This window comes from Streptomyces sp. R35, from assembly GCF_041053035.1.
GTDB classification, from domain to species: domain Bacteria; phylum Actinomycetota; class Actinomycetes; order Streptomycetales; family Streptomycetaceae; genus Streptomyces; species Streptomyces lutosisoli.
Genome location: NZ_CP163440.1, coordinates 8,045,453 through 8,103,123, shown reverse-complemented (window position 1 = coordinate 8,103,123; position 57,671 = coordinate 8,045,453). Strand labels below are relative to the sequence as shown.

The following is a 57,671-nucleotide window of genomic DNA, read 5'->3' as shown; positions in this document are numbered from 1 at the left end:
TAGTCGGGATCGGCGCCGAGCGCCATGGCGAGGGCCTCTCGGGCCTCCAGTTCGTCCCCCGTGGACCAGGCGACCCACCCGGCGAGCGTGAGGGGTGCGGCGGCGTGCTCGCGGTAGGGGCCGACGCAGCGGCGGGACAGGGCCCGCCACAGGCGCAGGGCCGGGACGGCCTCGTCGCCTTCCATCCACTGCGCGGCGCGGTCACGGGTCGTGCGGTCCTGGAGGCCGAGGATCAGCGTGGCGGCCTCCTCGTGTTCCAGGAGTCCGTCGTCGCGCAGGTCGGCCGGACGTGTGCCGGACACCGGTGGAGCGTCTGCGAGGCGTCCGATGATCCGCCGGGCCAGTTCGAGGGCCTCCTCCGCCACCTTCGCGCGACTCTCGCCGTCCAGGATCCTCGGGACCAGAGCCATGCTCGCCATGTCGAGCGCGATCTCCTGCTCCTGCGCGGCCGCCGACTCCCAGGGAAGGAGCCTGGCCGTCAGTTCCCGCAGAGATCCGCGTACTTGAAGGCCCGCGTAGGTCGCGGCGGCGGCCAGGACGGACGTCCCGGGCAGCCCCATCGACTCGCCCTCCGGCGGACAGCACCCCTGGCCCGGGCAGGTGTACGACCAGAAGCGACCGTCGGAGATGCAGAGCGCCTCGATCACCGGGACGTCGAGGCGGCCGCATGCCGTGCGCAGCAACTGCGCGAGCGGGCGCAGACGCTCCATGACTTCCCGCCCCGATTCACCGCTGCCCGGTTCCTGGCAGAGGTACGCGACCATGCTCTCGGGCCGGGAGCCTCTGCGCTCGCTTCCCTTCACCAGCCCCTGCGCCAGCTGCTCGGCCACGGACGGCCAGTCCTCCGCGTGGGCGGGGATACCGAGCCGCGCACGGCCGCCGAACCGCCCTCGCCGCTCCCGGTCATGGAGGGCGACCAGCACGATGCTGTCCTCGGGCCGGTACCCGAGCAAGTAGGGCAGCGCGTCGGCCAGTTCGGCCGGTGTGCGCAGGGTGACCTGATGCTCGCCGCCGGGAACTCCCGGACCTCCGGGAGTGCCGGGGGTGCTGGTGACGCCGTGCCCGCACGCGGTGTACTCGCCCTGGCCGGAATGCCCGCCGGGCAGCTCGCGCCCCTCGTCCCCGGACCGACCGCCCGGCCCCCTCTGCCCGTGGCGCTCCCCACCTCCGCCATACATGCCGTGCCCGTCATGCCCGCCGAGCCCGCAGATGTCCTCGTCGCCGGACCTGCCGGCCGCTTCGTCGTGATTCGTCATGCCGTGACCATCCCGCGGATCGCGAAATTCTGCTTCGACCTGTGGATAACTCTGACCATGGCCACGACAGAAGTTGTCCACAGTTCGACGGGCACGTTCGCGCGATGTCCGACCCATCGGGTTGCATGGGGCCATGACCAACGAAGACCCGCGACCCACGGCCACCGAAAACCTGCGCAACGCGGTCGACGAAGACCTGCGTACCGCGGCCGATGCCGTACTGGCCCGCCTCGTCGGCGCCCGGTCGGGCGAGGCCCGGCTGCGCGAGGACCAGTGGCGCGCCATCGAGGCGCTGGTGGCCGACAAGCGCAGAGCCCTGGTTGTTCAGCGCACAGGCTGGGGCAAGTCCGCGGTGTACTTCGTCGCGACCGCGCTGCTGCGCGAGCGGGGCGCCGGACCCACGGTGATCGTCTCACCGCTGCTCGCGCTCATGCGCAACCAGGTGGAAGCGGCCGCCCGCGCCGGAATCCACGCGCGGACGATCAACTCCTCCAACACGGAGGAGTGGGAGACGGTCCAGGACGAGGTCGCCGCCGGCGAGGTCGACGTTCTCCTGGTGAGCCCGGAGCGGCTCAACAATCCCGACTTCCGCGACCAGGTGCTGCCCAAGCTGGCCGCGGCGACCGGCCTGCTCGTGGTCGACGAGGCGCACTGCATCTCCGACTGGGGTCACGACTTCCGGCCGGATTACCGGCGGCTGCGCACGATGCTCGCCGACCTCCCGCCCGGCGTCCCGGTCCTCGCCACCACCGCGACGGCCAACGCGCGCGTGACGGCCGACGTGGCCGAGCAGCTGGGCACCGGAGCCAGCACGGACGCGCTCGTCCTGCGCGGTCCGCTGGACCGGGAGAGCCTGAGCCTGGGCGTGCTGCGGCTGCCGGACGCCGCCCACCGGATGGCCTGGCTGGGCGAGCATCTGAACGACCTGCCGGGCTCGGGCATCATCTATACGCTCACGGTGGCCGCCGCCGAGGAGGTCACCGCCTTCCTTCGCCAGAGCGGGTACACGGTGGCGTCGTACACCGGGAAGACGGAGAACGCGGACCGTCAGCAGGCCGAGGAGGACCTGCTCGCCAACCGCGTCAAGGCCCTGGTCGCCACGTCCGCGCTGGGCATGGGATTCGACAAGCCCGACCTCGGATTCGTGGTGCACCTGGGCTCGCCCTCCTCCCCCATCGCGTACTACCAGCAGGTGGGGCGCGCGGGCCGCGGTGTGGAACACGCCGAGGTGCTGCTCCTGCCGGGCAAGGAGGACCAGGCGATCTGGGCGTACTTCGCGTCGATCGCCTTCCCTCCGGAGGAGCAGGTGCGCCGCACGCTGGACGCCCTGGCCAGGGCCGGCCGGCCGCTCTCGCTGCCCGCCCTCGAGCCGCTCGTGGAGCTGCGCAGGTCCCGTCTGGAGACCATGCTCAAGGTGCTCGACGTGGACGGGGCGGTGCACCGTGTCCAGGGCGGCTGGATCTCCACGGGCACTCCGTGGACGTACGACACCGAGCGCTATGCCTGGGTCGCCAAGCAGCGTGCGGCCGAGCAGCAGGCGATGCGGGACTACGTCACGACGACCGGCTGCCGGATGGAGTTCCTGCGGCGGCAGCTGGACGACGAGGGGGCGGCGCCGTGCGGGCGCTGCGACAACTGCGCGGGAGCGCGGTTCGAGGCGTCCGTGTCCCCCGCGGCACTGGACGCGGCCAACGGCGAGCTCGGCCGCGCGGGCGTCGACGTCGAGCCCCGGAAGATGTGGCCGACGGGGTTGCCCGCGGTCGGCATCGAGCTGAAGGGACGTATCCCGGCCGGCGAACAGGCCGCTCCGGGGCGCGCTTTGGGTCGACTCTCGGACATCGGCTGGGGCAATCGACTGCGACCGATGCTCGCGCCCCAGGCCCCGGACGGACCGGTACCGGACGATGTCGCCAAGGCCGTGGTCGGTGTGCTGACCGACTGGGCGAAGGGACCCGGCGGCTGGGCCTCGGGACAGCCCGACGCACAGCCGCGACCGGTCGGCGTGGTGACCGTGGCTTCCCGTACGCGGCCACAGCTGATCCAGTCGCTCGGTGCCCGGATCGCGGAGATCGGCCGGCTGCCGCTGCTGGGGTCCGTGGAGTACGTGGGTGAGGCGTCACCGATTTCCCGGAGCAACAGCGCCCAGCGGCTGAAGGCGCTCGACGGGGCGCTGAGCGTCCCGCCGGAACTGGCCGCCGCTTTGAAGGAAGCGGGCGGTCCCGTGCTGCTCGTGGATGACGCGACGGAGACCGGCTGGACACTCGCCGTGGCCGCGCGCATGCTTCGCCGAGCCGGTGCGCAGGGGGTGTTGCCGCTGGTCCTCGCCGTGCAAGCGTGACTCACGCATCGCTGGGCGAAACACTGGGCAGGGATATAGACGACGCATCGCCAGAAAACGGTCTGTGGCCCCAATTGCTCGTTGCCGCATCCAAGTTCGACAGGAAGAATTGAAGTCCGCTCCCCGCACGGCTCGCCCGTGGTCCGGTAGGGCTCTGCTGCGGCGTGCGCTCCCCCAAGTCCGACCCCGCCCGCAGTGTGGGCGCGTAGCCGAAGGGAGGACCGTGACCTTCGGATTCGCTCCGTCCTCGGCGGCATCCATGTCGACGTCTGCCGACCTGTCCGCCGCTTCCGCCAACCCACTGGCCCGGATGCTCGAACCCGCCGAGTGGGCCTCCGCCGGGATTCCGCTGCTGCGCAATCCCCGGGAGGTCGTCAGCGGACTGCACGCCCGGCACCGGCCCAGGCCCTCGACCGCGGTCGTGGCTGTCCTCGATCCGGACGAGCGGCTGGCGGCGAGCGCCTCATTCATCCGGCGTCCGGCTCCGGCCGACGGCTGGATGTTCCGCAACGCGCTGCTCGCACAGCTGCGCCGGGTCATCCCGCACGACCTGCGGCGCCGCACCCCGGTGCGTACGGCAGTGCTGCTCTACTGCCGTGACGGCGACGCGCGTTGGACGGAGGAGGACGGGGCGTGGATGTGGGGGTTGCGGGACGCCTGCACACTCCACGGGCTGCGCTGCGGGGCATACATCACCCTGACGCGTGACGGCTGGCAGGTCCTCGGCGAGGGCCGCGGCGGACGCCGCCCCAACGCGGACTCACCGCCGGAGTTCTTCGCGGGCGAGGCGCTGCCGCCGCTGCCACGCACCGGAGGCGTCGCGTCGGAGGTACTGCGCCGGGCAGCCGCCCGCTGAGACGCCGCCCCTGAGTCGCTGAACCAACCCGCGGCGAGCGCGGCCCGCGCATCCCACCCGCACGGCCGTGCCCACCGCACGCCGCGCACCGGGCAGCCGGGCAGCCGGGCAGCCGGGCAGCCGGGCAGCCGGGCAGGCAAGCGTGAGATGACCCAGCGGTGGTTCAGCGATCGGCGGGGCACCGCTGCGCAACAGACCCGATCCGGGGACGTACGACTGACGTACGGCACAGGCGGCGACGGACATACGACACACGCGAGGGGCGTGCGGCAAAGCACCACCCCACCGGGTACGGGGATGCGGGACGCGCCACGGGCAGGCCGAAACGCCCGCCGTGCAGGTGCCGCCGCAGCGGCACCCTCAGCGTCCCCCCGAACGGATCCCGGACGGCGTCCGGAACCCGCTCAGACCCCCGCGCCCAGCACCGAGTTGATCTGCTGCGGGTCGCCGCAGACGATCAGCAGGGCGCCGGCCCGGCCGAGGGCCAGTGGCAGCGCGGTGGCGGCGGCAGTGTCGGGACCACCGTTGACGGCGACCACGACCACGGGGCGGGACGCGGCCCGGCCCGCCACGGAGGCGTCGGCGTAGAAGACGTCGTCGCCCGAGTCGTGCTGCGCCCAGTACGCGGCCTCGCCGAAGGAGAGTTCGTGCGCGGCCCACGGGTGCGGTTCACCGGTGGTGATCACCAGCACCTCACCAGGGGCGCGGCCCGACTCCAGCAGCAGGTCGACGGCTTCTTCGGCGGCGTCCAGCGCGCCCTCGGCCGAGGCCGGGATCAGCTGGATCTGCGGGGTGGCGGCAGCGGGTGCGGCCGCCGGGGCGGAGGGTCCCGGCGAGGCCGTGACCGGCTCACGCGGGGTGCGTTGGGCCGGCATCGGCCGGACAGGACCCGGACGGCCGGGACGCGGCGGAGCCGCGGGACGGGGGCCGGGTACGGGACGGGGGGTCGGCGCGGTGCGGCCACTGGCCGGGGTAGCGCGGGGACCCTGGGCACTCTCGTGAATCTGAGGCTCCTCGGGAATGAGAGGCATGAGCTGATATTTATCAAACGCCGGTGCGACTCGCGTCGGCGGGTGGCACATGAGTGCGAGCGGAACCGTCAGAAATCGAAGCCGAGCTGGCCCTCGATCTCCGGAACGTTTCCGTTCGCCCAACTGCGGACCTTCTTGAGGTGCCGCCACTGGGGCAGCGCATCAAGATACGCCCACGACAACCGGTGGTACGGGGTGGGGCCCCGCTTCTCCAGCGCGGCCTTGTGGACCGGCGACGGGTACCCGGCGTTGGCCGCAAAACCGAAGTCTGCATGGTCGATGCCCAGTTCGGCCATCATTTTGTCGCGCTGAACCTTGGCGATCACCGAAGCCGCCGCGACGGCGACGCAGGACTGATCGCCCTTGATCACCGTACGGACCTGCCAGGGAGCACCGAGATAGTCGTGCTTCCCGTCGAGGATGACCGCGTCGGGACGGACCGGCAGCGCTTCCAGGGCACGCACGGCCGCCAGTCGCAGCGCGGCCGTCATCCCCAGGTCGTCGATCTCCTCCGGAGAGGCATGCCCCAGGGCGTACGACGTCACCCACTTCTCCAACTCCGCGGCGAGCGCGGTACGCCGCTTGACGGTCAGCAGCTTGGAGTCGGTGAGCCCTTCCGGCGGACGGCGCAGTCCCGTGACGGCGGCGCAGACGGTGACAGGGCCGGCCCACGCACCGCGGCCCACCTCGTCGACACCGGCAATGATCTTCGCTCCGGTCGTGGCGCGGAGGGAGCGCTCGACGGTGTGGGTCGGTGGTTCGTACGGCATGGCGCCCTCAGCCTACGCCGCCCGAAGGCCCTCGCGACACCCCGGTTTCCCCGAGCGACCGGGGTGCTCGCGTCGGGGTCGACCAGGGTGTCCGCACGAGGGCCGGTCAGGCGGCCGCTGCCGCAGCAGCGGGACCATCAGCTGGTCGATCATCTCCTCCAGATCCTGCTCGCTCCATTCGCTCGCGCACACCTTGGAGCGGTACATCATCATCGCCGGGATGGCGTCGAAGACGTAGGCATTCGCGGCGTCGGGACGCACCTCTCCCCTTTCGATTCCCCGGTCGATGACCTCTCGCAGCAGATGCATGGTCGGCTCGACGACCCCGCCGAGGATCACACGGTGAAAGCGCTCGGCCTGAGCCACATCGCATTCGTGAAGCACGGAACGCAGCGCGAACCCAGGCTGCGAGTACATCGCCTCACGCACCCGCCGGCACAGTTCCAGCAGGTCCTCCCGGACGCTCCCGAGGTCGGGCGCCTCCTCCGGGCTCGGCAGTCCGGCCTGGAGCGCGTCCGCGACGAGGTCCTCCTTGGACGGCCAGCGGCGGTAGACCGCGGCCTTGCCGGTCTGGGCACGCGCGGCGACGCCCTCCATCGTGAGGCCGTTCCAGCCGACCGTGCCGAGCTGTTCCAGCGCGGCCTCGAGGATCGCGCGCTCGAGTACGGCACCGCGTCGGCGCGAGGAGGCCGTCTGAGCGGGGGCGGCCGTCCAGCGCGAAGTAACCATCTGACTGTCTCCGTTGTGCAGGGGAGCGGGGTTTTCGGGGAGCGATGAGCGATCGAGTTGACGCCATGCGGCAGCGACTTCAGTGAACGCTTGCGTTCACTGTCGGGGACTCACTACCGTTGACGCGGCAGTGAACGCGAGCGTTCACTAACGCACTTGTGGGGGACCCATAGTGACAACCTCTCAGTTGATTCAGGACCCAGAGCGCCCGAAGTCGGGAGTGGCCCGCCGGGAGGGGCACCCCGGTATCGCACTCACCGTCATCGCGGCCTGCCAACTCATGGTGGTACTCGACGCGACGATTGTGAACATCGCGCTCCCGCACATTCAAGACGCGCTCAAGTTCAGTACGACCGACCTGACGTGGGTGGTCAGCGCGTACACCCTCACCTTCGGTGGCCTGCTGCTTCTCGGCGCCCGAGCCGGCGACATCCTCGGTCGGCGCCGGGTCTTCATGACCGGCATCCTGCTGTTCACCTTCGCCTCGCTGCTCGGCGGACTCGCCCAGGAACCGTGGCAGTTGCTGGCCGCGCGTGCCCTGCAGGGCGTTGGTGGCGCGATCGCGTCGCCCACTTCGCTGGCGCTCATCACCACCACATTCCCCGAGGGCCCGGAGCGGAACCGGGCGTTCGCCGTCTTCGCCACGGTCTCGGCCGGCGGTGGAGCGATCGGTCTGCTCGCCGGCGGCATGCTCACGGAGTGGCTCGACTGGCGTTGGGTCCTCTTCGTCAACGTACCCATCGGTGTGCTGATCGCCGTACTCACGCCGATGTACATCAATGAGTCCGAACGCCACCCCGGGCGCTTCGACATCGCGGGTGCGCTCACCTCGACGGCCGGAATGGCATCCCTGGTGTACGGCTTCATCCGCGCCTCGGAGGACGGTTGGCGGGACAGCGTCACGATCGGGTCGTTCGGCGCGGCCGTGGTGCTGCTGGTGGCCTTCGGGGTCATCGAGACGCGGGCCAAGGAGCCCATCACACCGCTGAAGATGTTCGCCGACCGCAACCGCTCGGGCACGTATGTGATCATGCTGAGCCTGGCAGCGGCGATGTTCGGCATGTTCTTCTACATCGTGCTCTTCGTGCAGAACGTGCTGGGGTACAGCCCGATCTCGGCCGGTGTGGCCTTCCTCCCGGTGACGGTCGCGATCGCGGTCGGCGCGGGTCTGTCGCAGCGGTTCCTGCCGGTGCTCGGCCCCAAGCCGTTCATGCTCGTCGGCTCGACGCTCGTCGCACTCGGGCTCGGCTGGCAGACGTTCATCAGCCCTGACAGCTCGTACGTCGGCGGAGTGCTCGGCCCGATGCTGCTGTTCGGCTTCGGCATGGGCCTGAACTTCGTGACGCTGACGGTCACCGCGGTCTCGGGTGTCGCCCAGCACGAGGCGGGCGCGGCCTCGGGTCTGCTCAATGTCACGCAGCAGGTGGGCGGTTCGCTCGGTCTCTCCATCCTCACCACGGTCTTCGGTTCGGCCAGCCGTGACGAGGCGGAGAAGCAGATGCCCAAGTTCCTGACGGACGGCTCGCCCGAACAGAAGGCGGAATTCGCCAAGACCCACCAGCTGCCCGCTCCTTGGGGTCACCAGGTGCTCGCCGAGGGCATCTCGACGGCCTTCATTCCGGCGGCCGCGATGGCCCTGCTGGCCCTGATCACGGCCGTGCTGGTGATCCGGGTCCGCAAGAGCGACATGGACGCCCTCGCCGGCACGGCAGGCCCTGCCGGGGGCTGACGACGACACCGCGGAGGCCGGACCGGGTCCGGGGGAACCTGACGGCGAGGACGCCGGTCCGGCCATCCGCAGGACGACCGAAGAGCGGCGGGCTTCCTCGGCACCGGCGGCATCTCGGGCTCCTTCGGTACCGCCTGTACGTGATGAGCACGACGACCGGGCCGAGCCAGAGCCCCACGGTGTCCCGTCGGCGCACGCCCGTCATGATCCACAGGCAGGGTGGCGGACAGGGTGCGCTGGGCAAGGCGCCCAGGGAGTGCCGGCCGGGCTGTGGCAGGCCGACAGCAGAGGCCCCCAGCCGCACGCGTCACCGCCACTGAGGCGCCCGCGGGGACTCCAGGCGGGGTTCTCCGGATCCCGGGCCCTGGGGCCGCCTGAAGCGCGTACGACCGCCCTGGGCGCCCCTCGGGCCGTACGACGCCCTAGGCACCGCTCGTCGTACGGCCGTACGCGGGACCCGGCACCCAGTCCGGCAGCCTCTCCGTACGCTCCAGCCACGCGCTCGGGGGCGCTCCTGCCTTCCCGGCGGCGACGACGCCGCCCACGATGGCGCAGGTCGTGTCCACATCGCCGCCGACCTGGGCGGTGGCCCAGAAGGCCTCTTCGTAGTCACCAAGGGCCCGGGCGGCCGACCAGAGCGCGAACGGCACGGTGTCGTGCGCCGACGTACGCCGTCCACAGCCCAGCACTGCGGCCACGGTCGCGGTGTCCCCGTAGTCGAGCATGTCCCGGGCGCGCCGCAGCCCGGCGCCGACGGCGCTGCGCGGTACGAGCGCGATGACGCCGTCCAGGAGCGCCTCGGCGCTCGGCGGCCCCGCCGGGTCGGCCGCCAGCGCGGCGGCCGCGGCGACGGCCATGGCGCCGACCACGGCCTCGCGGTGCTGGTGCGTGGGGTACGCCGAGATCTCCGCCTGGTGCGTCGCCTGCTCCGGGTCGTCCGCGTACCAGGCCCCCAAGGGGGCGATCCGCATCGCGGCGCCGTTGCCCCACGAGCCCTGGCCCTTGAAGAGGGCGGATGCCAGCTCGCGCCAGTCGCCGCCTTCCCGGATCTGCCGCAGCAGCCGGTTGACCGCGGGCCCGTAGCCCCGGTCGAAGTCGTGGTGCTCGGCGAACGAGCGGGCCAGTTCGTCCTGGTCGATGCGGTGATGCGCGGCCAAAACGGCCACTACGGAGCAGGCCATTTCGGTGTCGTCGGTCCATTGCCAGGGATGGGGCGGCAGCTCACGGCGCTTCAGCAGCGGGTAGTTCGCGGGCACGAAGTACTGCGAGCCCAGCGCGTCTCCCACCGCGAGTCCGCGCAGGCCGGCCAGGGCGCGGTCCAAGCGCCTGTCGGGAGAGGAGTCAGCGGTCATCGCCCTGCCACTCTATCCGGTGACTCCGTACGATTCCGGATCACGCCATTGCTCGAAAGGACGGTCAAGCGTGTACCTGCCGTCCTCCCCCAGAACGAGCATCCGTGTCTCTCCGTTCCCAGGGTTCGACAGCGATTCGAATTCCGCGACCGTCCAGTGGAACCAGCGCATGCAGAACAGCCGCATGGCCAGGCCGTGCGTCACCAGGAGCACGTTCGGCGGGTGGTCGGGGGCCTCGAAGCTCCGGTACAGGCTCTCCAGGAAGCCGCCCACCCGGTCGTACACGTCGGCACCGGACTCGCCCTGCGCGAACCGGTAGAAGAAGTGCCCGTACGCGTCGCGGTACGCCTTCTGGAGGCGTACGTCGTCGCGGTCCTGCCAGTTGCCCCAGTCCTGCTCGCGCAGTCGCGGCTCCTCGCGCACCCGTACGAGTTCGGGGTCGAGGTGGAAGGCGCGGAACGTCTCGTGGGTGCGGCGGTACGGGGACACGTAAACGCTTACGCGCTCCCGTCCGAAGAGCTCCCGCAGCTGTTTGCCCGTGTCCTCCGCCTGCTGCCACCCCTTCTCGGTGAGCGCCAGAGCGTGGTCGGGCTCGCGTTCGTACACGGTGTCATCGGCATTGCCCGCCGACTCGCCGTGCCGGACAAGGACGATGCGCCGTGGTCGAGCCATGCCAAGACCCTAGATCGTGTGAGGGCCGATCGAGCACTCGTACGGGCTCCATACGGCGTAGGTCACACGGTTCTTGCCCACAGGAACCGCCGCGGACGGCCCCCTCAGACCGTCCAGCTGGGCTCCAGTTCCACGATGTCGCCCGCAAGGGCCGCGACGTCGGCCTCGATCTGGGCGCGCAGCGCGAGGCGTTCCACTCGCTCGGCGCGGTACTTGCCGTGCTCCGCGGCCGACTGCCACATGGACAGGATCAGGAACTCATGGCCGGGCGCCTCACCGAAAAGGCCCCGCACCATGCCGGGCGAGCCCGCCATCGCGGGGTTCCAGACCTTCTCCTGCATCAGCGCAAAGTGCTCCGCCCGCTCCTCGTGGATCCGGCAGTGGGCCACGCGTACCAGGTCGGCGTCCGTGAAGCGCGGCTCGAAGCCGGTTTTCACGTCGAAACGGTGATCGAACAGCTTGACCTGCGAGTCCTTGAAAGTGCCCGACTGCGCGGCGGCGAGCCGATCGTGGGAGCGGGCCATGAAGGAGTCGTAGAAGGCACGGCTTTCCCAGAAGGCGAAGATGTGCGCGACGCCGGACCGCCCCCGGCTCCATCCCCCGCCCTGTCCCCGGAAACCCGGCTCCCCCAGAAGCCCCGCCCACTTTCGCTGCCCCCGCTCGAAACCGCGGCGGTCCACCACGGTGCAGCGAATCCACTTGACCAGCACCGCGCCATCGTAAGGCCACGGAGCGTGGCGCCGGTCACGCTCCGGCGGAGTACATCCGCGCGAGCGCCCCGGCGCGCGTGGCACGATGGACAACCGGCCCTGATCGCAGGGTAGTTGGGCCAGGCAGCACATGGGGAACGGGGAGGGGAGATCTGGTGAACGGTCTCAACAAGGGCATCCGCAAGGTCGAGTTGGCGGTGAAGTGGGATCCGAGTCCTGTCGGTGAGCCCGCGACCGATCTCGACATCATCGCGGCGACCTATCTGTCGGCCGACCCGAACGAAAAGCCGGTCTACGTAGTGCACTTCGACAGCCGCTCTCCGGACGGCACCATCTATCTGAACCGGGACAGCAAGGACGGCAAGGGCTTCGGCTGGGACGAGGTCATGACGCTGGAGCTGGACCGCCTGAACAGCCGCTACGCGCGCGTGGTGGTCGGCGTCCTCATCCAACAGCGCGCCGGCCACAAGACGTTCGCGGGCGTGCTCAATCCCGGCTTCCGCATGCGCGAGGGCTACACCGTCCTGGCGCAGGACAACTTCGGGGACGTCCTGGGGGCAACGGCCGCAACGGTCGGGGAGTTCGTACGCGACGATTCCGGAGAGTGGACTTTCCACCCCGGCATCCACGGCTACGACACGGACCCGGTGACCTTCGCCAGGGTCATGGGCAACCCTTCGGAAGCCTGAATCGCATTCCCTAGGGACCCCGATTTCCGAAACAGGCCTCTCCTTAGGACGCGATAACGCTGAAGGGCGGCACGGCCGGTGGCCGTGCCGCCCTTCAGGGCTTCAGGTGAGCGCTCGACGTGAGGGGCTCGTCAGCCGGCGGTCCAGCCCGGGATCGTCGGCAGCACCTTCTCGGCGACGCGGAACAACGCCGCGTCATCGGGCGGTACGTCGTCCTGGCGCCAGATGACCATCTCGAACGAGCCGCCGCCGTCCTTCGCGTTCTTGGCAACCAGCAGGCGGCGGGCGATGCCGCCGGGGCCGCTGTCGGCCTTGCCGCCGCCGAGGCTGAAGGTGAGGGCGATGGTCCGGTCCGAGTAGAGGAGCGCCGGGTGACCGAGGACCGTCTTCTTCTCAGCGCTCTCGCCCAGGTAGCCGGCCGTGTCGGCGACCGGGAGATGGTCGTACGACGCCGAAAGCTTCACGGAGTAGGTCATCAGATCTACGTTCGCCTCGGGGGCGGCGATCTTGGTGCCGCCGGCGAGGGTGATCGAGCTCTTGCTGCCGCCGGCGGTCTCCGCGTGTTCTTCCGGCGTTCCAAGGAGTGCCGGAAGGTCCGGGCGGTTCAGCGCCGCGCACAGCTGTGCTCCGGACACGTGCTTCGACGACCGGGCGTCGCGCCCGCCAGAGCAGACCGCCGGCTTGTCGTCAGCAGCGTTCTGCCTGGACGCTTCCTGCAGCCTCCACAGGACACCCGCGAGGCCTCCGACCAGCACCACCGCCGCAACGGCCTGCGCCCCTACGCTCATGCCCTTCTTGGATTCCCCGAGATCGCCGACCATGCCCCCACCCCGCTGTGCGCGCCCTGTGCGCGCTGGGGGAGCCTAACCGGTGATCGTTTCGCGGGGATATGGGATTCCCCCCGGCTTGCTGTACATGCGCGTGCCCGGGGCCGGAAAACGCAGAGGGCGGTGGAGCCCGGATATCAGCTCCACCGCCCTGACCAGCTAGTTCATCTGCCTAGCAGGCGTCCGACATCAGCTGCAACCGCTGGTCGACCCGCACCCTTCGCAGATGTAGCAGGAACCGGCCCGCTGCATCTTCGTGCCGCAGGAGAAGCACAGGGGGGCGTCCGCCTGGATGCCCAGCTGCATCTCCACCAGTTCGGCACTGGTGTGGGCCTGCTTCGGGGCGGGCTCGGCCGCCTCGACCTCGGCCTTGGGGGCGGCGACGGCCTTCAGCTCCTGCGCACGGGGCGCGGACTGGGCCAGGCCCTCGACGTCGACGTCGACATCGTCGAGAGACGGCTCGTACGAACCGGTCTCCAGGTGACGCTGACGCTCCTCGGCGGAGTGGATGCCGAGCGCGGAGCGGGTCTCGAAGGGCAGGAAGTCCAGCGCCAGGCGACGGAAGATGTAGTCGACGATCGACTGCGCCATCCGCACGTCCGGGTCGTCCGTCATGCCGGCCGGCTCGAAGCGCATGTTCGTGAACTTCGAGACGTACGTCTCCAGAGGCACGCCGTACTGCAGACCCACCGAGACGGCGATCGAGAAGGCGTCCATCATGCCCGCGAGGGTGGAGCCCTGCTTCGACATCTTCAGGAAGACCTCGCCGAGACCGTCGTCCGGGTAGGAGTTGGCGGTCATGTAGCCCTCGGCGCCGCCCACCGTGAAGGAGGTGGTGATGCCGGGACGGCCCTTGGGGAGGCGCTTGCGGACCGGGCGGTACTCGACGACCTTCTCGACCGCGGTACGGATGGTCTCCTCGGCCTTGGCCGTGACCTCGGCCTTCTCCTTCTCCTTGGTCTTCGCGGAGAGGGGCTGGCCGACCTTGCAGTTGTCGCGGTAGATCGCGAGCGCCTTGACGCCCATCTTCCACGCCTCGAAGTAGACCTCTTCGACGTCCTCGACGGTCGCCGTCTCCGGCAGGTTGACCGTCTTGGAGAGCGCACCGGAGATCCAGGGCTGGATCGCGGCCATCATGCGGACGTGGCCCATCGCGGAGATGGAGCGCTCGCCCATGGCGCAATCGAAGACTTCGTAGTGCTCGTGCTTGAGGCTCGGCGCGTCGATCACATTGCCGTTCTCGGCGATGTGGGCGACGATCGCCTCGATCTGCTCCTCCTGGTAACCCAGGCGACGCAGGGCCTGCGGCACGGTGCCGTTGACGATCTGCATCGAGCCGCCGCCGACCAGCTTCTTGAACTTGACCAGCGCGAGGTCGGGCTCAAGACCGGTGGTGTCGCAGGACATCGCGAGACCGATGGTGCCGGTCGGGGCGATGACCGAGGCCTGCGCGTTGCGGAAGCCGTTCTTCTCACCGAGGTGCAGCACGTCCTGCCAGGCCTCCGTGGCGGCGGCCCAGATCGGCGTGTCCAGGTCGTCCACGCGGACGGCCACGGCGTTGGCGTCGGAGTGCTGCTTCATGACGCGCTGGTGCGGCTGCGCGTTGCGGGCGTAGCCGTCGTAGGCGCCGACGACCGCGGCGAGCTCGGCGGAACGCTTGTACGACGTACCGGTCATCAGCGAGGTGATGGCACCGGCGAGGGCGCGGCCTCCGTCGGAGTCGTAGGCGTGGCCCGTCGCCATCAGGAGGGCGCCGAGGTTGGCGTAACCGATGCCCAGCTGACGGAAGGCGCGGGTGTTCTCGCCGATCTTCTGCGTCGGGAAGTCCGCGAAGCAGATGGAGATGTCCATCGCGGTGATGACCAGCTCGACGACCTTGGCGAAGCGCTCGACCTCGAAGGACTGGCGGCCCTTGCCGTCGTCCTTCAGGAACTTCATCAGGTTCAGCGAGGCGAGGTTGCAGGACGTGTTGTCCAGGTGCATGTACTCGCTGCACGGGTTCGAGCCGTTGATACGGCCGGACTCCGGGCACGTGTGCCAGTGGTTGATCGTGTCGTCGTACTGGATGCCCGGGTCGGCGCAGGCCCAGGCGGCCTCGGCCATCTTGCGGAAGAGCGACTTGGCGTCGACCTCCTCGATGACCTCGCCGGTCATACGGGAGGTGAGGCCGAACTTGCCGCCCTCCTCGACCGCCTTCATGAACGTGTCGTTCACGCGGACCGAGTTGTTGGCGTTCTGGTACTGGACGGACGTGATGTCGTCGCCGCCCAGGTCCATGTCGAAGCCCGCGTCACGGAGGGCGCGGATCTTCTCCTCCTCCTTGACCTTGGTCTCGATGAAGTCCTCGATGTCGGGGTGGTCGACGTCGAGGATGACCATCTTGGCCGCGCGACGCGTGGCGCCACCCGACTTGATCGTTCCTGCGGAGGCGTCGGCACCGCGCATGAAGGAGACGGGACCCGAGGCGTTGCCGCCCGAGGAGAGGAGCTCCTTGGAGGAGCGGATGCGGGAGAGGTTCAGGCCGGCGCCGGAGCCGCCCTTGAAGATCATGCCCTCTTCCTTGTACCAGTCGAGGATCGACTCCATGGAGTCGTCGACGGACAGGATGAAGCAGGCGGAGACCTGCTGGGGCTGGGGCGTGCCGACGTTGAACCAGACCGGGCTGTTGAAGCTGAAGATCTGGTGCAGGAGGGCGTACGCCAGCTCGTGCTCGAAGATCTCGGCGTCGGCGGGCGAGGCGAAGTACTTGTAGTCCTCACCGGCCTTCCGGTACGTCTTCACGATGCGGTCGATGAGCTGCTTGAGGCTCACCTCGCGCTGCGGGGTGCCGACGGCACCTCGGAAGTACTTGCTGGTGACGATGTTGACCGCGTTCACCGACCAGAAGCCGGGGAACTCGACGCCACGCTGCTCGAAGTTGATCGAGCCGTCGCGCCAGTTGGTCATGACGACGTCACGGCGCTCCCACTCCACCTCGTCGTACGGGTGCACGCCGGGGGTGGTGTGGATGCGCTCGATGCGCAGTCCCTTGCTGGCCTTGGTTCCGCCCTTGGCGCGGGAACCTCGTGCCGGACCGCTCGCCGTCTCTGTCATGCCGCCTCCCTGTATCGGGCTAAAACGCCCTGAAGTGCCTCGTTCTTCCCGTGGCACGGTGTGTGTCTGATGCTGCGCGCGCCGCTCACGCGGCTCCGCGGAGCAGGTCTGTGGTCGCCGCCGATCAGCCGACCCGAGTCGGCCTTCGCGTCAGTCGGCGGCGCTGGCGGGCACGGGGACTTGGACAGCCCCTCCGGACCCGCGGTCGCTTTCCGGGCGCTCCGCGTCCGCGACTTCCTCGTCCGCGGCGGGGCGCTGCCTCGTCTCTTGCCTGAGTTCCGTGATGGCGGCCTCGAAGTCCTCAAGCGAGTCGAACGCCCGGTACACGGACGCGAACCGCAGATAGGCGACGAGGTCGAGTTCCTGCAACGGGCCGAGTATGGCCAGCCCCACGTCGTGAGTGGTCAGCTCGGCGCTTCCGGTGGCCCGCACCGCCTCCTCGACCCGCTGGCCGAGCTGGGCGAGCGCGTCCTCGGTGACGGGCCGCCCCTGGCATGCCTTGCGCACCCCGTTGATGACCTTGGTGCGGCTGAAGGGTTCGGTCACGCCGGAGCGCTTGACCACCATCAGCGAGCACGTCTCCACGGTCGTGAAACGACGGGAGCAGTCGGGGCACTGGCGGCGCCTGCGGATCGACGTGCCGTCATCGGTCGTACGACTGTCGACGACGCGGCTGTCAGGGTGCCTGCAGAAGGGGCAGTGCATGGCTCCAACCCTCCTTCACAGCACGACTCATAGACCTCGCGAGACCCCTTGGGTCCCTCGAAGCAGCCCCAAGCATAGGCGATGACCGCGGGCTCGAAGACCCGGGGGACCACAACTTCTGGGCTGCTACTGCAATCCAACCACTAGATGTGGGGATCAGCGCGCAAATTGGCCCACGAGGCGCGTGTCGCACGCGTATTGGCATGTGCCGCACGGCCATACCGATCCCGGACACACGGAGATAGCGTGGTGGCCGTGCAGATAGGGGGGTCGGTACCCGGTTGACGGGGTACCGGATGGCAGACTGGGCCGCAGCCCACATCTGCTGGCACGCTCATCGCCCCGGCGGTGAAGAGTACAGCAATGGGTCCTTTTGTCCGCCAGGTGCGGCGCGAGCCATACACCCAGACACATGATCACGTCAGGCAATCCGCGCTTTTTCACTCGAACGTGTGTTTGGCGCAACCTTTCGAAAGCAACTACCGTTGTCCAGCAGGGAGACCATCGAGAGGGGCCGACGTGACCACCACCGCAGACAGTGCCACCATCACTGCCCAGGACCGCTCCCAGGGCCGACTCGAGCCGGTGCATGCGATGAACGAAGCCGTGAATCATGAGGGACCCAAGCGCTCCCTGCCAGGCCGACCTCCAGGCATCCGCGCGGACAGCTCGGGGCTCACAGACCGGCAGCGCCGGGTGATCGAGGTCATCAGGGACTCCGTGCAGCGGCGCGGCTACCCGCCGTCGATGCGGGAGATCGGACAGGCGGTCGGCCTGTCCAGCACCTCCTCGGTCGCGCATCAGCTGATGGCATTGGAGCGCAAGGGCTTTCTGCGCCGCGACCCGCACCGCCCGCGTGCGTACGAGGTCCGGGGCTCCGACCAGTCCTCGGTCCAGCCCACTGACACGGCGGGCAAGCCGGCCGCGTCGTACGTGCCGCTCGTCGGCCGTATCGCCGCCGGTGGCCCGATCCTCGCCGAGGAGTCGGTCGAGGACGTCTTCCCCCTCCCCCGCCAGCTGGTCGGTGACGGCGAACTGTTCGTCCTGAAGGTCGTCGGTGACTCGATGATCGAGGCCGCCATCTGCGACGGGGACTGGGTGACGGTCCGCCGCCAGCCGGTCGCGGAGAACGGCGACATCGTGGCCGCGATGCTGGACGGCGAGGCCACGGTGAAGCGCTTCAAGCGCGAGGACGGGCACGTGTGGCTGCTGCCGCACAACTCCGCCTACCAGCCGATTCCCGGCGACGAGGCGACCATCCTCGGCAAGGTCGTGGCAGTACTGCGGCGGGTGTAACAACCCGCGAAGGGCGGGACGCTCCGCCCCGCCCCTGACCGGGCCCCGGGACCAACTGCGCCGGTTCCGGGGCCCTGCCGCGTCTTCTGCGTCTTCCTGACGGGGGGCTTTCGGTACGGGGAGTGCGCTTCCCTGGCCGGGGCTATGGGTGCTGCGGGCTCCCTGGCCGGGGGCTCGGCGCGCTATGCGCCGTGCGATACCGGCAGGGCCTTGATCCGGGTGATGCGCTTTCTGGCGGAGGCCTGGGACGTACGGCCCGCTGTCCTGCGCGCGGCCTGGACGCACGGGGATTCCGAGCCAGTGTTGCCAGGGGCGCCTGGCAGACGGTGATGACTTGGCGGGGTCGGCGTTGCCCTCCGGGCGGGCACCGGAGCGGCCCGCGCAGTGCGAGGGGCGGTGCGGCAACACGTACGGGAACCCTTGAGCGCGGTGCCCGACAGGGGCTGGTGGAGCTGGTGTGCCCAGGCGAAGGCGTTGCCGGAAGCATGACCTCGCTCCCAGCACCGGGCCCGACACCCTCACCGTCGGCCCGAATACCCTCGCCGTCGGCACGGACACCGCGAGCCGCGCCGCCCGTGCGGCCCCGTGACCAATGCGCCGCCCGCGCGCCCGCCGCCAGGCGCTACGCGTCCTCCGCCTTCCGTGCCGCCTCGTCGATCGCGGCGAGTGACCTGCGGACCTGATTGCGGTCCGTCGTGTACCAGAAGTCGGGCAAGGACGCCTTCAGATAGCTGCCGTAGCGGGCCGTGGCCAGGCGCTGGTCGAGTACGGCGACCACGCCCCGGTCCCCCGTCGCCCGTACGAGGCGGCCGGCGCCCTGGGCCATCAGGAGCGCGGCGTGGGTGGCGGCCACCGCCATGAAGCCATTGCCACCGTTGTCCTCGACCGCCTTCTGGCGGGCGCTCATCAGTGGGTCGTCGGGGCGCGGGAAGGGGATCTTGTCCATGACGACGAGCTGACAGCTGGGGCCCGGGACGTCCACGCCCTGCCAGAGCGAAAGCGTGCCGAAGAGGCAGGTCTTGGGATCGGCCGCGAAGTTCTTGATCAGCTCGCCGAGCGTCTCCTCGCCTTGCAGCAGGATCGGGTACTCGGGCATACGCGTCCGCAGCTCCTCGGCCGCGAGCTGGGCCGCCCGCATCGAGGAGAACAGGCCGAGCGTGCGGCCACCGGCGGCCTGGATCAGCTCGGTGAGCTCGTCCAGCATGTCCCCGCGATCACCGTCCCGTGCGGGGCGCGACAGGTGCTTGGCGACATAGAGGATGCCCTGCTTGGGGTAGTCGAAGGGCGAGCCGACGTCGACGCCCTTCCATTGCGGAAGATCCTCTCCCTCCGTGCCCTCCGGGGCGAGCCCCATCGACGCCCCCACGCCGTTGAAGTCGCCGCCGAGCTTCAGCGTCGCGGAGGTCAGCACGACGGACCGGTCAGCGAAAAGCTTCTCCCTGAGGAGCCCGGACACATTCATGGGAGCCACGCGGAGCGAAGCGCCGAAGCGGTCGTGGCGCTCGTACCAGACGACGTCCCACTCGGAGCCGTTGGTGATGCGCTCCGCCACGTCGTGCACGGTCTCCACCGAGGCCAGGGCCTGCTTGCGTACCGCATCCTCGTCCTGGACGGACTTGTCGCGTGTGGAACCGAGTGCCGAAATCACCGTACGGGCGGCGTCGCGCAGCGCCATCAAGGCATACCCGAGGTCCTCCGGGACCTCCTCCAGTCGTCCCGGCAGCGCCAGCTCCATGAGCCGCTCGAAGCCCTCGGCGGCGGTCTGGAGCTGGTCGGCGGCCTTCTCGTTGACGAGCTTCGCGGCGCGCCGGACGGCTCGGTTGACCTGGCCGGGGGTGAGCTCGCCGGTCGCTACGCCGGTGACCCGGGAGACCAGCTCATGGGCCTCGTCGACGATCAGCACCTCATGCTGCGGGAGGACCGGCGCGCCCTCGATGGCGTCGATCGCGAGCAGCGCGTGGTTGGTGACGACGACCTCGGCGAGCTTGGCGCGCTCGCGGGCCATCTCGGCGAAGCACTCCGCTCCGTAGGCGCATTTCGTGGCGCCCAAGCACTCCCGGGACGAGACGGACACCTGTGCCCAGGCACGGTCGGAGACACCCGGCGTGAGGTCGTCGCGGTCGCCGGTCTCGGTCTCGTCCGACCACTCCCGCAGCCGCAGCAGGTCCTGGCCCAGCTTGCTGGTGGGCGCGGCGGCCTCGAACTGGTCGAAGAGGCCCTCCTCCTCTTCCTGCGGCACACCCTCGTGCAGGCGGTGCAGGCACAGATAGTTGGAGCGGCCCTTCAGCATCGCGAACTCGGGGCGGCGGCGCAGCAGCGGATGCAGCGCGTCCACGGTGCGCGGCAGGTCACGCTCCACGAGCTGCCGCTGCAGCGCCAGGGTGGCGGTCGCCACGACCACGCGCTCCCCGTGCGCGAGCGCCGGCACCAGGTAGCCGAGCGACTTTCCGGTGCCGGTGCCCGCCTGGACCAGAAGGTGGGAGCTGTCGTCGATGGCGCCCGCGACGGCTTCGGCCATGGTCACCTGGCCAGGGCGCTCCGTACCGCCGACGGCAGTTACGGCAGCATGCAGGAGTTCGGGGAGTGAGGGCTTTGTCATAGCGCTGCCAGCCTACGGGGCGCCACTGACAATCGAGCGATCAAGGTGGGGCCGACGGACGTGATCAAGACGAGTACGGACCCGGTGATCAAGGCTGGTGGAGGGGGTTCGGGACGGTGCCCTGCACGGCGGCGTGCGGGCGCTCGGGGCGGTCGCGGTAGCCATCGAGGTGCAGCCGATTTCGGTTCAGACACAGGCGCTCGATCCGGGGAGTGAGCAGGTCGAACATCTCGTAACGCTCCTTGAGCTCGGGAAAGCGCGCCTGATGGCGAATGATCTCCGCTCGGACGAGGGACCAGAAAAGGTCCTCCGGAACGCCCAGTTGCTCCTCGCAGAGCGGTGCGAGATAGCGGAACACCCCGACAAAGAGCCCAGAATGGATGAACTGGGTCAGGAACGCGGGCGGCTCGGTGAGCAGCACGTTCCGTACGTCGTCCGGCATGGAGGCATGCTCGGGCAGGGGTTCCGCGCTCACATTGACGTCGTCCACGAAGTCCTTCACCGCGAGCCGGACCGGTACGTCATGGTCGTCGAAGACAACGATCGCGTTTTCTCCATGTGGGCTGAACACAGTGCCGTATCGATAGAGGCAGTGCAGCAGCGGCGGCAGGAGTGCGGCGAAGAGGCGACGCAACCAGACCTTCGGAGCCAGGCCCGAGCGGGCGACCAGCTGCGCCGTGAAGGCACGGCCCTCCGGGTCGGTGTACAGAAGCGCGGCCAGCGTGCGGGCACGTTCACCGGGGGCCAGATGGCGGGAGACCGGCTCGCGCCAGATCGCTCCGAGTAGCTCCTTGTACTGATAGGGCACTTCTGGGAGGGCGTCGTACACCGGATGCCCGACGGTCACCGAGGCTACCTCGCCGAGCAGAATCACCCCGCAGGTGTCACGCAGGAACGAGTCGGCGTCGCGCAGGGCGTGCATCCAGGCGGTGACGGCGGGGGCCGCGAGCGTCCGTTCCGTAGGAAGGCCGCGCCACACCAGGGTGTTGAGGACGGACAGCGGGAGCTTCACGGTGTGCCGGTCCGGCCGCGACACATTGAGGAACGTACGGACCGACTGCTGGGGCAGGCGCAGATCACCGTCCGAGTGCAGCGGCACGATCGCGTCCGCTGCGACATGGCGTGCGAAGAGGGGCAGCACGACGTCGTCCCACTGCCAGGGGTGCACGGGCAGATAGAGGTACGCCTCCGGTGTGAGCCCGCGCGCGCGGAGTAATCCGTCGAACGACTCCCTGGTGGCGGGGGCGAGTTCGCGCGCGTAGAGGTGTGCGGCGGTGTCGAGGCCGGACACACCTCGGTAGGTGGCGAGCGTGGTGTGCACCGCGATCCACGGAAGGGCCGTCGCCCGGCGTGCCTCGGGTGCCCAGACGGCGGCGTCTCGTGCGGAGAAGCCGAGCCGGCCCTTGTTCAGCACGATCCAGGGGTGCCCGGTCTGGTGTCCTTCCAGTTCCGCGTATCCCAGGTCGGCCAGGTCGGCCGCCGCGAGGGCGTTGTGGCCGAGGCGCGCGTCGGCGGCCAGGGTGGTGCTCAGCTCACGGATGACATGGCCGAGCGTCGCTCCGTCAAGTTCCAACGTGCCTCGGGCACGGGTGAGGAAGCCGACCGGGTCGGTGAAGGGCCGGGGCTCCGCCCCTCCCTCCGTGAGAGTGAGCGAGTGGGGATCCACGCGCCAACCGTCGTACGCGGTACGGCGGGCGCGGAAGGACAGGATGCCACCGGCGTCCAGGCGGAGGGTGTACGGGGCGCAGGGGCTGTCGGCCGGAGTCGGTTTCCCCTCCGGGTTCGGGACCGAGGCCGGGCGCGCGGACGGGACTGAGGCAGCCGGGGACGGGGTGGGAGGAGGGGCAGGCTCGGAGGCAGGGGTGAGCGTCCGTTCCGGCTCCTCCACCCGCCCCAGGTCCGGCTCCGGCTCCGGCTCCGGCTCCGGCTCCGGCTGGATGATTCCCTCGTACGCGAACTCGCCGATCATCTTGGCGAGCAGGCGGCGGCCGGCCTGCTCCCACCCGTCTTTGCTCAGCTCAGGTGGGTCGTACAACGTGGGCTGCTCTCCGGAGGCCGGGGTGGCGGATGAATTCGGCACGGGGACTCCTCGACAGGGAACCGGATCGGGACGAGCGGTGTACTAAAAGTGACGGCGCTACAACAGATCGCGCAGGGCCCGGTCTCGGACCATGAGGGCTGCCCGCTTGTCGGGCAGATCGACCTCGGCGGAGAACCGGAAGCCGGCGCTCAGGAAGGCGGAGACGGAGGGGGTGTTGCGAAGGTCGGGTTCCGCGACGACACGAGCGCATGAGGGGCGCTTGTCCAGTACGTGGTCTGCGACGGCTCGGAGCAGGGTGGAGCCGAGGCCTCGCCCGCGATGGGCGACACCGCCGATGAGGAGGTGAATTCCGGTGTCGTGCGGTCGGGCGGGGTAGTGGCGAGCCAGGAGATCGAGATCCGCGCGGTAGATCTCCCAGTAGCTCATCGGGTCGCCATCCAGTACCCCGAGGCAAGGGACGCTGCGTCCGTCGCCGTCGAGCTGGAGGCTCAGATGCTCCTCGGCCACGGACTCGGGCCCCGCCAGGTCCCAGAACTCCGCGACGGCAGGGTCGTTCATCCAGCGGGTGATGAGCGGGAGATCGCGCTCGACACACACGGGGACGAGGTGGAAGACGCCCACAGGCGTGAGGGTGGGCCCCCAGCCACCGACGCGGTCGAGCAGGTCGTCGTCGGCCAGGGCGACGGCAGAGGTCTCCGCCGTGCCCCGACGGTCTCCCGAGGCTTCGCACAGGGCCCGGGCCTGTCCCGTGGTGTCGGCCATGGCCGCTTCCGTGACGTCGCCCATGGCGTCACCCGGACTGCCCTGTGCCCCGGCTTCCGCGGCGAAGAGTGCGATGAGCTCGTCGGGGAGGCGCAGGTCAAGGGTGTCTTCGCTGTCCGTGCTCGCACCGGGGCCCGAACTGGGACCCGAGCGGGGGCCCGAGCAGGTCCCTGTGTCGGTGCCGAGTTCGGTGACGGGGGCGGTACCGGCGTCGGTGCTCGCATCGGTGGGAGGCACGGCGACGCTCCTCTCAGGAGACGGGGTGGGTCATGTTCCTCAGGAATGAAGGGGGTTGGAGATGGTGACGTAGACGGACTGGGTGTCGACGGGACCGACGAGTTCGTCGAGGCCGTGCAGCCGGGTCAGCAGGTTGGCCTTGCAACGCAGGACGGGTGAGTCGAGCAGGTGGGCCGGCAGGGATGTGCGCAGCCGGGCCGGGCCTGTGGCCACGTCGGCGAGGAAGCGCCGGAAGGCGGCGAGCAACAGCTCTTCGTCGGCGAGGCGTTGGGAGCCGAACGCGCCGACGAGGCCGAGCACGTTGTTGATCGCGAGGTAGTAGGCGAAGCGCTCGTCAGTGACCTCGTCGGAGACGAACGTGTCGCTGTGTTCGCCGATGCCGGGCAGCCGGGCATCGAGTTCGGCGCGCCGTGACTCGCGGAAGTAGTAGCCCTGGTTGTCGCGGTAGCGGCCGCCCTTGGGCCAGCCATCGGGGTCCAGCAGGAGCAGGGTGTTCTGCTGGTGTGCCTCTAGAGCGATTCCGGCCTCGCTGTCCAGCCAGAGCACGGGGCGTACGACCTGCTCCAGATAGCGCAGGAACCACTCGGTGGCCACGGCGCCGCGCGGGCGGCCGGTGCGTCCGGCGAGACCGGTGACGATCTCGGTGAGCCGGGACCGCATGAGGGGCCGGCCCTGTGCCGGGTTCCCTGCGCCGGGTTGGGCGTGCGGCCGGGGCGAGACCAGTCCCGCGACGCAGCACGCGTCGTCCGTCGGGCTGAACGGGTTGTGGCGGATCATCACGTCGAGCCCGGGCAGGGGGCTGCCGTCCGAACCGTTGACGGCGAGCCAGGCCGGGTCGCGGACGATGTCGAAGCCCGGGTGGGCGGCCTGCCACTGCTTGAACAGGCCGCTGCGCAGCAGACGGTGGACCTCCACGCCACGGTGGAGTTCCTTGCGGAGGTTCTCACGACGGGAGTTGGTGATGCGCAGACCCAGCGACAGCTTCAGCATCGCGGGGGCGCCGGCGCGGTAGACGGTGCGGACCGAGGAGGTGGGGCGCCATGGGGTGCCCTGCGGGCCGAGGTCCTGGAGCAGCCCGGCGTCCAGCAGGGCCGCAGTCTCGGTACGGTGCCGGACCTCGCGCATCTGCCAGGGGTGCAGCGGCAGGGCGGCAGTGAAACCGTCGGGCAACGACAGCCCACTGCCGGCCAGGCGTGCCGTGAGTTGCTCAGCCGAGACGGGACGACCTCGCTCCGTCCACGCCGAGTCGGCTCCCAGCACCGAGGGGGCGACCGCCATCCAGTGCAGGGGGAAGGAGCCGCGCAACTCGGGTGAGTACAGCCTGGCTTCGGCTTCGGAAAGGCCATCTCGGCCCTTCGGTGTGGGGTGCAGCGGGTGGCCGAGCAGGAGCGCCTGCTCGGCGGCGAGAAAGAGGTCGGGCTCGTCGGCGGGGTGTTCCCTGCGGTCGCGGATGAACACGGCGGTGCGCCGGACGGAGTCGGCGACGCGGCCGACGAGGTCGGCCCCTTCACCAGCCGGGCTGAGGAGGGCCCGAGGGTCGACGGTGGCGCCTGCCGGGTCGACGGGGGTGGCTGCCGATGCGCCGGCCGCCGCTTGCCGTGCGATCAATGCCGCCACGATGACCGCGTCGGCGGGCGGCGCCTCATCAGGGGCGTCGGCGAGGTAGGGAAGGCCGAAGCGGTGCCAGCCGGTGGCGGACCAGTAGTGGACAGGTGTCAGGAGGGTCGTGCCGCTGGCGGAGAGAGGGATGCGGAGGGTGCCGTCGTCGGGAGCGGGCAGGTTGTTCTCCCGTACCCAGCACCGCAGCAGGTTCTCGACGGCCGCCACCTGGGCCGCGGTCTGCGTGTCGGGATGCTCCAGCAGATCGGCGGTGGCGCCGCGCAGCCGCTCGGACTCCCGGGCCCCTTCCTTCTGCCGGGGGACCAATTCGGCGCCCGGCACGAGCGGGGTCTGCGTGCCACGGGCCGCTCGCTCGTGGATCTGGGGACGGCCGTCGGGTACGGGGGTGGCGTTCACGAGAGTTCCTTGGGGGCGTTCGGGCTCGTGCGGCGACGAACCGGGGCGGTACTGGCGTGCGTTGGGCCTTTGGCGTTCCTGGTTGATTTCGGGTGGGGGTGGTGGTTCTCGTCGGGATGGTGGTGGCCTGCGCGAGGCGTCTGGACTTCAAGGAGTGAGGGGCAGAGGTCGAGGTCCTGGTGGGGTGACTCGGTTGGAGCTGGCCTGATCCGGGTGGGGGAACGAGTGGGCTGAGGCGGTTCGACGCTGCTCGGGCTGGGCCAGACCGGTCTGCCTGGCCGGTCTGGCTCGTCGGCCTGGCCGGCTGGCTGGCTGGCTGGCTGGCCGGCCAGCTGAGCGATAGTGCGGTCCCGCAGCCCCAGCGTCGTACGACGGACGTCGAACCCGACACGTCGGGCAACACGTCGGCCACCACATCGCGACGCGACAGCGCCCCCTCAGCGTCCCCGGCACTACGACGTCCGTCAGCGCCCCAGTCCCGGTCCGTCACCGCGAAGCACGCCCTCGCCACGGGGTTCGTCAGCATGGCGAGCCTCGTCGGCACCGCGAGGTCTTTCAGCGCCGCGAGGGGAATCGACACCATGAGGCCCCTCGCCTCCGCGTGTTCCGTCCCCGCCACGCCCCGAGTCCCCACGCGCCACCACACCCACCGCGTCCGCGAGTCGGTCGAGTACCGCGGTCGCCTGTTCGTCGCTGATGGTCAGCGGGGGCAGGAGACGCACCACGCTTGAATGGCGGCCACCCAGTTCCACGATCAGGCCTCGGCGGAGGCACTCTCGTTGGACGGCGGCGGCGAGTTCGGGGGCGGCGGGGCGAGGGCCGTCGGCAGCGGGATGCGGGGCAGCCGCCTCGGGGTCGACGAGTTCGACGCCGATCATCAGTCCGCGACCCCGCACGTCGCCGATGCAGGGGAACTCGTCGGCGAGTTTGCGGAGTTGGGCCAGCATGTGGGCACCCAGAGTCCCGGCGCGCTCGGCGAGACCGTTTTCACGGACGTACGCGAGGGTCGCCGTGCCCGCGGCCATCGCGAGCTGGTTGCCGCGGAAGGTGCCCGCGTGGGCGCCGGGTTGCCAGACGTCGAGGTCGTCGCGGTAGACGACGACGGCGAGCGGCAGGCTGCCGCCGATGGCCTTGGACAGGACCATCACGTCCGGTGTGATCCCGCTGTGCTCCACCGCCCAGAAGGCGCCGGTGCGGCCCACTCCGGTCTGGACCTCGTCCGCGATCAGGGGGATGGAGCGCGACGCGGTGATCTCGCGCATCCGGCGCATCCACGCGTCGGGCGCGGGAATCACCCCGCCCTCGCCCTGGACGGGTTCGAGGATCATTCCGGCGGGGCGCGGTACGCCCGACTTGCTGTCGTCGAGCACCGACTCGGTCCAGCGCGCGGCGAGTTCGGCGCCGCGGTCGCCGCCGACGCCGAACGGGCAGCGGTAGTCCTGCGGATAGGGCAGGCGCGCGACACGTACCTCGGTCGCGCCGCCGGATGCTTCGAGCGCCCCCGCGGTCATCCCGTGGTAGGCACCGGTGAACGCGAGCATCCCCGTGCGCCCGGTCGCCGCGCGCACCAGTTTGAACGCGGCCTCGACCGCGTCCGTCCCGGCCGGTCCGCAGAACTGGACCCGCGCGCGGTCGGCGAACTCGGGCGGCAGTGTGCGGAACAACTCGGTGGTGAAGGCGTCCTTCACGGGCGTGGCGAGGTCGAGGACGTGTAGCGGTGCGCCCGAATCGAGGACCCTTCTGATCGCTTCCAGGACCACGGGATGGTTGTGTCCGAGGGCCAAAGTCCCGGCGCCCGAGAGGCAGTCGAGATAGCGGCGCCCGTCGGCGCCCTCGATCGTCAGCCCGCGCGCCCGCACGGGAACGATCGGAAGGGCGCGCGCATAGGTGCGCGCCGCCGACTCGCGCGCCGATTGGCGCCGCAGAATCCCCTCGTGCGCCGCGCGCGCCCCCTCGGACGCTCCCGGACCTCCCTCGCGCGCCCCCTCAGAAACCCCGGGCGCCCCCATCGGCACCACCGCAGACTCGGTCACGGCCACGACTACAGGTCCTCCCGCTGTCCAGAGGCGAGTTGGCAGGGGGCTCTGAGCACAGGCGGCAGGTCCCCCGTACGTACCAACGACGCGGCCCGCGCGGGGAAGCGGGTGAGTTGAAGATCCTTGCCGTGACAGAACCCTTGCCGGTCCAGCCCGGCCCCGGGTGCAGAAGCAGGGGTCATCCGCTGCCGACATCAGTCAGCGACGGCTCCGCCCATGCCCGTGGGTGATCTCAGCGGGGTCCACGGCCCTCACCTCACCCTCGGCAGCAGCTATCGTTCATGCTCATGAACAGAAATCACGTACACGTCTATTGACGTGCTCACGTCACACGCATTTAACTTTCGATGAAAGCGCTTTCTCCACCTGTCACGTTGCCACACCCACAGCCACGGCAGAAAGGGGTCGGCCCCACCCCTGTTCAGACGAATCAACCAACCTGGAGGCGAACGATGCAACTGAGACCAGTCATCGCGTCCGTCAGCCTGTTAGCCGGCGCGCTCGTCGCGCTGTCCGGCAACACGGCGCAGGCCGCGTCCACCCGTTACGAGGCCGAGAGCTCCCCGGCGGTCTGTACCGGCACCATCGACTCCGACTGGGCCGGCTACTCCGGCAGCGGGTTCTGCAACGGCACCAACGCGGTCGGCGCGTACGCGCAGTTCACCGTGAACGCTGCCAGCGCGGGAACGGCGACGCTGAACATCCGCTTCGCCAACGGGACCACCAGCGCACGGCCCGCGGACATCACCGTGAACGGCTCGACGGCCACGTCGGCGTCGTTCGAGGGCACCGGCGCCTGGTCGACGTGGACGACGAAAACGCTCACGGTCCCGGTGGCCGCGGGCAGCAACACCATCCGGCTCAACCCGACCGGCTCAGCCGGACTGCCGAACGTCGACTACCTCGACGCCGAGGTGTCCGGGGCGGCGGCGGGCACCGTGCTGTACGTGTCCGCGAGCGGCACCGACAGCGCGGCCGGAACGGAGTCGGCCCCGACGACGCTCACCTCGGCGATCAGCCGCATCACTCCCGGCGGCACGATCTACCTGCGTGGCGGGACGTACAGCTACTCGTCGACGGTCACCGTCCCGGCCGGCACCGACGGCACCTCCAGCGCCCGCACCACCCTGTCCGCCTACCCGGGCGAGACCCCGGTGCTGAACTTCTCGGCACAGAGCGAGAGTTCGTCGAACCGCGGGCTCCAGCTGAACGCCTCGTACTGGCACGTCTACGGCATCGTCGTCGAGCACGCCGGTGACAACGGGATCTACGTCGGCGGCAGCAACAACGTCGTCGAGCGCACGGTGACCCGCTACAACCGCGACACAGGGCTGCAGCTCGGCCGGATCGCCTCCAGCACGCCCAGCTCCCAGTGGCCGTCCAACAACCTGATCGTGAGCGCCGAGTCGCACGACAACGCCGACTCCGACGGCGAGGACGCCGACGGCTTCGCCGCGAAGCTCACCACCGGCACCGGGAACGTCTTCCGGTACGACGTCTCCCACAACAACATCGACGACGGCTGGGACCTCTACACCAAGACCGACACAGGTGCCATCGGCCCGGTGACCATCGAGTACTCCCTGTCCTACAACAACGGCACGCTCTCCGACGGCACCGTGAACTCCAACGGCGACCGCAACGGCTACAAGCTCGGCGGCGACGACATCGCGGTCAACCACGTCGTCCAGCACAGCATCGCCTACGGCAACGGCCATCACGGGTTCACCTACAACAGCAACCCCGGCACGATGACCATCTCGAACAACGCCAGCATCGACAACGCGGAGCGCAACTTCTCGTTCGACGCCGGCACTTCGGTGTTCCGGACCAACACCTCGTGCCGGTTCAGCGTCAGCGGCTCGAACGACAAGACCATCGGTGACGCCGACAGCACGAACCAGTTCTGGACCGGTACGAACGGGTCCCGCTGCTCCTCGTACTCCGGCGCCCTGGGCTGGTCCTATGCCTCGGACGGCCACCTCGCCGTCACATTCGGCGGCACCGTGGTGACGCCGTAACCCGCTCGGCCCCGTCGAGCGTGTCGGGGCCGGCGATGCCCCTGACCGGCCCGTCCGCCTCACCCGGACGGGCCGGTCCGCAGTTCCGCCCTCCACGCACGCAAGGAACCCCGGGAACCGGGAGCTCACTGGCTGATGTCAACGCAGGTGGTGAGACAGCCCGTAGCGAAACCGTTGCCGTTCCGTCAGATGTCCCCCACAGCGACCGCATAGTCTTTGGTGCCGTTCAGCCGTGCCGAACAAGCCGTTCAGCCATACCCATTGATCCGCTCACGCATACCGGCTGATCACCGGCTGAACAACGCCTGCGGTCCCGTACCAAGGGAGTTCGGTTCGGCACATCCGTACGAAGCTGCACGTACGAACGCGTACGCACCCGCACAAGCAGCGCTCAGTTCCCATACGCTCAGGGGGAGTTACACCATGCGATCGATACGCCCGCCCTTCACCGCTCGTCGAGGGAGGAGCGCGCGCCGCAGAACCTCCCCCGTGCTGGCCGCCGTCGGCCTCACCGCGGCACTGGCGCTGACGGCCACCGCCTGCAACTCGGGCGACGACAAGGCGAGCGGCGGTTCCACCGCGTCCGCCGCCCAGAGCGGTGACGACAAGATCAAGATCCCGGACGACATCAAGAACAAGCTCAAGCAGCACGGGATCGACATCGACAAGTGGAAGAAGGGCGCCTGGAAGAACTGGAACAAGGACGACTGGCTGCGCGAGGCCGACGACTACATCAACCCGATCATCAAGGGGCTGTGGGACCCGGACCGGATGCGCGGCGCCGACGACCCCGACAAGAACAACGGGGTCGACGACAACGACCTCACCGGTGACCAAGGCGTCACGGACCCGACTCCGGCCGCCGTGACCGCGCAGGCCGTGAAGACCGCCTACCACGCCAACGCGCCCGAGGCGGGCAAGGTGTTCTTCGACTCCCCCGAGGGCACGATGGTCTGCTCGGCGACGGTGGTCGAGGACCCGGCGCACCCGGGCAAGTCCAACCTCGTGTGGACCGCGGGCCACTGTGTGCACGCCGGCAAGAAGGGCGGCTGGTACCGCAACATCGCCTTCGTGCCGTCGTACAACGATTCCGGCAAGACGGCTGCCCAGCTGGAGAAGGCCGCCCGCCAGGAGGTCGCTCCGTACGGTGTCTGGTGGAGCGACTGGGCGCAGACCTCGGACCAGTGGATCGAGCAGGGCGGTTCCACGGGCGGCCAGGGAGCCTCGTACGACTTCGCCGTGCTGCATGTGACTCCGGAGAAGGGCAGTAGCGGCAAGTCCCTTGAGGAGACGGTCGGTTCGGCGCTTCCGGTGAACTTCTCGGCTCCGGCCGTGCCGAAGGTGTCGAGCATCACGGCGACGGGTTACCCGGCGGCGGCGCCCTTCGACGGCCAGAAGCTGTACCAGTGCACGGACAAGCCGGGACGGTTGTCCGTCGCGCAGTCCGACCCGACGATGTACCGGATCGGGTGCACGATGACCGGTGGTTCGTCCGGCGGCGGCTGGGTGGCCACGGGTTCGGACGGCAAGCCCGCTCTGGTGTCCAACACGTCGATCGGACCGGTCAAGTCCGGTTGGCTGGCGGGTCCGCGGCTGGGTGATGTGGCCAAGGGTGTGTACGACTCGGTGAGCGGGAAGTTCGCCGGGCAGTAATGCGCAGGACGTGACCGGGATCGGACTGACGGCGGTGGGCCCGCTCACAGGAGCCTTGGACGGCCCACCGCCGTTCGTCCCCAACTGCACGGGCATGGTGGGGGTGTCGCGTTCGAGCGGGGTTCCGCGGCGGGCCCGCCTTCGCCCGACAAGCACATGACACAACAGCACCATCGGGGGGTTTCAGCAGCATGCGTTCCTCAAGAAGGCGGCGCGCCTTCCTCGCCGCCACCGGTCTGGTCGCGGTCCTGACACTGACCGCCACCGCCTGCAACTCGGGTGATGACAGGGCGAGCGGTGGTTCCACCGCCTCCTCGTCGCAGAGCGGCGACGACAAGATCAAAATCCCGGACGACATCAAGGACAAGCTCAAAGAGCACGGCATTGACGTCGACCAGTGGGCGAGCGACGGCTGGAAGAACTGGGACAAGGACAAGTGGCTCAGCGAGGCCAAGGACTTCGTCAACCCGGTGATCGAGGGGCTGTGGAAGCCCGAGCGGATGAAGTCCGCCAAGGACCCGGACAAGACGATCTCGGCGAAGGACGCGGCGGCCGACCAGGGCATCAGCGACCCGGATCCGGCGCCGGTCGACGCCCAGGCCGAGAAGACTCCGTACCACGACCACGCCGCTCCGGTCGGGAAGGTCTTCTTCGACTCCCCCGAGGGCTCGATGGTCTGCTCGGGCACGGTTATCAAGGACGTGAACCACCCCGGCAAGTCGAACCTCGTGTGGACCGCCGGCCACTGCGTCCACGCGGGCGGCAGCGGCGGCTGGTACCGCAACATCGCCTTCGTGCCCTCCTACAACGACCAAGGCAAGTCCGAGTCCGAGCTGGGCAGCGCCACGGCGTCGGAGATCGCCCCGTACGGCCAGTGGTGGGCGGACTGGGCCTCCACCTCGAACGAGTGGATCTCGGGCGGCGACGAGACGGGCGGCGCGGGCGCTCCGTACGACTACGCCGTACTGCACGTGAAGCCGGAGCAGGGCACCAAGTCCCTTGAGGAGACCGTCGGCAACGCACTGGACGTGGACTTCTCCGCACCGTCCGCCCAGGACGTCAGCGCGATGGGCGCCTGGGGCTACCCGGCCGCACCGCCGTACAACGGCCTGAACATGTTCAAGTGCGTCGACAAGCCGGGCCGGCTCTCGCTGGACCCGACCCTGCCGACGATGTACCGCATCGGATGCACCATGACCGGCGGTTCGTCCGGCGGCGGCTGGTTCCGAGTCGTCGACGGCGAGACGAAGCTCGTGTCGAACACGTCGATCGGCCCGTCCGACAACACCTGGCTGGCGGGACCGCAACTGGGCAAGGGCGCCGAGCAGCTCTACGAGACCATGAGCAAGGAGTACGGCGGCCAGTAGGCGCCCCGCGCGTACACACGACGAAGGTCCTGTGCGCGTACACACCATGAAGGCCACACCATGAAGGCCCGCCCCCTGGGAAAGGGGGCGGGCCTTCATACGGTCTTACGACGATGTGCGTCCGTCGCTACGGGAGCGCCGGTGTCGGAACGTACGGCGTCAGATCCGCCGCCAGCTCCTCGTGCACCCGCACCTTGAGCAGCGTGCCCTCCGGGGTGTGCTCCTCGGAGATGACCTCGCCCTCGTTGTGCGCGCGGGCGACCAGCTTGCCGTGGGTGTACGGCACGAGCGCCTCGATCTCGACCGAGGGGCGCGGCAGCTCGTTGTCGATGAGCGCGATCAGTTCCGCCATGCCCCGGCCGGTACGGGCCGAGACCGCGATGGAGCGCTTCTCGATCCGCAGCAGCCGCTGGAGCACCAGAGGATCGGCCGCGTCCGCCTTGTTGATCACGACGATCTCGGGCACGTCGGTCGCGCCGACGTCCCTGATCACCTCGCGCACGGCGGCCAGCTGCTCCTCCGGCGCCGGGTGCGAGCCGTCCACCACGTGCAGGATCAGGTCGGAGTCGCCGACCTCCTCCATGGTGGAGCGGAACGCCTCGACCAGGTGGTGCGGCAGGTGGCGTACAAACCCGACCGTGTCGGCCAGCGTGTACAGCCGCCCGCTCGGGGTCTCTGCCCGGCGCACGGTCGGGTCGAGGGTCGCGAACAGCGCGTTCTCGACGAGCACGCCCGCGCCCGTGAGGCGGTTGAGCAGGGAGGACTTGCCCGCGTTGGTGTATCCGGCGATGGCGACCGAGGGCACCTTGTTGCGACGGCGCTCCTGGCGCTTGATCTCACGGCCGGTCTTCATGTCCGCGATCTCCCGGCGCATCTTCGCCATCTTCTCGCGGATACGGCGCCGGTCCGTCTCGATCTTCGTCTCACCGGGACCACGGGTGGCGAGGCCGCCGCCCTTGCCGCCGCCCATCTGACGGGACAGCGACTGACCCCAGCCTCGCAGCCTCGGCAGCATGTACTGCATCTGCGCGAGCGCTACCTGCGCCTTGCCCTCTCGGGACTTGGCGTGCTGGGCGAAGATGTCGAGGATCAGGGCCGTACGGTCGATGACCTTGACCTTGACGACGTCCTCGAGGTGGATCAGCTGGCCGGGGCTCAGCTCACCGTCGCAGATCACGGTGTCGGCGCCGGTCTCCAGGACGATGTCCCGCAGCTCATTGGCCTTGCCGGAACCGATGTAGGTGGCCGCGTCGGGCTTGTCACGGCGCTGGACGACGCCGTCGAGCACGAGCGCGCCCGCGGTCTCCGCGAGGGCTGCCAGCTCGGCGAGCGAGTTGTCCGCGTCCTGAATGGTCCCCGTGGTCCAGACGCCGACGAGTACGACGCGCTCCAGGCGGAGCTGTCGGTACTCGACCTCGGTGACGTCCTCGAGCTCGGTGGAAAGGCCTGCCACGCGACGCAGGGCCGCGCGCTCGGAGCGGTCGAACTGCTCGCCGTCCCGCTCTCCGTCGATCTCGTGGCTCCAGGCGACGTCCTCTTCCATCAGGGCATCGGCCCGAAGACCTTCGGGGTAGTTCTGCGCGAAGCTCTGCGCGTCCTGGGAAGGGGAAGAAGAGGAGGTCATTGGATCCTTACGTCGATGGGGTGAGCGATGCGGCGACGGACGCCGCCCGTCACCGAGAACAACGTCCGAGGCCACCGGGAGATTCCCGGTTTCCGCCGGGCCAACCCCCCGAGGGGCCGCGCCGCCGGCTCGAAGATGGTCGCACGGCACGGCCCGTCTCGTCACGCGACTTATCAGGTGCCCTTACGGGCCTGCGGGGCGTCGCTCTTCCAGTCCGGGTGGCCGGGCATCGGCGGTGTCGTCTTCCCGTACAGCCATCCCTGGAAGAATCCGCTCAGGTCGCGGGCCGCGATACCGGACGCGAGGTCCACGAAGTCGGCCGTCGAGGCGACCCCGTCGCGGTGCACGCCCACCCAGGCCCGCTCCAGACGCTCGAACGCGGGGCGCCCGATCTCCTGGCGCAGCGCGTACAGGGCCAGCGCCGCGCCGTCGTAGACGTTCGGCCGGAAGATGCTGATCTTCTGGCCGGGCTTGGGCCCCTTCGGCGCAGCGGGCGGCCCTCCGGCGGCCCGCCAGGAGTCGGACGCACGGTAGGCCGCCTTCATCCGCGCCTCCATCGGCTTGTGCGCCTTCTCCTCGGCGTACAGGGCCTCGTACCAGGTGGCGTGCCCCTCGTTGAGCCACAGGTCGGACCAGGTGCGGGGGCTGACGCTGTCGCCGAACCACTGGTGCGACAGCTCATGCACCATGATCGACTCGACGTACCACTTCGGGTAGGCCGGCTCGGTGAAGAGGTCTCTCTCGAAGAGAGAGAGTGTTTGTGTCTCCAGTTCGAAGCCCGTCTGCGCCTCGGCCATGAGCAGCCCGTACGTCTCGAACGGATACCGGCCGACCTTCCCCTCCAGCCAGGCGATCTGGTCGGGGGTCTTCTTGAGCCACGGTTCGAGCGTCTTGAGGTCCTTGGTGGGCACGACATCGCGTACGGGCAGGCCGTGCGGCCCGCTCCGGTGCAGCACGGTGGAGCGTCCGATGGACACCTGGGCCAGCTCGGTGGCCATGGGGTGCTCGGTGCGGTACGTCCAGGTGGTGGACCGGCGGGTACGGTCCGTTCCGGCCGGCAGACCGTTGGCGACGGCCGTGTACCCGTTGGGCGCGGTCACGTGGATGGTGAACATCGCCTTGTCGGAGGGGTGGTCGTTGCACGGGAAGACCAGGTGCCCGGCGTCGGCCTGGTTGGCCATCGCGAGCCCGTCCTTGGTCTGCACCCAGCCGCCGTCCTGGTCCTTGGCGGCGATCGGGTCGCTGGTGTGGTGCACGGTGACGCGCATCCAGCTGCCCGTCGGCAGTGGCTGCGCGGGCGTCACGACCAGGTCCTCCCCGGTGCTCGTGAACGCCGCGGGCACCCCATTGACCTCGACCGATCCCACTTTTCCGTGCGCGTAGTCGAGATTGATCCGGTCGAGCCGGGCGGACGTCACGGCGTCGATCGTGGTGACGGCCGCGAGCGGTTGGGTGTTGGTGCCGGGATAGGTGAAGGCGAGGTCGTACGACTCGACGTCGTATCCGGGGTTGCCCAGGTGCGGGAAGAGGCGGTCGCCGACGCCCAGGGGCGTGGCCGGTGAGGGGGCGCTCGCGGCGATCAGACAGACGGAGACCGCCGAGGCGAGCAGCGCCGCCTTGATGCGGCGGGTTCGGGGACGAGGAATCCTTGGGCGGGGGGTGAGCAGCATGGACCACCGCTACCAGCGCTCACCCGTCCCGCGGTGACGACTCGCGCCCGGCCCACCCGAACGGGTCGGTACGGAGGCTTTTTGCGCGGCCGCCGGCTGATACCGGGGCTCATCGGGCGGCCGCCGCCTGATGCTGCGCCCGGTTCACGTCGTACACCCCCGGTACGTTGCGCATCGCCCGCATCAGCCCGGGGAGGTGCGCCGCGTCCGGGAGTTGGAGCGTGTACGTGTGGCGCACGCGCTGCTGGCTGGGGGGCTCGACGGTCGCCGAGACGATGGCGACGCCCTCCAGGGCGATGGCTTCGGTGAGGTCGGCGAGCAGATGGGGGCGCCCGAAGGACTCGGCGACCAGCGTGACCCGGCACTCGGTGGTGTCACCCCAGCGCACGCCGACCTCCGCGCGCCCCCCGCTCTTCATGCGCTCCACTCCGGCGCACTGCACGCGGTGCACGGTCACCACACCCCCGCGTACGGCGAAGCCGGTCACCTCGTCGGGCGGTACGGGCGTACAGCAGCCCGCGAGTCGTACGGAAGCGCCGGGCTGGTCGACGACGGCGTTCGCGGAGGGCCGTGCGGCGCGCGGGTCGGCGGCCGGCCGGGGGGTCGCGGCGGGCGCCTCCGGGGTCTCTGTGTCGCTGGGTGCGGGGTGGGCGGCCATCCAGCGCTGGATGGCGATCCGCGCGGCAGCCGTGTGCGCGTGCTCCAGCCACTCCCTGGAGGGCTCGGAGGCGGGGTCCTGCCCCATGAGGAGCTGGACGGTGTCGCCGTCCCTCAGGACGGTACTCAGCGTCGCCAGGCGACCGTTGACGCGGGCACCGATGCAGGCGTGCGCGTCCTCGCCGTACTGCGCGTACGCCGCGTCCACACAACTGGCACCCTCGGGAAGGCCCAACGAGCCGCCGTCGGCGCGGAAGACGGTGATCTCACGGTCCTGCGCCAGGTCTTCGCGCAGTGTGGACCAGAAGGTGTCCGGGTCCGGGGCGCCTTCCTGCCAGTCGAGGAGGCGGGAGAGCCAGCCGGGACGGGTGGGGTCGGCGCGCTCGCCGTCGAAGGGGCGCTCCGCGCCGCCGTCCGCCTGCTCCTCCGAAGGAGGAGCGTAGGGATTGCCCAGCGCGATGACCCCTGCCTCGGCGACCTTGTGCATCTGGTGGGTGCGGATGAGAACTTCGGCGACCTCGCCGTCCCCGCGCGCGACGGCAGTGTGCAGCGACTGATACAGGTTGAACTTGGGGACGGCGATGAAGTCCTTGAACTCCGAGACCACCGGGGTGAGGCAGGTGTGCAGTTCGCCGAGCACTCCGTAGCAGTCGGCGTCCTCGTTCACGAGCACCAGGAGCCGTCCGAAGTCGGCGCCGCGCATCGGACCGCGCTTGCGCGACACGCGGTGCACGGAGACGAAGTGCCGTGGCCTTATGAGGACTTCGGCCTGGATCCCGGCGTCGCGCAGAACCGTGCGCACCTCATCGGCGATCTCCGCGAGCGGGTCGCCGTCGCGCGCCGCGTTGTCGGCGATCAGCTCCCTGGTGTGCTCGTACTCCTCGGGGTGCAGGATCGCGAAGACGAGGTCTTCCAGCTCGGTCTTGAGCGCCTGGACACCGAGGCGTTCGGCGAGCGGGATCAGAACGTCCCGGGTCACTTTGGCGATGCGCGCCTGTTTCTCGGGGCGCATGACGCCCAGGGTCCGCATATTGTGCAGCCGGTCCGCGAGTTTGATCGACATCACGCGGACGTCGTTGCCGGTCGCGACCAGCATCTTGCGGAACGTCTCGGGCTCGGCGGCAGCCCCGTAGTCGACCTTCTCCAGCTTGGTGACGCCGTCGACCAGGTAGCAGACTTCGTCGCCGAACTCCTCCCGCACCTGATCGAGCGTCACTTCCGTGTCCTCGACGGTGTCGTGGAGCAGGGAGGCGGTCAACGTCGTGGTTTCCGCGCCGAGTTCGGCGAGGATGAGGGTCACGGCGAGCGGGTGCGTGATGTACGGCTCACCGCTCTTGCGCATCTGGCCGCGGTGCGAGGACTCGGCGAGGACGTACGCCCGGCGCAGGGGCTCCAGGTCGGCGTCGGGGTGGTGGGCGCGGTGGGCCTCGGCCACGTGGCCGATGGCGTCGGGCAGCCGGTCGCGGGCCGCGGGGCCGAGCAGCGCGGCCCGGCCCAGGCGGCGCAGGTCGATGCGGGGACGGCCCTTCCTGCGGTGCGTTGGGGGCACCCCCTGCTCATGGGGGTCCCCCCGCTCGAGCGAAGTCGAGAGTGGGGGAGAGGCCGAGAGCTTGGGCGAGGGCGTTACTGGGCCTGGCGTCGCGGGATTCGTCGCCTCCGCACTCATGGGCACCTCCGGCTGCGTAGACCGGCGGACGGGTGCCCCATGGCGAACACGGCTCAGGGGATGGCATCGATCCCCCGTCCGGGCCGGTGCTTGATGCTACCGAGCCCACCACGCCCGGTTGACCGCCTCTCGCCGAGCGTGAAACGGATCACCCATTCGAGCGAAGGTTCAGGGGTTTACGGTTTCGAACTTTTGGAATGGCCGTGGCGTACGGCGCGAGCGTCAGGGTGCTCGGCCGGTGCCCGGCGCAGAAGAGCCGAAAGGTACGGCGCCGGATCCCAGAGAGGTACGGCGCCGCGTCCCACGGAGGTGCGGCGGCGCAAAGTTCAGCGCTGCGCGGCGTCGAGCCACTCCGCGTCGATCTCGCCCTCGGCGACGATCACCGCGGGGCCCGTCATCTCGATCTCGCCGTCGGGGCGCTCGGTGATCACCAGGCGTCCGCCGGGTACATCGACGGTGTACGTCGCCGGGGTGCCGGTCACGGCCGGGTCGGCGTCGTCACGGCGGGCCGCGACGACAGCCACGGCGCACGCGCCCGTGCCGCATGAGCGGGTCTCTCCGGCACCGCGCTCGTGGACACGCAGGGCGACGTGGCGCGGGCCCCGGTCGACCACGAACTCGACGTTGACCCCGTCCGGGTACGCCGACGCCGGGCTGAACGGCGGCGGCGTGAACAGGTCGCCCGCCTGCGCGAGGTCTTCCACGAAGGCGACGGCGTGCGGGTTGCCCATGTTGACGTTGCGCGCGGGCCAGCTGCGCTCGCCGACGCTCACAGTGACGTCCCCTTCGGGGAAGAGCGCCTTGCCCATGCCGACGGTGACATCTCCGTCCTTGGAGAGGTGCACGGACTTCACGCCCCCGCGCGTGGCGACGGCGATGTCTCCTTCGGCCACATGCCCAGCACGCTGCAGGTAGTGCGCGAACACACGCACTCCATTGCCGCACATCTCCGCGATCGAGCCGTCGCCGTTGCGGTAGTCCATGAACCACTCCGCCTCGGCTGCCATCGCCTTGGCCTCGGGGTGCGCGGCGGACCGTACGACATGCAGCAGACCGTCGCCGCCGATGCCCGCGCGGCGGTCGCACAGGGCGGCGACGGCGGTCGGGGGCAGGTCGATGGCGTTCTCCGGGTCCGGGATGATCACGAAGTCGTTCTCGGTCCCGTGGCCCTTGAGGAAGGCGATCCGCGTGCTCATTCCTCGATCGTAAGGGGTCGGTACGACACTCCGGCCCGCGCGGGGTGTCAGAGCAGACCGTTCACGTGGTGGGGCCTGAGCAGCTGGGCCGTGGTGGGCTCAGCGCAGCCGGGCCACGCGCCCCACGGCGAGCACCGCCACCGCCGCGACCACCACGACGTACGTGATCACGATCCGCCAGTCGGGGCGGCGCCCGGAGCCGCGCTGCGGGAAGCCCGGCCAGGTGTAGCCGACCCGGCGGGCGGCCATCATTCCCCAGCCCGCGGCGCACGAGCAGATCAGCAGTCCGAGCATGGCGACCACGGCGCCGCCGTCACCGAACTCGAAGGCCAGCGGGAAGGCGAACATCAGCGAACCGATCGCGGCCAGCATCACGATGGGCGCGAGCTGCCAGATGCGCAGCCTGCGCTGCGGGCGCAGCTCGACCTCCACCTCGGGTCCCGTCGACATCTCGTCGGGCCCGGGCCCGTCGGCGGTCACCCCACCCAGGGTGTCCTCGGGCCCGTCGGAGCTCAGACGCTCTCCGTCCGGGTCGATGTCCAGGCGCTCCACATCAGGATCGATGCCCGGACGATCTCCGTCCGGATCGGTCCCGTGCTCAGTGTCTCGTGCAGTGTTGCGAGGGCCGGCCTCCATCGCCACGCGCCCTCCCAACTCGGACTTCACTGGTCGATCGAAGCTCGATGATGGCACGGCGTCGGAGGCCGGGATGACGGCCGGAGCGTCCCGATGCCAGGACGTGATCAGGCTGTAACCGGTCGTTCGACCAACGCCAGTGCGAGCTGCGGGAGTTCTGTGAGATCCGCCGCAGCCCCACTGAGCCAATGCACCCGCGGGTCGCGCCGGAACCACGAATCCTGACGGCGCGCGAAGCGCTTGGTGGCGCGCACGGTCTCGGTTCGCGCCTCTTCCTCGGTGCACTCCCCCGCGAGCGCCGCGAGCACCTGCTGATACCCGAGCGCGCGCGATGCCGTGCGCCCCTCGCGCAAGCCGTGCACCTCCAGCGCGCGCACCTCGTCCACGAGCCCCGCCTCCCACATCCGGTCGACCCGGCGCGCGATGCGCTCGTCGAGCTCGGGGCGCGCGACGTCGACGCCGATCTGGAGGGTGTCGTACACCGAGTCGTGGCCCGGGAGGTTGGCGGTGAAGGGTTTGCCGGTGATCTCGATGACTTCGAGGGCGCGGACGATACGGCGGCCGTTGCTGGGCAGGATCGCGTGGGCGGCCTCGGGGTCCGCCGCGGCCAGCCGCGCGTGCAGCGCGCCGGAGCCGCGCAGGGTGAGCTCCTCCTCCAGGCGGGCCCGTACCTCGGGGTCGGTGCCGGGGAACTCCAGGTTGTCGACGGCCCCGCGGACGTACAGCCCGGAGCCGCCCACCAGGATCGGCCAGCGGCCCTCGGCGAGCAGCGCGTCGATACGGGCGCGGGCGAGCCGCTGGTACTCGGCGACGCTGGCCGTGACGGTCACGTCCCAGATGTCCAGGAGGTGGTGCGGGATCCCTCCGCGCTCCTCGGGCGTCAGCTTGGCGGTGCCGATGTCCATCCCTCGGTACAACTGCATGGAGTCGGCGTTGACGACCTCGCCGCCGAGACGTTGGGCAAGGAAAACGCCCAGATCGGACTTTCCTGCCGCGGTCGGTCCGACGACTGCGATGACCCGGGGGGCGGGGGGTGCGCTACTCACCGCCCCAGTCTCGCAAACCTCAGGACCTCTCCTCGAACGAGCTACGTGACGCCACGCGTCCGGGGTCGTTGCCTGTTGCGAGGTTCCAGCCGCCGGTTTTCGAGGACCGGTGACCCGGGCGACGCAATGGGACGCACCGGGCAACGCGGGATTTCGCCCTCACGAGTAACGTATGGAGTGGATATGGGCGTTTTTGCACGACTTCTTCGGAGGTCGAAGGCTACGGAGGAGGCGTCAACCGCCGAGGTGCAGGCCGACACGCTGACGGCCGAGACCGAGGCGGAGGTGGCGGAAGAGGCGAAGGGTTCGTCCCCGGCCGAGGGCGAGGCGACGGCGGAGGAGACCGCCGAAGCCGCCACCGCGGAGGACGTCGAGATCCCCCAGCAACAGACCGCCGAGAAGGCCGCCGACAATGAGGCCGGCGAGGGCGCCCGCAAGTAACTGCCCCGCGAGGGAAGGTGAAACCATGGGTCTCCTGGACAATTTGAAAGCCAAGCTGGCGCCTGCCAAGGACAAGTTCTCGGACCTCGCGCAGCAGCACGGGGACAAGGTCAGTCACAGTCTCGACAAGGCCGCGAAGGTGGTCGACGAGAAGACCAAGCACAAGTACAGCGGCAAGATCCAGACGGGCACGGGCAAGGCGAAGGGTGCCATGGACCGACTCGCGCACAAGGACAGTGGTGGCGCCACGCCTCCGCCGGACGCACCGTCCCCGCCTCCGGCATCCTGAGCGACACACATCGGCGGACGGCCGTGGAGCACTCAGGGCTCCCGGCCGTCCGCCGTGTTCGGGCCCGTAGGGCTCCTGAGGGTCGAGTCCGCCGGGAAACCCACGCTCACACGGGTACGGCCACTGACGACCGGTACGGCCGCTGACGGCGGAGTCCGCTCGGAGACCCCGTACACGCCCGTACGGCCCAGAGAGCGGCGACTTTCCTCAGAAGGCCTGCTAGGACCAGGCCGCCACCAAATACCCCACCCCGTACGGCGCATCGTCGTAGAGCAGCGCGCCGCCCAGCCCCGCGCCCTCCGCCGCGCCTGCGAGGACCTGCCAGGGAGCTCGCCCGGAGGCCTTCAGATCGTGCGCCAGCTCGGCGTCCAGCGACTTGAGGGCCGCCACGTCCGCCGCGCCCAGCGCACGCGCGACCTCCGCGTCGAAGCCCGCCGCGCGCTCGTCGAGATAGCCCGGCGCCTTGAGCGTCCGGCACGCGCTGGCGTCGCCCATCACCAGCAGTGCCACCCGCTTGGCCCGCCCGATGATTTCCCTTCCGACTTGGATACACCGCTCAGCCGCGAGAGGTTCCCCCACGCCGAGCCCCTCGACGGGAGCGTCGGACGCTTCGGACCAGCGCGTGCGTTCCAGCAGCCACGCGGCGACGGCGAGCGAGGGCGGCAGCTCACGCTCCGACGTCCCGGGGCCCGGCTGGTGGCCCCCGAGGTGTACGTCGAGATCGACGCCGAACCCACGGAACGAGCCCCGCGTGCCCTGCGGGTGCGGTCCGCGCCCGCTCTGCTCGGCGGGGCCCACGACGACCAGCAGGTCGGGGCGGGAGGCGGCGAGTACGCCGAGCGCGTCCGTGCACGCGGCGCGCGCGGCGTCCAGTTCGGGCGCCGCGCCGGCGGCGATGTCGGGGACGAGCAGCGGCGGACAGGGAAGGACTGCGGCGGCTACAAGCATGATCGGCAGCGTAACCCCGCCGAGCGGCCGAGCGTCACTCCTCGATCAGTACGTCTCGATCAGCACGTCTCGATCAGCACGTCCCTGAGTTCAGGAACTCAGTCGCAGCCGCACCCACTGCCCGTGGCGACCGGCAGCGGTGCGGGAGCTCCGATCTTCGGCAGTCCCAGCATCACGCCCGCCGGCTTCGCGGCCTCCGCGGCGTTGCGCTTCTCCCAGGCGTCCCCCGCGCGCGTGCGGCGCACGTTCAGGGTGGCGCCCTCGGCGAGGAGGTGGTGCGGGGCGGCGTACGTGATCTCGACCGTGACCACGTCGCCGGGGCGCACCTCTTCGTCGGGCTTGGTGAAGTGGACCAGGCGGTTGTCGGGGGCGCGGCCGGAGAGGCGGTGCGTGGCGCCGTCCTTGCGGCCCTCGCCCTCGGCGACCATCAGCTCCAGGGTGCGGCCGACCTGCTTCTTGTTCTCGTCCCAGGAGATCTCCTCCTGGAGGGCGGCGAGACGCTCGTAGCGCGCCTGGACGACCTCCTTGGGGATCTGCCCCTCCATGGTGGCCGCCGGAGTTCCGGGGCGCTTGGAGTACTGGAAGGTGAACGCCTGCGCGAAGCGGGCCTCGCGGACCGCGTGGAGGGTCTGCTCGAAGTCCTCCTCGGTCTCGCCGGGGAAGCCCACGATGATGTCGGTGGTGATCGCCGCGTGCGGGATGGCGGCCCGCACCTTCTCGATGATCCCCAGGTAGCGGTCCTGGCGGTACGAGCGGCGCATCGCCTTCAGGATCGTGTCCGAGCCGGACTGCATCGGCATGTGCAGCTGCGGCATCACGTTCGGCGTCTCCGCCATGGCGGCGATCACGTCGTCGGTGAAGTCGCGCGGGTGCGGTGAGGTGAAGCGGACGCGCTCCAGACCCTCGATCCGACCGCAGGCCCGCAGCAGCTTGCTGAAGGCCTCGCGGTCGCCGATGTCGCTCCCGTAAGCGTTGACGTTCTGCCCGAGCAGCGTGATCTCGGAGACGCCCTCGCCGACCAGGGCCTCGATCTCGGCCAGGATGTCGCCGGTCCTGCGGTCCTTCTCCTTGCCGCGCAGCGCCGGGACGATGCAGAAGGTGCAGGTGTTGTTGCAGCCGACCGAGATGGACACCCAGGCGGCGTAGGCGCTCTCGCGGCGGGTCGGCAGCGTCGACGGGAACGCCTCCAGCGACTCGGCGATCTCGATTTGCGCCTCTTCCTGGACGCGGGCTCGCTCCAGGAGGACCGGCAGCTTGCCGATGTTGTGCGTCCCGAAGACGACGTCCACCCAGGGCGCCTTCTTCACGATGGTGTCGCGGTCCTTCTGCGCGAGACAGCCGCCGACGGCGATCTGCATCCCGGGGCGCTTCGTCTTCATCGGGGCGAGGCGGCCGAGGTTGCCGTACAGCCGGTTGTCGGCGTTCTCCCGTACGGCGCAGGTGTTGAAGACGACGACGTCCGCGTCACCGTCCGAACCCTCGGGCGCGCGCACGTAACCGGCGCCTTCCAGGAGCCCCGAGAGCCGTTCGGAGTCATGGACGTTCATCTGGCACCCGTAAGTGCGTACTTCGTAAGTCTTGGGTTCCTGAACGTCCACTGCCTGGCTCCGGTCGCTGCTGCTCATGTGACAAGGGTAGGCGGTGCCCGGAGTGGCTCCCGTCGCCCTATGCCTCAGCGGCCCTCCAGCCCTGGCGGCGGAGGATCTCCGAGACATCCGGGGCCCGGTAGTGCTCCCCCTTGAGGACCTTGCCGTCGTCCCTGCGGGCGACCCCGCCGTCGGGGCCCAGCTTCGTCATGTTCGCCCGGTGGACCTCGGCGATCACCGCGTCCAGGTCGATGCCGTGGACGAGCGCCGTCCCGTACGCCACGTACACGACGTCGGCCAGCTCGTGCGCCAGCCGGTCCAGCGGGCCGGTGACCGAGACCTCGGCGACTTCCGCGGCCTCCTCGGCGAGCAGCTCGCCACGGTGGGCGGCCAGCTCCGGGGAGACCTCTGTCGGCGTGCTGCGGGCGTCGAGGCCGAAGGCGCGGTGGAATTCACGGACCAGGGAGGCGGGAGAGGGCTGCATCCGACGAGCCTATCGACGGGAGGCCGAGCCCCCGGAGCGCCCGACGGCTTCGGCACCTTGGCCAGGTCAGAGCCCCGCCCTGGTCAGGACCGCCCCGGGGCTGGCAGGATCGCGCGCATGTTCCAGGCACTCCCGCGTATCGGCCGGCGCCGCGCACTGTTCGGCTCGGCGGCCGCTTTCGCGGTCTTCGGGCTGCTGCTGTGGTGGCTGCTGCCGCTGGACGAGGAGTCCCCCAGCGGGACGATCACGTTCAGCACGGGCACCCCGACGGGGGTCTACCAGATGTACGGCAAGCTCCTTCAGGGGGCCATCGCCAAGGACATGCCGCATCTGGACGTACAGCTGCTGAACAGCGACGGGTCGCAGGAGAACGTCCGGCGGGTGGCCACGGGCAAGGCCGACTTCACGATCGCGGCGGCCGACGCGGTGGAGACGTACATACTGCAGAACAAGCCGGGATCGGGGCGGCTGCGCGGCTGCGCACGGCTCTACGACGACTATGTGCACCTGGTGGTCCCGCGCTCGTCGTCCGTGCGGTCCGTGGCGGACCTGCGGGGCAAGAAGGTCGCCGTGGGGCCGAGCGGCTCCGGGGTGCGGCTGATAGCGAACCATGTGCTCCAGGCGGCCGGACTCGACCCCGACAAGGACATCAAGCCGCTGGCCGACGGCATCGCGACCATGCCCGAGCTGCTGAAAGAGCACAAGATCGACGCGTTCTTCTGGTCGGGCGGCCTCCCGACGAGCGCCGTGCTGGAGCTCTCGAAGACGTACGACATCAGGCTGGTGCCGATCGGCAGTGACCTGATCAAGAAGCTGCATGAGCAGGGCGACGCCGCCCGCTACTACCGGGCCGCGGTGATGCCCGCCGATGCCTACCCCAAGGCGCAGCGCGGTTCGTCCGTGCAGACGCTGGCCGTGGCCAACTTCCTGATCACCCGGGAGGACGCGGACGCGAACCTCACCGAGGAGCTCACCCGCACGGTGATCGCCAGCCGCGACCACATCGGCGCCCGGGTGCACGCGGCGCAGCTGGTGGACCTGCGAACGGCGATCTACACGGATCCGCTGCCACTGCACGAAGGCGCGCGACGCTACTACCGGTCGATCAAGCCGTAGCCGTTCGTATCGGCGCCGAAGGCGCGCTGCCGCTCAGGAGGCCGGCCCCGACCTCGGCACCGTCACCGTCACCCTCAGGCCGTGCGGCTCGTTGTGGGCGTACGCGATGGAGCCGCCGCCCGCCGAGAGCAGCACGCGTGAGATCGACAGGCCGAGGCCCGATCCCTTGATGTTCTGGTGCCCGGTGCTGCGCCAGAAGCGGTCGCCGATGCGGGCCAGGTCCTCGTCGCTGAGGCCGGGGCCGCCGTCGGTGACCACGACGGTCGAGACCTCGCCGTTCGAGGCGACCTTCACCTCGACGCTCTCCCCCTCGGGCGTGAACTTCAACGCGTTGTCGATCACCGCGTCCAGGGCGCTCGACAGCGTGATGGGATCGGCCCAGGCGGTGGTGGCCGGGCAGGTCCCCGCCAGCCGTACGCCCTTGCTCTCGGCGAGCGGCTGCCAGGACGACACGCGCTCGGCCGTGAGCGCGCCGATGTCGGTGAGGCACAGGTCAGCCTCGGCGTGCTCGGCGAGCGCCAGGTCGAGGAGGTCGTCGAGGACCTGGGCGAGGCGCTTGCCCTCGGTGCGGACCGAGGCGATCTCCTCATTGCCCTCCGGCAGTTCGAGGGCGAGCAGCTCGATGCGCAGAAGCAGCGCGGACAGCGGGTTGCGCAGCTGGTGCGAGGCGTCGGCGACGAAGGCGCGCTGCTGCTCCAGCACGTCCTCGACGTTGTCCGCCATCTCGTTGAACGACCGGGCCAGGCGCCTGAGTTCCGGTGGACCGCCGGCGGCCGCCACCCGGGACTTCAGGCGTCCGGTCGCGATGTCGTGGGTGGTGGCGTCGAGGACGCGTACGGGCCTGAGCACCCAGCCGGTGAGGCGCAGCGCGGCACCGAGGGCGAGGAGCATCGCGAACACCTCGCCCGCGCCGATGATCAGCCAGCCGTGCAGGGTCCTCGAACGCATCTGCCCGGTGGGCGAGTCGGTGACGACGACGGCCATGACGTCGCCGTCCCTGATCACCGGGGAGGCCACGACGAGACGGTGGCGCTGCCACGGCCAGACCTGCTGCGGGTCATGGCTGCGACGGCTCAGGCGCGCCTCGTTGAAGGCGTCGCGTCCCTCACCCGTCTTGGGGAGGAGCCAGGCATCCGGCGCGTTGGCCATGGCCGTGCCATTGCGGTAGAAGACACCGGCCCGGATGCCGTACACGCTGTAGTAGCGGGCGAGTTCCTTGCGCAGGGTCTCGCGGCGCTCGTCGGGGAAGGTGTCCGGGGAAGCGGTCGCCGGGTCGGTGACGAACTGCGCGAGCGCCGCGAAGCGCGCCGTGTCGTCGATGCGGTCGACGACCACCCGTTGCTGCTGAGCCGCCGCGACACTCACGGCGAGCGGAATGCCGAGCGCGAGCAGCACGGCGGCCATCAGGACGATGAGCAGCGGGAGAAGACGTGTGCGCACCCGTGCCCGCTACGACGCCGGGGCGACGAGCCGGTACCCGACGCCGCGTACGGTCTCGATCAGCGCCGGCATGCGCAACTTGGAGCGCAGGGACGCGACATGCACCTCCAGGGTGCGCCCGGTCCCCTCCCAGCTGGTGCGCCACACTTCGCTGATGATCTGTTCCCGGCGGAACACCACTCCGGGGCGCTGGGCCAACAGCGCGAGAAGGTCGAACTCCTTGCGGGTCAGTTGGACAACCAAACCGTCCACCGTGACCTGGCGGTTGGGCAGTTCGATGTGCACAGGGCCGAGCCGCAGCGCGGTGTCGCCTGCGGCCGAGGCGTCGTCGGGGACGCTGCGCCGACTGACGGCGTGGATACGGGCGAGCAGCTCCCCCGTGTCGTAGGGCTTCACTACGTAGTCGTCGGCGCCGAGGTTGAGGCCGTGGATCCGGGAGCGTACGTCGGCGCGCGCGGTGACCATGATCACCGGGGTGCTGGTCCGCTTGCGGATCTTGCCGCAGACCTCGTAGCCGTCCTGGTCGGGCAGGCCCAGGTCGAGCAGGACGACCCCGAACCCGTCGCTCTCCGGGACCAGTGCCTGCAGGGCCTCCTCGCCGCTGCGGGCGTGCGTGACGTCGAAGCCGTGCCGGGCCAGCACCGCGGACAGGGCGGCGGCGACATGGTTGTCGTCCTCGACGAGGAGCAGTCTCATTCCGGCCCCCTCCGGTTCATTGGTCGTACGGTCTCGGCTTGCAGAACGCGGTGCACGCACGCGTGCACCATGGAAGTCACGCCGATGGACAAGGATGGCGTCAAGTGGCTTCGGGTTGCGCAGGGCTTCCGTTACGCAGCCGGTACGCGACCGCACAGGGCCACTACGACACGTGCCCGATTGCTACCAGATCGTGATGCTCAAGTTCCCCTCAGATGTAATGACGCTGGTCGTAAGGGCTCACTACTGTCCTCCGAAACCGAGGAGGACGGAGCCCAAAAGCGATGACCGAAGTATCGGTGGCCAAGGATGCCGTGGCCGCGACCGAGGAATTGGTCGTCCTGAAGAGCGTCAACAAGCATTTCGGCGCGTTGCACGTGCTCCAGGACATCGACCTGACGATCGCCCGTGGCGAGGTCGTCGTGGTCATCGGGCCCTCCGGGTCCGGGAAGTCCACCCTGTGCCGCACCATCAACCGCCTGGAGACGATCGATTCGGGCGGCATCTCGATCGACGGCAAGCCACTGCCCGAGGAGGGCAAGGCGCTCGCCCGGCTGCGGGCCGACGTGGGCATGGTCTTCCAGTCCTTCAATCTCTTCTCGCACAAGACGGTGCTCGAGAACGTGATGCTGGGTCAGATCAAGGTGCGCAAGACCGACAAGAAGGCGGCCGAGGAGAAGGCCCGCGCGCTGCTCGACCGCGTCGGTGTCAGCACGCAGGCGGACAAGTACCCCGCGCAGCTGTCGGGCGGCCAGCAGCAGCGCGTCGCGATCGCGCGGGCGCTGGCGATGGACCCCAAGGTCATGCTCTTCGACGAGCCGACCTCCGCACTGGACCCCGAGATGATCAACGAGGTCCTGGAGGTCATGCAGCAGCTCGCGCGTGACGGCATGACCATGATCGTCGTCACCCATGAGATGGGCTTCGCTCGTTCGGCTGCCAACCGAGTGGTCTTCATGGCCGACGGTCGGATCGTCGAAGAGGCTGTGCCGGACCAGTTCTTCAGCAATCCCCGCAGCGACCGGGCCAAGGACTTCCTGTCGAAGATCCTGCACCACTGACGGCCCCGTCGCGTCCCTGCCGATCCGCGTCACCCGCCCTCGACGGCCCGCACTTCTTCACCACTCAAAGGATGTTCATCATGAAGCTCCGCAAGGTCACCGCCGCTTCGGCCGCTGTGCTCGCCCTCGCGCTGACCGCCACCGCCTGTGGGGGCGACGACAACAAGGACTCCGGTTCCAGCTCCAGCGGCGGCGGCAAGATCAAGGTCGGCATCAAGTTCGACCAGCCCGGCCTCGGCCTGAAGCAGCCGGACGGTTCCTACGCCGGCTTCGACGTGGACGTGGCGACGTACGTGGCCAAGCAACTCGGCTACAAGCCCGATCAGATCGAGTTCGTCGAGACCAAGAGCGCCGACCGTGAGAACGCGCTGGCCCGCGGCGACGTGAAGTTCATCGCGGCCACGTACTCGATCACCGACGAGCGCAAGCAGAAGGTCGACTTCGCCGGCCCCTACCTGCTGGCCCACCAGGACCTGTTGGTCAAGACGGGCTCCGACATCTCCAAGGGCACGGACCTCAACGGCAAGAAGCTGTGTTCCGTGACCGGCTCCACCTCGGCGCAGAACGTCCACGACACGATCGCCCCGAAGGCCCAGCTGAAGGAGTACAGCGGCTACTCGGAGTGCATCGCCGCTCTGCAGAGCGGCGCCGTGGACGCGGTGACCACCGACGACTCGATCCTCGCGGGCTTCGCCGCGCAGGACAAGTACAAGGGTCAGTTCAAGCTCGCCGGTCTCAAGCTGAGCAACGAGAACTACGGCATCGGCGTCAAGAAGGGCGACACCGCGACCGTGAACAAGATCAACACCGCCCTGGAGAAGATGGTCAGCGACGGCTCCTGGCAGAAGGCGGTCGCCGCGAACTTCGGTCCGGCCAACTACAAGAACGAGCCGGCCCCGAAGATCGGCGTCATCGTCAAGTAACCCTGGAATCCGCAGGCACCGCAGGGTTCCGCAGGCGCGCCGCCGCCCGCCGCGATCACGGCGGCGGCGCGCCGCGTCCGCCACGTACGCCACACACCCGGAAGCGCGGGAGATCGTGTTCGACTTTCTTGAAGGTTACGACGTCCTCGGGGCGTTCTGGACGACGGTGAAACTCACCGCCCTCTCCGCCGTCGGCTCCCTCATCCTGGGCACCGTGCTGGCCGCGATGCGCGTCAGCCCGGTCCCGCTCATGCGCGGGTTCGGCACCGCCTATGTGAACATCGTCCGGAACATCCCCCTGACGGTCATCATCGTCTTCAGCTCGCTCGGTCTCGCCGACATCTTCGGTATGACGATGGGCGCGTCCGACGACTTCAAGCTCCAGGGCTTCCGGCTGGCGGTGCTCAGTCTGGTCGTCTATCACGCGGCCTTCGTCTGCGAGGCACTGCGCTCCGGCATCAACACCGTGCCCGTCGGCCAGGCGGAGGCGGCACGCGCCATCGGGCTGAGCTTCAGCCAGAGCCTGCGGCTCATCGTGCTGCCGCAGGCCTTCCGTTCGGTCATCGTCCCGCTGGCCAACGTACTGATCGCGCTGACCAAGAACACGACCGTGGCCGCCGCCATCGGCGTGGCCGAGGCAGCCACCCTGATGAAGACGATGATCGAGAACGAGGCCCAGACGCTGGCCATCGCCGCCGTCTTCGCCCTCGGATTCGTGGTATTGACCCTGCCCACCGGCCTCATCCTCGGCTGGCTCGGCAAGCGACTGGCGGTGAAGCGATGACCTCCGTCCTCTACGACGCCCCCGGCCCCCGCGCCAAGCGGCGCAATGTGATCTTCTCAGTGGGCTTCTTCGTCCTGCTCGCCCTCTTCCTGTGGTGGATCTGGCGGACGATGGACGACAAGGGCCAGCTGAAGTGGTCCCTTTGGGAGCCGTTCACCACGTCGGATGCCTGGACGACGTATCTGCTGCCGGGCCTCGCCAACACGCTGAAGGCCGCGGCACTCGCCATGGTCATCGCCCTTCCGCTGGGCGCGCTCTTCGGTATCGCACGCCTGTCCGACCACCGGTGGGTCCGGGCTCCGGCCGGTGTGGTGGTCGAGTTCTTCCGGTCGATCCCGGTGCTGCTGCTGATGCTGTTCGCCAACGAGCTCTACGTCCGCTCCACGGACATCCCCAGCGAAGAACGGCCCCTGTACGCCGTCGTCACCGGCCTGGTGCTCTACAACGCCTCGGTCCTCGCCGAGGTCGTACGGGCCGGAATCCTGGCCCTCCCCAAGGGGCAGACGGAGGCCGCCTATGCGGTCGGTCTGCGCAAGGGCCAGACAATGACGAGCATCCTGCTCCCGCAGGCCGTCACCGTCATGCTGCCGGCCATCGTCGGCCAGCTCGTCGTCATCGTGAAGGACACAGCGCTGGGCGGCGTCCTGCTGACGTTCCCCGAACTGCTCAACTCGCGCAGCACGCTCGCGGCCAACTACGCCAACGTCATCGCGAGCTTCATCGTGGTGGCGGCCATCTACATCGTGCTGAACTTCGCCCTCACCAGCTTCGCGAGCTGGCTGGAGGGCAGGCTGCGGCGCGGCAAGAAGAGCACGGGAGCGGTCCTCGTCGCCGATGAGGTGGAGCTCAACCCCGCCGAGGTGAAGGGCAGCTTCGGGACCGGTGCCGAAAGCCACGGCATCTGATGAGCAGTCAAGTGACATGAGTCGCACGGAGGCAGCGGCGTGATGGCCGCTGCCTCCGTCACTTGACGCAAGCACCGGCAATGGGTTGCATACGTTCTGTGATCGTGCACCCCGCTCCAACTGCCTGTTCCCCTATGTCCCTCAGGACACCGCTCCGGGCAGGGGGCACCGCGCCGTGGACCCGGTGATCATCGTCGGAGCGGGGCCCGTGGGGCTCACGCTCGCCCTGGCGCTCGCCCGCCAGGAAGTCCCTTCCGTGATCCTCGACGAGGGCCCGGGCAAGGACGAGCAGCGGCCCGCGCGGACGGTCGTCCTGCGCGAGGACACGACCGCGCTCGTCGAGCGGCTCACCGGCTTCCCGCTCTCCGAGGCCGGTTTCCGTTGGGCCGGATGGCGGTCGATGCGGCGCAAGCAGGTGATGCGTGAAATCGCGTTCGACACGCAGGGTTCCGGGGACGCGGAGAGTTCCAGGCGCGCGGCCGGCACCACCAGGGGCGCACAGGGCTCCAGGGACATCCGCGCTTCCCGGGACCCGGAAGGCTCCGCGGACGCCGAGGCGTACCCCGCCCCGCTGCACATCGCCCAGCACGCGCTGACCGGCGCCCTGCGCGACGCCATCGTCCACGAGCGGCTGATCAAGGTCGCCGTGAACAGCCGCCTCGACTCCATCGAGCAGGAGACCTCGGGCGTCACCGCACACACCCGGGGCGCCAAGGGCACCTGGTGGCGCGGCAGTTATCTCGTCGGCTGCGACGGACCGCGCTCGACGGTGCGCAAACTCCAGGACATCCGCTTCCCCGGACGTACCGCCGTCGAACGGCACGCCGTCGCGGCGCTGCGTACGGAACTTCCGTGGCCCGGCGAGGCGTTGTTGCATCGGATGCCGCCGTGGCGGACGTCGGGCCCCTCGGCCGGGGAGGTGACCGCGCGCCCCCTCGCCGACGACGCGTGGCGCCTGGACTGGCTGCTGCCCCCGGGCAAGGACCTGGTCACGCCCGACCTGCTGTTGGCACGCATCCGGGAGACCCTCGCGGGCTGGAGCGGCGGCTCCACACCCGCGTACGAACTGCTCGACACCGGAGTCCACACCGTCCACCACCGCCTGGCCCGGCGGTGGCGGGTCGGCCGTGTCTTCCTCGCGGGGGACGCCGCACACCTGCTGGGCGCGCTCGGCACCCAGGGCCTGGACGAGGGCCTGCGGGACGCGGACAACCTCGCCTGGAAGCTGGCGCTGGCCTGGCACCACGGGCCGCACGAGACGCTGCTGGACAGCTACCAGGTGGAGCGGCGCGCCGTCGTCGCCGCCCGGCTGCGCGCCGCCGACCAGGCGTTGCCGCTGCTGCGCGGCGGCGGGGGCCTGCGCTCGTATGTCCCCGGGTCGGCCCGCGGCCACGACGCGCTGCTCACGGACGGCCACCTGGGGCGCGGCCCGCTGGGAGCGCCGGGAGCGTACGCCGACTCCCCGCTCGCGCCGCCACACGCCGACTCGGCGGCTCCCGTGGACACCGCGCCCGGAGCCCCGGTCGTCGATGTGCGGGTGACCGCGGAGGACGGCTCGTTCGTACGACTGCGGGAGCGGCTCGGGCGCGGAGTGTTGCTCGTGATGCTGATCGCTCCGGGGACGGGCGTCTGGGAGCGGAAGCACTGGGTGACGGCCGGAATCATGCCCCGGCTCGCGGCCGCCGTGACCGCCCTGCCGCACCCCGCCGAGCTGCTGGTCGCCGAGAGCTATCCGGGCGCCGCCGCCCACACCGTGCTCCTCGTCCGTCCCGACGGCCACCTGGTCAGCGCGTTCAGCGGGGTGCGCCCGGCCGACCTGTACGAGGCGGCCGAGGCGACACTGGGCGGACCGACGAAGGCGGAGGCCACGGCGAGCACGGGCTGAACTTCTGGTGCAGGCGGAACAGGGGCCGAGCAGGCGGTGACGCCCCCCGGCAACGGAGACCGGGGCCGTCCGAGCCCGGGGTAACGGGTGGGCCGGGTCGCCCGGAATCCGCCCTGTCCGAGTCCGCGTACCGCCGCCCTGCCCCGCCCACGAGCCGGGGTGTCGAAGCCCCGCGCCCGGCCGGCCCCAGGCCGTCCACCGCACTCACCGTCACCGAGCGTCCACATGGTGACGGTGAGTTGACCGGCCCGCACCCCCATGGTGTACTCCGGATCGTGACCGACACCTGTGTGCGCCTGTGGCGGAGGGTCCATATGGACCTCGTCCGCTATGCGGGCTGCGTGTGTCGTCCGTCCTGCTGAATTCGCATCCCTCCCTCTTTCGCGCGCCGCCCTTGTGCCGCTGCGCGCCCCACGCGAACCCCCAGGACGGTTACGAGTGTCTGTGTCCCCCTCTGTCTCTGTCTCCGCACCCCCGCAAACTCCCACCCAGGCCGACCTGCTCGACTTCGTACGCCGCACGGCCGCCGACACCGAGCTGATCGCCTCGCTCCCGCTCGACCCCGAGGGCCGTACCTGGGTGCGCCTCGAAGGCCCGGGCGGCAGCGAGGCCTGGCTCATCGGCTGGCCCCCCGGCACCGGAACCGGCTGGCACGACCACGCCGAATCGGTGGGCGCCTTCCTCACCGCGTCGGGCGAACTCAAGGAGAACTCCCTCGCCGCCCGGTTGCCCGCCGACGGCTGGAAGACCCTGGAACTCGCCGAGGACATCGACCGGGAACGGACGTTGCCGACGGGCAAGGGCCGCTCCTTCGGCCGCCACCACGTGCACGAGGTACTCAACGAGTCCCCTGAGAAGCACGCGATCTCGGTCCACGCCTACTACCCGCCGCTCCCGCAGATCCGCCGCTACAGCCGTACGGGCCAGGTGCTGCGCCTGGAGCACGTCGAACGTCCGGAGGACTGGCAGTGACCACCCGGCGCGTGGGCATCGACGAGTTGCTGGAGCGGGTCCGCGAGGGCCTGGACCGAGTGGAGGCCAAGGACGCGTACGAAGCCGCGCAGGCGGGCGAGGCGCTCTTGGTCGACACCCGCTACGCGGCCCTGCGCGAGCGCGACGGCCTGATCCCCGGCGCCCTCGTCGTCGAGCGCAACGAACTGGAATGGCGTCTCGACCCCCAAGGCAGCCACCGCGCCCCGGAGGCCACGAGCCATGACCTGCGGATCGTGGTGTTCTGCAACGAGGGGTACGCGTCTAGCCTCGCGGCCGTGTCCCTGCGGCAGTTGGGGCTGCACCGAGCGACCGATCTGGTCGGCGGATTCCAGGCCTGGAAGTCGGCCGGGTTCCCAGTGACCGCCGCCTAGGCGGCCGCCGCCCCATGGACTTCCCCGACCGCAGGGAAAGTTCTTCAGGTCGTACGTAGTGGTGGGCGCCCCTTGATGTAAGGGACGCCCACCCTTGCGTACTGCCCCTTACTCCTTGGCCGTGGCCACCGTGACAGGGCGAACCTGCAACGCCACCCGGCCCGGCAGCGCGGAGGCGACGAGGGCAAGCGCACCGGCCACCGCGATGACCGTCACGTACACCAGGGGTGTGACCGCCGGAGCCGCGCTGCCCGTCATGCCGACGCTGAACGCGGTCAGGACGGCGAGCGCGATTCCGCTGCCGAGCGCGGTGGCGAGCAGCAGCACCGACACCGCCTCGGTCCGCAGCATCCGCAGTACTTGCCGACGGGTCGCCCCGGCGAGGCGGAGCATCGCGAACTCGCGGACCCGCTCGGAGACCGACATGGCCAGCGTGTTGACGACGGCGATGGCGGTGAAGGCCAGGACCAGTCCCATGGCGAGGTAGTTGACCTCGGCGTTCGCCTGCTGGCGGGCGGCCTGGATCGAGTCCGCGGCGGCCGGCGCGAGGACATGGACCGCCGGGAACTTACGGAGAGTAGTCGCGAGTTGTGTCTGTGTACGGGCGGTGGTGACAAGGACGGAGGTGGCGAGCGGGTTGTCCACATGGCGCGCGACCAGGTCATGGGCGAAGGTGAGGTCGCCGAAGCCGAGACCCTTGGCGTAGACGGCGGCGACGGTGAGCGTGACGGGTGTGCCGTCGCCGAGAGTGACCTTCAGTGTGCTGCCGGGCTTCAAGTGAAGCTGGTCCGCGGCGAGTTCACTGACAGCGACGGTGCTGTCCTTGAGGCCCTTCAGGGAGCCCGCCGTGACGTCCGGGTCCCAGGTGCGGGTCAGCCCGGCCGGCGTGACGCCCTGGGCCGCGTACTTGTCGAGGCCCACGCGCACGGTCGTACGGACCACTTCGGTGACGACGTCGTCGCCCGTACGCAACTGCCGTGCGGCCTCGGCCGGGACGCCGGGGCCCTGGGCGGCGAGCACCCAGTCGGCGCGGATGCCCTCGCGCGCCTGGGCCCGGGCCGCATCGCCGAGCGTCGGCTGGACGAAGAGAACCGTGCAGGTCATACCGATGAGGAGGGTGAGGGGAGTGACGACGGAGGCCATGCGGGCCGCGTTGCCGCGAAGGTTGGCTCGGGCCAGACGGCCGCCGGGACCGCTCAGCCGCAATGGGCCCGCGAGTACGGCCGCGGCCGCCTTGACCAGCAGAGGACCGAGCAGTGCCACAGCGGAGGCCAGGACCACAACGGCAAGGAAGGTCACGGGGGTTGAGGCGGGCTCGGTGCGCAGAACGCTGAGCACGGCGACGAGGACGGCGCCGCCGGCCAGCAGCGCGAAGCCGGCGAGGACCCGTCCCCATGCGGGGCGAGCGGGCTCGACCCGGGCTTCGGCGAGCGCCTCGGCCGGGCGGATCCGGGTGATGCGGCGGGACGAGATACGCGCGGCGGCCCAGGCGCCGAGGAGTGTCGCGGCGACCGCGGCGAACAGCGGGAAGACGCTGACGGTGTGCTGAAGCGTGGCCGGGACGGCGCCCATGGCGACGAACCGGCTGTGCAGCCAGCTGCCCAGCGGCAGCCCCGCGAGTGCGCCGGTCACACCGGCGGCAACCCCGACGATGAGGGCCTCCCTGCCGAGAAGTGCGCGGATCTGGCCCGGCGTGGCGGCGATGGCCCGCAACAGGGCGAGTTCGCGATGGCGCTGCTGCACGGACAGGGCGAAGGTGCCGACGACCACCAGCACGGCCACCAGCAGCGAGGTGCCGCCCATGGCACCGCCCATGCTGACCAGCTTCGTCCGGGCGGCGGCCGCGTCCAGGAACTCGACCGGGCCACGGCCGTCTCCCGCGCTGACCTGCGCGGTGGTGCCGTGCAGTGCCTTGGCGACGGACCGCTTGAGGGCAGCGGTGTCGGTGCCCTCAGCGGGCAGTACGCCGAAGGCGGTGACCTGCCCGGGGTGCGCGGCCAGGCGCCGGGCCTCGGAGGTCGAGAAGAAGAGGGAGGTCTGGTGGCGTACGGCTGCGGCGGGCTCGGCGATCCCGGTGATCCGGTAGGTGCGCGGGGACTGCGTCGACTGGACGGTGAGGCGGTCGCCGGCCTTGAGGTGGGCGCGCTCGGCGAAGTGGCGGTCGACGACGAGGTCGCCGTCGGCCTTGGGCGCGGTGCCGGTGATGAGTGTGTACGGGGTCAGCGCGGCGGACTCCCAGGCGTGACCGTAGGCGGGCCGGTCCTTGTCGACGCTCCCGCGGGGTGCCAACGGCTGGGCCAGGAAGGTCAGTTCGGGGATGACTCGGCCTACACCGGGAGCCTGGCGCAACCGTGCCGCCAGGTCGCCCGACAGCCAGGCCCGTTCCGCGAGGGGCTTGGCCTTGTGCTTGACCTTGGTCTTGCCCTTCTTGTGCTTGACGGTGGTCTGATGGACGTTCTGATCGGCGGA

General features: G+C 69.9%; 46 protein-coding genes (2 of these 46 running past the window's edge). 19 read left to right on the top strand and 27 right to left on the bottom strand.

Going from position 1 to position 57,671, the window contains the following annotated elements:
* Positions 1-1,256 carry the 5' portion of a DUF4192 domain-containing protein gene (locus AB5J50_RS36635; RefSeq protein WP_369262813.1) on the bottom strand. The gene continues 397 nt to the left of window position 1, outside the view, so 1,256 of the gene's 1,653 nt are visible here — the first part of the coding sequence; the start codon lies at positions 1,254-1,256; its stop codon lies off the left edge, out of view.
* Positions 1,257-1,389: 133 nt separating this feature from the next.
* Here AB5J50_RS36635 and AB5J50_RS36630 point away from each other — a divergent pair, with 133 nt between their 5' ends.
* Both AB5J50_RS36630 and AB5J50_RS36625 read left to right on the top strand, forming a co-directional pair.
* The gene (locus AB5J50_RS36630; RefSeq protein ID WP_369262811.1) at positions 1,390-3,594 is read left to right on the top strand and encodes a RecQ family ATP-dependent DNA helicase; all 2,205 of its coding nucleotides are present in this window, start codon (positions 1,390-1,392) and stop codon (positions 3,592-3,594) included.
* Positions 3,595-3,817: 223 nt separating this feature from the next.
* Complete coding sequence (locus AB5J50_RS36625; protein ID WP_327432216.1) at positions 3,818-4,450, top strand: hypothetical protein; 633 nt, start codon at positions 3,818-3,820, stop codon at positions 4,448-4,450.
* Positions 4,451-4,854: 404 nt separating this feature from the next.
* On the opposite strand, the gene AB5J50_RS36620 is transcribed toward AB5J50_RS36625, so the two are convergent.
* The 3 genes from AB5J50_RS36620 to AB5J50_RS36610 all read right to left on the bottom strand — a co-directional run bounded on the left by AB5J50_RS36620 (position 4,855) and on the right by AB5J50_RS36610 (position 6,980).
* Entirely contained in the window at positions 4,855-5,481 is a 627-nt protein-coding gene (locus tag AB5J50_RS36620) for a hypothetical protein (RefSeq protein ID WP_327432215.1), read from the bottom strand.
* Between the two features lie 68 nt (positions 5,482-5,549).
* Positions 5,550-6,251 (bottom strand): ribonuclease HII, encoded by a 702-nt coding sequence (locus AB5J50_RS36615; protein ID WP_327432214.1) that lies wholly within the window; start codon positions 6,249-6,251, stop codon positions 5,550-5,552.
* Between the two features lie 12 nt (positions 6,252-6,263).
* Positions 6,264-6,980, bottom strand: coding sequence for a TetR/AcrR family transcriptional regulator (locus AB5J50_RS36610; RefSeq protein ID WP_369262809.1), 717 nt, complete (start codon positions 6,978-6,980; stop codon positions 6,264-6,266).
* A gap of 172 nt (positions 6,981-7,152) precedes the next feature.
* On the opposite strand from AB5J50_RS36610, the gene AB5J50_RS36605 reads away from it, so the two are divergent.
* Entirely contained in the window at positions 7,153-8,709 is a 1,557-nt protein-coding gene (locus AB5J50_RS36605) for an MFS transporter (protein WP_369262808.1), read from the top strand.
* A 422-nt stretch (positions 8,710-9,131) separates the two neighbouring features.
* On the opposite strand, the gene AB5J50_RS36600 is transcribed toward AB5J50_RS36605, so the two are convergent.
* The 3 genes from AB5J50_RS36600 to AB5J50_RS36590 form a co-directional block, all read right to left on the bottom strand.
* Positions 9,132-10,061: an ADP-ribosylglycohydrolase family protein gene (locus AB5J50_RS36600; protein ID WP_369262807.1), complete on the bottom strand. Its 930-nt coding sequence runs from the start codon at positions 10,059-10,061 to the stop codon at positions 9,132-9,134.
* A 12-nt stretch (positions 10,062-10,073) separates the two neighbouring features.
* The gene (locus tag AB5J50_RS36595) at positions 10,074-10,733 is read right to left on the bottom strand and encodes a histidine phosphatase family protein (protein ID WP_369262805.1); all 660 of its coding nucleotides are present in this window, start codon (positions 10,731-10,733) and stop codon (positions 10,074-10,076) included.
* Positions 10,734-10,837: 104 nt separating this feature from the next.
* A complete protein-coding gene (locus AB5J50_RS36590; protein ID WP_327432209.1) occupies positions 10,838-11,443 on the bottom strand; it encodes a DUF4937 domain-containing protein in 606 nt (201 codons plus the stop codon).
* A 155-nt stretch (positions 11,444-11,598) separates the two neighbouring features.
* Here AB5J50_RS36590 and AB5J50_RS36585 point away from each other — a divergent pair, with 155 nt between their 5' ends.
* Positions 11,599-12,132, top strand: a complete 534-nt coding sequence (locus AB5J50_RS36585; protein ID WP_369262803.1) for a TerD family protein — start codon at positions 11,599-11,601, stop codon at positions 12,130-12,132.
* Positions 12,133-12,263: 131 nt separating this feature from the next.
* Here the strand turns inward: AB5J50_RS36585 and AB5J50_RS36580 are convergent, their stop codons facing one another.
* The 3 genes from AB5J50_RS36580 to nrdR form a co-directional block, all read right to left on the bottom strand.
* Positions 12,264-12,953, bottom strand: a complete 690-nt coding sequence (locus tag AB5J50_RS36580; RefSeq protein ID WP_369262801.1) for a DUF6215 domain-containing protein — start codon at positions 12,951-12,953, stop codon at positions 12,264-12,266.
* A gap of 195 nt (positions 12,954-13,148) precedes the next feature.
* Entirely contained in the window at positions 13,149-16,052 is a 2,904-nt protein-coding gene (locus tag AB5J50_RS36575) for a vitamin B12-dependent ribonucleotide reductase (protein ID WP_369262799.1), read from the bottom strand.
* Between the two features lie 150 nt (positions 16,053-16,202).
* A complete protein-coding gene (nrdR, locus tag AB5J50_RS36570) occupies positions 16,203-16,757 on the bottom strand; it encodes a transcriptional regulator NrdR (protein WP_327432205.1) in 555 nt (184 codons plus the stop codon).
* Between the two features lie 519 nt (positions 16,758-17,276).
* On the opposite strand from nrdR, the gene lexA reads away from it, so the two are divergent.
* Positions 17,277-18,053, top strand: a complete 777-nt coding sequence (gene lexA, locus AB5J50_RS36565) for a transcriptional repressor LexA (protein WP_189188217.1) — start codon at positions 17,277-17,279, stop codon at positions 18,051-18,053.
* A gap of 622 nt (positions 18,054-18,675) precedes the next feature.
* On the opposite strand, the gene AB5J50_RS36560 is transcribed toward lexA, so the two are convergent.
* The 5 genes from AB5J50_RS36560 to AB5J50_RS36540 form a co-directional block, all read right to left on the bottom strand.
* Positions 18,676-20,652 carry an ATP-dependent DNA helicase gene (locus tag AB5J50_RS36560; protein WP_327432204.1) on the bottom strand — a complete coding sequence of 659 codons (1,977 nt, stop codon included), beginning with the start codon at positions 20,650-20,652 and terminating at the stop codon, positions 18,676-18,678.
* Positions 20,653-20,740: 88 nt separating this feature from the next.
* The gene (locus AB5J50_RS36555) at positions 20,741-22,621 is read right to left on the bottom strand and encodes an IucA/IucC family siderophore biosynthesis protein (RefSeq protein ID WP_369265610.1); all 1,881 of its coding nucleotides are present in this window, start codon (positions 22,619-22,621) and stop codon (positions 20,741-20,743) included.
* Between the two features lie 168 nt (positions 22,622-22,789).
* Entirely contained in the window at positions 22,790-23,692 is a 903-nt protein-coding gene (locus AB5J50_RS36550; RefSeq protein WP_369262796.1) for a GNAT family N-acetyltransferase, read from the bottom strand.
* Between the two features lie 39 nt (positions 23,693-23,731).
* Positions 23,732-25,618 (bottom strand): IucA/IucC family siderophore biosynthesis protein, encoded by a 1,887-nt coding sequence (locus AB5J50_RS36545; protein ID WP_369265609.1) that lies wholly within the window; start codon positions 25,616-25,618, stop codon positions 23,732-23,734.
* A 554-nt stretch (positions 25,619-26,172) separates the two neighbouring features.
* A complete protein-coding gene (locus tag AB5J50_RS36540) occupies positions 26,173-27,717 on the bottom strand; it encodes a diaminobutyrate--2-oxoglutarate transaminase family protein (protein ID WP_369265608.1) in 1,545 nt (514 codons plus the stop codon).
* A 479-nt stretch (positions 27,718-28,196) separates the two neighbouring features.
* Here AB5J50_RS36540 and AB5J50_RS36535 point away from each other — a divergent pair, with 479 nt between their 5' ends.
* The 3 genes from AB5J50_RS36535 (at position 28,197) to AB5J50_RS36525 (ending at position 32,785) form a co-directional block, all read left to right on the top strand.
* On the top strand, positions 28,197-29,765 hold the full coding sequence (locus AB5J50_RS36535) for a carbohydrate-binding protein (RefSeq protein WP_369262794.1): 1,569 nt from the start codon (positions 28,197-28,199) through the stop codon (positions 29,763-29,765).
* A gap of 423 nt (positions 29,766-30,188) precedes the next feature.
* Positions 30,189-31,418, top strand: coding sequence for a serine protease (locus tag AB5J50_RS36530; RefSeq protein ID WP_369262792.1), 1,230 nt, complete (start codon positions 30,189-30,191; stop codon positions 31,416-31,418).
* Between the two features lie 191 nt (positions 31,419-31,609).
* A complete protein-coding gene (locus AB5J50_RS36525) occupies positions 31,610-32,785 on the top strand; it encodes a serine protease (protein ID WP_369262791.1) in 1,176 nt (391 codons plus the stop codon).
* 127 nt (positions 32,786-32,912) lie between these two features.
* On the opposite strand, the gene hflX is transcribed toward AB5J50_RS36525, so the two are convergent.
* From hflX to miaA, 6 genes are all read right to left on the bottom strand, one after another.
* A complete protein-coding gene (gene hflX / locus AB5J50_RS36520; RefSeq protein WP_327432199.1) occupies positions 32,913-34,409 on the bottom strand; it encodes a GTPase HflX in 1,497 nt (498 codons plus the stop codon).
* Between the two features lie 173 nt (positions 34,410-34,582).
* Positions 34,583-36,079, bottom strand: coding sequence for a M1 family metallopeptidase (locus AB5J50_RS36515; protein WP_369262790.1), 1,497 nt, complete (start codon positions 36,077-36,079; stop codon positions 34,583-34,585).
* Positions 36,080-36,188: 109 nt separating this feature from the next.
* The gene (locus AB5J50_RS36510) at positions 36,189-38,402 is read right to left on the bottom strand and encodes a bifunctional (p)ppGpp synthetase/guanosine-3',5'-bis(diphosphate) 3'-pyrophosphohydrolase (RefSeq protein WP_369262788.1); all 2,214 of its coding nucleotides are present in this window, start codon (positions 38,400-38,402) and stop codon (positions 36,189-36,191) included.
* Between the two features lie 326 nt (positions 38,403-38,728).
* Complete coding sequence (dapF, locus tag AB5J50_RS36505; protein ID WP_369262786.1) at positions 38,729-39,598, bottom strand: diaminopimelate epimerase; 870 nt, start codon at positions 39,596-39,598, stop codon at positions 38,729-38,731.
* A 99-nt stretch (positions 39,599-39,697) separates the two neighbouring features.
* Positions 39,698-40,234: a hypothetical protein gene (locus AB5J50_RS36500; protein ID WP_369265607.1), complete on the bottom strand. Its 537-nt coding sequence runs from the start codon at positions 40,232-40,234 to the stop codon at positions 39,698-39,700.
* A 107-nt stretch (positions 40,235-40,341) separates the two neighbouring features.
* Positions 40,342-41,280: a tRNA (adenosine(37)-N6)-dimethylallyltransferase MiaA gene (gene miaA, locus AB5J50_RS36495; protein WP_369262785.1), complete on the bottom strand. Its 939-nt coding sequence runs from the start codon at positions 41,278-41,280 to the stop codon at positions 40,342-40,344.
* Positions 41,281-41,463: 183 nt separating this feature from the next.
* Between miaA and AB5J50_RS36490 the strand changes: the two genes are divergently transcribed.
* Both AB5J50_RS36490 and AB5J50_RS36485 read left to right on the top strand, forming a co-directional pair.
* On the top strand, positions 41,464-41,721 hold the full coding sequence (locus AB5J50_RS36490) for a hypothetical protein (RefSeq protein WP_327432194.1): 258 nt from the start codon (positions 41,464-41,466) through the stop codon (positions 41,719-41,721).
* A 25-nt stretch (positions 41,722-41,746) separates the two neighbouring features.
* A complete protein-coding gene (locus AB5J50_RS36485) occupies positions 41,747-42,010 on the top strand; it encodes an antitoxin (protein ID WP_369262783.1) in 264 nt (87 codons plus the stop codon).
* Between the two features lie 219 nt (positions 42,011-42,229).
* Here AB5J50_RS36485 and AB5J50_RS36480 read toward each other — a convergent pair whose 3' ends face one another.
* From AB5J50_RS36480 to AB5J50_RS36470, 3 genes are all read right to left on the bottom strand, one after another.
* Positions 42,230-42,958, bottom strand: a complete 729-nt coding sequence (locus AB5J50_RS36480) for a class III extradiol dioxygenase subunit B-like domain-containing protein (protein ID WP_369262781.1) — start codon at positions 42,956-42,958, stop codon at positions 42,230-42,232.
* Between the two features lie 98 nt (positions 42,959-43,056).
* Positions 43,057-44,583, bottom strand: coding sequence for a tRNA (N6-isopentenyl adenosine(37)-C2)-methylthiotransferase MiaB (miaB, locus tag AB5J50_RS36475; RefSeq protein ID WP_369262779.1), 1,527 nt, complete (start codon positions 44,581-44,583; stop codon positions 43,057-43,059).
* A 40-nt stretch (positions 44,584-44,623) separates the two neighbouring features.
* On the bottom strand, positions 44,624-45,028 hold the full coding sequence (locus AB5J50_RS36470) for a MazG nucleotide pyrophosphohydrolase domain-containing protein (protein WP_369262778.1): 405 nt from the start codon (positions 45,026-45,028) through the stop codon (positions 44,624-44,626).
* A gap of 117 nt (positions 45,029-45,145) precedes the next feature.
* Here AB5J50_RS36470 and AB5J50_RS36465 point away from each other — a divergent pair, with 117 nt between their 5' ends.
* Entirely contained in the window at positions 45,146-46,144 is a 999-nt protein-coding gene (locus tag AB5J50_RS36465) for a TAXI family TRAP transporter solute-binding subunit (protein ID WP_327432189.1), read from the top strand.
* Positions 46,145-46,177: 33 nt separating this feature from the next.
* Here AB5J50_RS36465 and AB5J50_RS36460 read toward each other — a convergent pair whose 3' ends face one another.
* Together AB5J50_RS36460 and AB5J50_RS36455 are read right to left on the bottom strand one after the other, a co-directional pair.
* Positions 46,178-47,584: an ATP-binding protein gene (locus tag AB5J50_RS36460; RefSeq protein WP_369262776.1), complete on the bottom strand. Its 1,407-nt coding sequence runs from the start codon at positions 47,582-47,584 to the stop codon at positions 46,178-46,180.
* Positions 47,585-47,593: 9 nt separating this feature from the next.
* Complete coding sequence (locus AB5J50_RS36455; protein ID WP_327432187.1) at positions 47,594-48,280, bottom strand: response regulator transcription factor; 687 nt, start codon at positions 48,278-48,280, stop codon at positions 47,594-47,596.
* 284 nt (positions 48,281-48,564) lie between these two features.
* Between AB5J50_RS36455 and AB5J50_RS36450 the strand changes: the two genes are divergently transcribed.
* From AB5J50_RS36450 to AB5J50_RS36415, 8 genes are all read left to right on the top strand, one after another.
* Positions 48,565-49,341, top strand: a complete 777-nt coding sequence (locus AB5J50_RS36450; protein WP_369262774.1) for an amino acid ABC transporter ATP-binding protein — start codon at positions 48,565-48,567, stop codon at positions 49,339-49,341.
* A gap of 80 nt (positions 49,342-49,421) precedes the next feature.
* Positions 49,422-50,264 (top strand): glutamate ABC transporter substrate-binding protein, encoded by an 843-nt coding sequence (locus AB5J50_RS36445; protein ID WP_369262772.1) that lies wholly within the window; start codon positions 49,422-49,424, stop codon positions 50,262-50,264.
* Between the two features lie 115 nt (positions 50,265-50,379).
* A complete protein-coding gene (locus tag AB5J50_RS36440) occupies positions 50,380-51,048 on the top strand; it encodes an amino acid ABC transporter permease (protein ID WP_369262771.1) in 669 nt (222 codons plus the stop codon).
* Positions 51,045-51,953, top strand: a complete 909-nt coding sequence (locus AB5J50_RS36435) for an amino acid ABC transporter permease (protein WP_369262770.1) — start codon at positions 51,045-51,047, stop codon at positions 51,951-51,953. Before AB5J50_RS36440 ends, AB5J50_RS36435 begins: the two co-directional genes overlap by 4 nt.
* A gap of 175 nt (positions 51,954-52,128) precedes the next feature.
* Entirely contained in the window at positions 52,129-53,838 is a 1,710-nt protein-coding gene (locus AB5J50_RS36430; RefSeq protein ID WP_369262769.1) for an FAD-dependent monooxygenase, read from the top strand.
* Between the two features lie 314 nt (positions 53,839-54,152).
* Entirely contained in the window at positions 54,153-54,200 is a 48-nt protein-coding gene (locus AB5J50_RS36425; protein WP_309506048.1) for a hypothetical protein, read from the top strand.
* Positions 54,201-54,276: 76 nt separating this feature from the next.
* Entirely contained in the window at positions 54,277-54,810 is a 534-nt protein-coding gene (locus tag AB5J50_RS36420) for a cysteine dioxygenase (RefSeq protein ID WP_369262767.1), read from the top strand.
* Positions 54,807-55,202 carry a rhodanese-like domain-containing protein gene (locus AB5J50_RS36415; protein ID WP_369262765.1) on the top strand — a complete coding sequence of 132 codons (396 nt, stop codon included), beginning with the start codon at positions 54,807-54,809 and terminating at the stop codon, positions 55,200-55,202. Before AB5J50_RS36420 ends, AB5J50_RS36415 begins: the two co-directional genes overlap by 4 nt.
* A 108-nt stretch (positions 55,203-55,310) precedes the next feature.
* On the opposite strand, the gene AB5J50_RS36410 is transcribed toward AB5J50_RS36415, so the two are convergent.
* On the bottom strand, positions 55,311-57,671 hold the 3' portion of the coding sequence (locus AB5J50_RS36410; RefSeq protein WP_369262763.1) for an FtsX-like permease family protein. 174 nt of this gene lie beyond the right edge of the window; the window shows 2,361 of its 2,535 coding nt (coding positions 175-2,535); its start codon lies beyond the right edge, outside the window; its stop codon occupies positions 55,311-55,313.

Bases quoted from the DNA above. Each gene is read 5' to 3' on its own strand.
- AB5J50_RS36465 (WP_327432189.1), top strand. From the start codon at position 45,146: ATGTTCCAGGCACTCCCGCGTATCGGCCGGCGCCGCGCACTGTTCGGC.
- AB5J50_RS36455 (WP_327432187.1), bottom strand. From the start codon at position 48,280: ATGAGACTGCTCCTCGTCGAGGACGACAACCATGTCGCCGCCGCCCTG.
- AB5J50_RS36450 (WP_369262774.1), top strand. From the start codon at position 48,565: ATGACCGAAGTATCGGTGGCCAAGGATGCCGTGGCCGCGACCGAGGAA.
- AB5J50_RS36575 (WP_369262799.1), bottom strand. From the start codon at position 16,052: ATGACAGAGACGGCGAGCGGTCCGGCACGAGGTTCCCGCGCCAAGGGC.
- AB5J50_RS36610 (WP_369262809.1), bottom strand. From the start codon at position 6,980: ATGGTTACTTCGCGCTGGACGGCCGCCCCCGCTCAGACGGCCTCCTCG.
- AB5J50_RS36470 (WP_369262778.1), bottom strand. From the start codon at position 45,028: ATGCAGCCCTCTCCCGCCTCCCTGGTCCGTGAATTCCACCGCGCCTTC.
- AB5J50_RS36600 (WP_369262807.1), bottom strand. From the start codon at position 10,061: ATGACCGCTGACTCCTCTCCCGACAGGCGCTTGGACCGCGCCCTGGCC.
- AB5J50_RS36515 (WP_369262790.1), bottom strand. From the start codon at position 36,079: ATGCTGCTCACCCCCCGCCCAAGGATTCCTCGTCCCCGAACCCGCCGC.
- hflX (WP_327432199.1), bottom strand. From the start codon at position 34,409: ATGACCTCCTCTTCTTCCCCTTCCCAGGACGCGCAGAGCTTCGCGCAG.
- AB5J50_RS36510 (WP_369262788.1), bottom strand. From the start codon at position 38,402: ATGAGTGCGGAGGCGACGAATCCCGCGACGCCAGGCCCAGTAACGCCC.
- AB5J50_RS36595 (WP_369262805.1), bottom strand. From the start codon at position 10,733: ATGGCTCGACCACGGCGCATCGTCCTTGTCCGGCACGGCGAGTCGGCG.
- AB5J50_RS36500 (WP_369265607.1), bottom strand. From the start codon at position 40,234: ATGGAGGCCGGCCCTCGCAACACTGCACGAGACACTGAGCACGGGACC.
- AB5J50_RS36540 (WP_369265608.1), bottom strand. From the start codon at position 27,717: ATGGGGGCGCCCGGGGTTTCTGAGGGGGCGCGCGAGGGAGGTCCGGGA.
- AB5J50_RS36615 (WP_327432214.1), bottom strand. From the start codon at position 6,251: ATGCCGTACGAACCACCGACCCACACCGTCGAGCGCTCCCTCCGCGCC.
- AB5J50_RS36530 (WP_369262792.1), top strand. From the start codon at position 30,189: ATGCGATCGATACGCCCGCCCTTCACCGCTCGTCGAGGGAGGAGCGCG.
- AB5J50_RS36535 (WP_369262794.1), top strand. From the start codon at position 28,197: ATGCAACTGAGACCAGTCATCGCGTCCGTCAGCCTGTTAGCCGGCGCG.
- AB5J50_RS36620 (WP_327432215.1), bottom strand. From the start codon at position 5,481: ATGCCTCTCATTCCCGAGGAGCCTCAGATTCACGAGAGTGCCCAGGGT.
- miaB (WP_369262779.1), bottom strand. From the start codon at position 44,583: ATGAGCAGCAGCGACCGGAGCCAGGCAGTGGACGTTCAGGAACCCAAG.
- AB5J50_RS36555 (WP_369265610.1), bottom strand. From the start codon at position 22,621: ATGATCGGCGAGTTCGCGTACGAGGGAATCATCCAGCCGGAGCCGGAG.
- AB5J50_RS36630 (WP_369262811.1), top strand. From the start codon at position 1,390: ATGACCAACGAAGACCCGCGACCCACGGCCACCGAAAACCTGCGCAAC.
- AB5J50_RS36480 (WP_369262781.1), bottom strand. From the start codon at position 42,958: ATGCTTGTAGCCGCCGCAGTCCTTCCCTGTCCGCCGCTGCTCGTCCCC.
- dapF (WP_369262786.1), bottom strand. From the start codon at position 39,598: ATGAGCACGCGGATCGCCTTCCTCAAGGGCCACGGGACCGAGAACGAC.
- AB5J50_RS36560 (WP_327432204.1), bottom strand. From the start codon at position 20,652: ATGACAAAGCCCTCACTCCCCGAACTCCTGCATGCTGCCGTAACTGCC.
- nrdR (WP_327432205.1), bottom strand. From the start codon at position 16,757: ATGCACTGCCCCTTCTGCAGGCACCCTGACAGCCGCGTCGTCGACAGT.
- AB5J50_RS36580 (WP_369262801.1), bottom strand. From the start codon at position 12,953: ATGGTCGGCGATCTCGGGGAATCCAAGAAGGGCATGAGCGTAGGGGCG.
- AB5J50_RS36485 (WP_369262783.1), top strand. From the start codon at position 41,747: ATGGGTCTCCTGGACAATTTGAAAGCCAAGCTGGCGCCTGCCAAGGAC.
- AB5J50_RS36435 (WP_369262770.1), top strand. From the start codon at position 51,045: ATGACCTCCGTCCTCTACGACGCCCCCGGCCCCCGCGCCAAGCGGCGC.
- AB5J50_RS36490 (WP_327432194.1), top strand. From the start codon at position 41,464: ATGGGCGTTTTTGCACGACTTCTTCGGAGGTCGAAGGCTACGGAGGAG.
- AB5J50_RS36525 (WP_369262791.1), top strand. From the start codon at position 31,610: ATGCGTTCCTCAAGAAGGCGGCGCGCCTTCCTCGCCGCCACCGGTCTG.
- AB5J50_RS36445 (WP_369262772.1), top strand. From the start codon at position 49,422: ATGAAGCTCCGCAAGGTCACCGCCGCTTCGGCCGCTGTGCTCGCCCTC.